This window comes from Tenacibaculum sp. AHE14PA, from assembly GCF_019278465.1.
GTDB classification, from domain to species: Bacteria; Bacteroidota; Bacteroidia; order Flavobacteriales; family Flavobacteriaceae; genus Polaribacter; species Polaribacter bernardetii.
This window is the reverse complement of sequence record NZ_CP058983.1, coordinates 2,100,247-2,157,917: the sequence shown is the minus strand read 5'-3', so window position 1 is coordinate 2,157,917 and position 57,671 is coordinate 2,100,247. Positions and strand designations below refer to the sequence as shown.

The following is a 57,671-nucleotide window of genomic DNA, read 5'->3' as shown; positions in this document are numbered from 1 at the left end:
AATGATAACGAAATTCTTATTTTTTCACATGTATCTTATGCGAAATTTCAAGAAAAAAAAGCTGTTTTAAAACAAAATAATTACCAAGTTTTCTTATCAAAACAATCAGAGCAATTAGATGAGATAGTTGTTTCTGTATTTAAGAATAAAGAAAAAGCAAACCGTATTGCAGAGCAAATAGCAGTGGTTTCTTTAAAAGATATTCAAAAAGTATCGCCGCAAACATCAGCAGATTTATTAGCTACAATTCCCGGAATTAAAGTGCAGAAATCACAATTTGGTGGTGGAAGTCCTGTTTTAAGAGGAATGGAAAGTAACCGTGTTTTATTGGTTGTTGATGGAGTTAGAATGAACAATGCAATTTACAGAAAAGGACATTTACAAAGCTCTATAACTGTAAACCCTACTTTGTTAGATAGAACAGAAGTTGTTTTTGGGCCGTCGTCTGTTATTTATGGTTCTGATGCACTTGGTGGTGTAATTCATTATTACACAAAAACGCCAAAATTATCTGAAGAAAATAAAATTAAAGGAAGTAGTTTTTTACGTTACAGTTCGGTAAATAATGAAGTTACCAATTCGGTATCGGCAGAATTACAATTTAAAAATTGGGCATCGCTTACCAGTGTAACACATAGTAATTTTGGTGATTTAAAAATGGGTAAAAATCGTTCTCATGGTTTTGATGATTGGGGAAAAACGTTTTTTTATTCTGATAATTTAAATGGTAATTATGCTGAGAACCCAATAGCAAATGAAGATGTTAATTTGCAAAAAAATACAGGTTTTAGTCAGACTGATTTTTTGCAGAAATTTTTTATTCCGTTATCAAAAAAAACCGACTTAAAAGTAAATATCCAATACTCAACATCATCAGATGTACCAAGGTTTGATAAATTAAGTGAGCTTAAAGGTAGTGGTGATTTAAAGTTTGCAGAATGGCAATACGGTCCTCAAATCAGGTTGTTAGTTTCATCTCAATTAGAAATCAATCCAAATAAAAAATGGTTAAATAAAGGTACAATTACAACTGCTTATCAGAATATTGAAGAAAGTCGTATTCAAAGAAAATTCGGAAGTTTAGAAAGGTCTTACAGAGAAGAAAATGTAAATGTTTTTAGTGTAAATGGAGATTTTACAGTTCCGTTAGCTAAAAAACGTAATTTAGGGTATGGTTTTGAAGCAGCTTACAACGATGTTAAATCTAATTCTTACGGTAAAACGTTAAGAATTAATAATAACGAAATTGATGGTTTTGATGCAGATTTTGCAGTACAATCTCGTTATCCTGATGGAGGAAGTAGTTATTTTAGTTCGGCAATGTATTTAGATTATCGCCAAGATATTACGCCTAAATCAACCTTAAATACAGGTATTCGATTAACAAATACATTGCTAGATGCAAAGTGGATTGATGAAACATTTATACAATTACCAAGTAATGATATAAGCTTAAACAATACAGCGCTTACTGCTACTATTGGTTATGTGTTTAAACCTGTTAAAACATTGCAGTTGAATGCAGTATTATCATCAGGTTTTCGATCGCCAAATATTGATGACGTAGGTAAAGTAAGAGAAAAAAACGGAGATGTAACTGTGCCAAATATCACTTTAAAACCAGAACATGCTTACAATGTCGAAGTAGGTTTTCAAAAATATTTTAATAATCGAAAATTCAGAGTTGGTGCCAATGTATATTATACGTTGTTAAATAATTATATTTATCGTGAAAACTTTCAGTTAAACGGTAGTAATACTGTTTCTTACGATGGTGAAGACGGTAATATTGTAGCAAATGTAAATAAAGGTACTGCTTATATTACAGGTGCAACAGTTAGTTATCAAGGTAAAATATTTAATAATTGGAGTACATCGGGGTTTTTAACCTATACAAAAGGTAAGGCCTATGATACCAATTTACCAATGTCTTCAATTCCGCCATTATTTGGTCGTTTTGAATTAAATTATTCAAATAATAAGTTTGAAGGAGGCGCTAATTTTGTTTTTAACGCCAAAAAAGATATCGCTGATTATAATTTAGACGAAGGAATAGATAATCAACAACAAACACCAATTGTTAACTCGGCTGCTACCCAAGATATTAATAAGTATTATGGTACACCAAGTTGGATGACCGTTGGCTTATTTGCAAAGTATACAGTAAACGCTAACATAACAATACAAACACAGCTTACGAATTTGTTTGACGAACATTATAAAGAATTTGCAAGTGGTGTTTCTGCGCCGGGGCGCAATGTTTCAGTATCGTTACTAACCAATTTTTAAAATATACAAATGATAAATCTATTCAAAATTGTAAGTTTATTAGAAGGAGTTTCTTATTTACTATTAATGTTTTTAGGCATGCCTTATAAGTATTTAGAGGCTTTAGGAAACGATCCTTATTTTGTAAAACTTTTCGGAATGCCGCATGGTATTCTATTTGTTGCCTATATAATCATAGCAATTATGCTAAAATTCGAATTGAACTGGAACGGTAAAACATTCGGAATCGTTTGCTTATTATCAATTTTACCTTTCGGAACCTTCTTTGTAGGCAAGTATTTAAAGTAACCAATAATAATTACATAAAATAACACAAAAAAACCTGCAATTTTTAATTGCAGTTTTTTTTGTGTTATTTTATATTTAATAGTTTAAAAACAAACAAAAAAATTAAATATGTTTAATTTTTTGTTTTATTTAAAAAGAGCATTTTTTTTTTTTTTTGAGTTTTCCTTTAAAAATATAAATCATTAATAACGAGTAGTTAAGGTTATTTTATTTAACGTTTTTTTAACAAAAAATTAGGGTTAACCCTAATTCCAAATAGGGTTAACCCTTAAAACGTTAACATTTTTTAAATTACAAAGATTTAGTTTTGAGATGTAATAAAATAGTTGATCACTTTTTATTATTTGCTAGCTAGTAAAAAGAAGAAGGATGTTTATAAATTGCGCGCATTTTTCTTTTTAAATTTTTAACGTTAAATAATCTTATTTGTAAGAAAATAAGATAACAGGTAAGCTTCTTTTATATAAAGAAGCCGTAAAAATTAATTAACAAACTTAAATTTTTAAAAAATGAAAAAAGTAATTTTAATGGTAGCAATGGTATTTGCTACGAGTGGTTTAGTGAATGCGAATACAAGTAATGTAAACTTGAGTAATATTGATGTAGATTTTTTTGGTTGTTTCGAAGTTGCTGATATGGGGGTAAGAGTGAGTGAGGCTCTTGCATTAGCAGAAGGAAGAAGTCAAAGTTATGAGCAAAATCACGAAGTATGGTTAGCTTTTTATGATACATGTATGAGCGAATAAAATATTATTAAAAAGTAAAGAGGTGTTTTTTTAATACCTCTTTACTAAAAAAAGAAAATTATGAATATAAAACAATTAGTTTCTTATATCCTTTTATTATTAAGTGTAAATTTATTTGCTCAAAAGAAAATTACCAAAGGCGAAATAAATTATGAAGTAATGATGCAAATTGACGAAGGCAAATTAAGAGAGATGTCTGAAAAAAAGAATGAATCAAGCTACGCGAAAAGTCAGGTTGTTTCTATATTTAAAAATCAAAAGAAAAGTACATATGAATTGATTTTTAATAATTTTGAATCAATTTATAGAATAAAAAAGGAACTTAATATAAGTGAAGGTAAATTAAATTTAGTAAGAATATTAGCAGGGAAAGGTACGTTTTACACTAATAAAAAAGAAATGCTAATTGAAAATCAAAAAAATGCATTTGGCGAACTCTTCTTGATCGAATTGCCGAAGGGTGATTGGGTTTTAACAAATGAAGAAAAAAAAATAGGTAAATACAAGTGTTATAAGGCTATAACCGAAAGAAAAGGCGTAAATAAAAGAGGAGAATTTGTTAATAAAACAATTGCATGGTATACGCCTGAGTTACCTATTAATTTTGGACCTAAAGATTATTATGGATTACCTGGTCTAATATTAGAGTTAAAAGAAGGTAATGTAGTTTATCGAGCAACTAAAATAAGTATAATGTCAAAAGAAAAAATCAAAGTAGAAAAACCAACAAAAGGAAAAAAAATTACACTTAATAATTATAATAAGATGATAAAAGAATTAGTAGAGCAAAAGTATTAATTATTATTCCATTATTTATGAAAGCACTCTTAACTTTATTTATAGCTATCATTACACTACCATTATTTAGTCAAAAAAACAGTGGTGTTGTTTTGTATAAAATAGTTTCAAAAAAAGAAGCGAACTTAAAAAAAATAATTAAAAAAGGGAACTTAACTTCTTTTTTTGAAGGTAAGGCAGCGTTTGAATTAGTATTTAAAGGGGATAAATCACTCTATAAAAGAAAGGTTAACTTTAATAAAGAAGGCGAAAGAGAAAAAATTAATTTCTTTGAAATTTTTGGTGGTAGTGATGGTGTTTTTTTTAATGAAAAAGGTAAAACTATACAATCAGTTAATAAATACGATGAAGATTTTTTAATCACATATTTACCGAATAAATGGGAAATTACACAAGAGAGTAAAAAAATAGGTGGTTATACATGTTATAAAGCTGTATCAAATAAAAAAAGCAAAGTAGTATGGTTTACACCTAACATACCTTTAAGTTTTGGCCCGAAGGACCTTAACGGTTTGCCAGGTTTAATTTTAGAAGTAGAAATTGGAAAAATAAGTATTGTAGCATCTGAAATTGTATTTAAAGAAATTTCTGATAAGCAAATTAAAAAAACAACAAAAGGAGTGCCTATAACTGAAAAAGAATATTCAAAAAAAATAAAAGAAATAGCCAAGAATATTGGGTTTTAGATTTTAAATATCATAGAATGAAAAAATTTATTGTAACAATATTTTATTTAATTATAAGTGTTAACTTATTTTCACAAGAATTATTTAAATCAGGAGAAGTAGTTTATAGTGTTAAAATTAGTCCTGAGCAAAATCTAAACAATTCTCTAAATGTTAAAAGCATGTATTATAGTTTTCAAAAGAAAGCGAATCGATTTTCAGAAAAACTAAAGTATACGCTTAAATTTAACAAAAAGAGCTCTCTTTTTTACATGAATTCAGATTTAGGGATGGAAAGTGAAGATAATTTTAATAAACTAGCTCTTGTTTTAAATAAAGGAGATAATAGATATTTTGTAGATACAAGGAAAAGGCAAATGATAGAAGAGAAACCTTTTTTTGGAGAAGATTTCTTAGTTGTATCGGCAACTTCTGATTTAAATTGGAAGCTAGTTAATGAAAAGAAAAAAATTGGAAAATATATTTGTTATAAAGCCACTGTACAAAGAAAAAATAAAGGACCAAAAAACCAAGTAGACCCTTTTTCTACTTATACCGCTTGGTATTCTCCTGACATTTCGTTTAACTATGGACCGTTTGAATTTAATAGCTTACCTGGTTTAATTTTAGAACTTTCTATTAAAGAAAGAACATATACAGCTTCAGTAATTACAATGAAAAAAGAAACAATAAAAATAGATAAGCTTAATAAAGGAAAATTAGTCACTAAAAAAGAATTTGATGATATGGGTGAAAAAGCTTTTAAAAATAGGTAAGATTATTTATTAAAATTGTAAACTATGAAAAAACACATCCTATTATTTCTATGTATTGTATTCACAACAATACTTTCAGCACAAAACACTTTACAAGGTAAGGTGTTTTATAGGGTGTCATTAAAAGCATATAATGAACAATATGTTGATTCTATTTTTAAAAAAGAAAAAACAACAAAATTCGCAGAACAATATCTTATAAAAATGTTTAAGAATACTAAAGATGTTACCAGTGTTTTAAGGTTTTCTAAAAACGAATCGCTATATGAAGTTGAAAGCAAATTAAAAAATGAAGCTAATAAAAATTTAAACATGACTGCTATAATCGCTGGAGGTAACACGATATACTATACAAACAGTACTGAAAAAGATTATTATATGCAGCTAAATAGTGAAGAGCCTTTACGTGTAGATATACTGCCAATTAAATGGACAATAACTCAAGAAAGAAAAAAGATAGGTGATTACCTATGTTTTAAGGCGGTTGCAGTTAAAAAAGTAAGAGATGATAAACCACTTATAAAAATAGCAGCATGGTTTACACCAACGATACCAGTAAGCTTTGGCCCTATTGATTATTTTGGTTTGCCTGGGTTAGTTTTAGAGGTTTCTTATAACAGGATAAATATAAAAGCAGTAAAAATTGTTTTAAACCCTAAAGAGAAAATTGTTATAAAAAAACCAACCAAAGGAAAACGAATCACGAATACAGCGTATGAAGAAATGAGTAAAAACTTCTTTAAAAGATAAGAAAATAAAAATGCTAAAAAGAATTATATTTCCGTTACTAGTTTTTATTGCTGGTAGTTTTTGTAATGCGCAAACTGTTATTTTTAAAGGTACTGTAAAAGATAGTTTACAAAATCCATTATCGTACGCTAATATTATAGCAAAACCAAAAGATGTTACTAAAAACATGAGTTTTGCCATTACTGATGAGCAAGGTCGTTACCGTTTAGAGCTTACTAAAAATAATACATACACCATAAGTATAAGTTATTTGGGCTACGAAAAAGTTGATTTTGAGATAACACCAACAGAAAATAGTACCAAAAACTTTGTACTAAAAGAAGCTAAAAATCAGTTAGACGAAGTGGTTATTGAGCTCCCCGTAACGGTAAAGCAAGACACGATTATTTACAATACGGATAAGTTTGTAAATGGTAGCGAACGTAAGCTTAAAAATGTACTTAAAAAACTACCAGGTGTTGAGGTTGATAAAAACGGAGGTGTAACGGTACAAGGTAAAAAAGTAACCAAGTTGTTGGTAGATGGTAAAAAGTTTTTTGGCGGTGGTACTAAGTTAGGTGTTGAAAATATTCCTGCAGATGCGGTTGATAAAGTTGAGGTAATAGACAATTACAATGAAGTTGCTTTTTTAAAAAATGTATCAGATTCTGATGAAATGGCAATGAATATTAAATTAAAAGAAGACAAAAAACGTTTTCTTTTTGGTGATGTTGAAGCAGGTTCAAACGTTGGTTATGATTCTTTTTACAAAACCAATGCAAACTTGTTTTACTACTCACCCAAAACCAATGTAAATTTTATTAGTAACTTAAATAATATTGGCGAAAAAACCTTTACGTTTAAAGATTATATGAATTTTCAGGGTGGCGTTAATGCTGTTTTTAACGGTAATTTTAATTGGCGAGGTGGTGATTTCTCTCAGTTTTTAGAAAACAAGGATGTTTTGCAAAGTGTGCAGCGTTTTGGCGCTTTAAATATTACAAAAACGGTAGCCAGTAAGTTAGATATTTCTGGTTATGCTATTTTTTCTCATAACAATACCCAAAGTTTTAACGAAGCAACCAACCAATACACTACTTTTTTAGAAGAAAAAGAAAGTAAAACTACCTCAAAAAACATATTAGCCATTGGTAAGTTTAATATTGAGTATGCACCTAATAACAAAGAGCAATGGTATGTTAGAACACAGGTTAAAAAATCGGCTGTAGAAAGAGATAATTTAACCACTACTGCTATAAATACTCAACTAGATAACATCAATACAAATAAAGATAATGATATTTGGTATGTAAATCAGAATATAGAATGGCATAAAGATCAGTCTGAAAAGCATACGTTTTCAGCTACGGCAAATTATACCTTCGATAAAAATAATCCAACTACTTTCTGGAATGCTTCACAATCGTTTTTAGATAGGATTAAACCAATTATTCAGCCTTTAAATACCAATCAAGCTTCTTTAAGAATTAACCAGTTAAATGAAAACGAAAAGCATCATTTGTACACCGTTTTTAAAGATTTTTGGGTTATTAATAATGATAATCATATTTATACAACGATAGGAAATACACATCAACAAGAAAAATTTATCAGTAACGATTTTCAATTGTTAGATGATGCTACCGAAAACGATTTTTCATCAAACGGATTTAACAATACTACGGTTTTAAAGCACAACGACTTTTTTGCGGGTGTGCATTATAAATTCAGAACTGGAATATTTACTTTTAAGCAAGGTGCGTATGCGCACAATTATAATTGGCGTGTAAATCAATCAACTTCAATTAAAAAAGATAAATGGGTAGTTTTACCAGATTTTCTAGTGAAAATTGAATTTAACAAGTCAAAAAAAATTCAGCTGAATTATAATTTAAAAACCAATTTCTCTAACGCTTCTAAATTGGCAAGCCGCTTTTATTTACAATCCTATAACTCGGTTTTTAAAGGAAATCCTAATTTGGAGAATGAGTTGTATCATTCAGCACGTATTCGTTATAGTCGTTTTAGTTTGTATCGCGGTTTAATGTTGTTTGCAAACGCAAATTACACGAAAAAAGTAAAAGGATTTAGAAGTGCCGTAAATTTTGATGGTGTAAATCGTTTTTTAACCATTGATATGTTAGATAATCCGAATGAAAGTTGGGGAGTTAGAAGTTCGTTACGTAAGAAAATTAAAAACATCAGATACAACATAGAAGGTAATTATAAGGCTTCTAATTTTAAACAAAGCATCAATAATAGTTTTGTAACCAATAAAAGCAACGATTACGGTTTTGATGTTGGTATAGAAACCTTGTTTGATAAATTCCCAACAATAGAAGCTGGTTTTAGAAGAAGTATTGGTAAATACACGTCTAGTAATTCAACATCTAAATTTACAACCAACGAGCCGTATGTAAATATCGATTATGATTTTTTAGACGGATTTGTTTTTAATTTTGATTATACACATTATAATTATCAAAATAAAGCACAAAATATAGACACGGAATATAATGTTGCCAATGCAGTTTTATCGTATCAAAAAGAAGATAGTCCTTGGATGTTTAAATTAACGACTCAGAATTTATTTGATACTACTTTTAAACAAAGTAATAGCTTTTCAGATTATTTAATTGCTGATACTAAAACCTATGTAATGCCAAGAGTACTATTGTTTAGTATTGGTTATAAGTTATAAGGGTTTACATTTGTCATTACGAGAAAAATTCCTGTTGTTAAAGTTACAGATTGCTTCACTCCACTGCGTTTCGTTCGCAATGACAATTATTACGTCATTACGAGGAGGCACTACGAAGTAATCTCTTGCTATTTTATGGATTACTTCACTCCACTGCGTTTCGTTCGCAATGACAATTATTACGTCATTACGAGGAGGCACGACGAAGTAATCTCTTTGTTAAGAATTGCTATTTAGTAGATTACTTCACCCCAATGTGTTTCTTTCGTAATGACAATTATTACGTCATTACGAGAAGGCACGACGAAGTAATCTCTTTGTTAAGAATTGCTATTTAGTAGATTACTTCACCCCAATGTGTTTCTTTCGTAATGACAATTATTACGTCATTACGAGAAGGCACGACGAAATAATCTCTTTGTTAAGAATTGCTATTTTGTAGATTACTTTACTCCACTGCGTTTCGTTCGCAATGACAATTATTACGTCATTACGAGGAGGAACGAAGAAGTAATCTGGATTACTTCACCCCACTGTGTTTCGTTCGCAATGACAATTATTACGTCATTACGAGAAGCCACGACGAAATAATCTCTTTGTTAAGAATTGCTATTTTGTAGATTACTTTACTCCACTGCGTTTCGTTCGTAATGACAATTATTACGTCATTACGAGAAGGCACGACGAAGTAATCTCTTTGTTAAGAATTGCTGTTTTGTAGATTACTTCACTCCACTGCGTTTCGTTCGCAATGACGAAACAGGAGAACATATGTCATTACGAGGAAGAATGACGAAGTAATCTCTTTGTTAAGAATTGCTATTTTATGGATTACTTTACTCCACTGCGTTTCGTTCGCAATGACAATTATTACGTCATTACGAGGAGGCACGACGAAGTAATCTCTTTGTTAAGAATTGCTGTTTTGTAGATTACTTCACTCCACTGCGTTTCGTTCGCAATGACGAAACAGGAGAACATATGTCATTACGAGGAAGAATGACGAAGTAATCTCTTTGTTAAGAATTGCTATTTTGTAGATTACTTCACTCCACTGTGTTTCGTTCGCAATGACAATTATTACGTCATTACGAGAAGGCACGACGAAGTAATCTCTTTACCCGCCACTAACAGGCGGTATAATAGCAATAATATCGTTTTCTTTAATAATTGTTTCATCAGTTGCATAACTTTCGTTAATGGCAATGGCATATGAGCTCATTTGTTTTAACTCTGGATATTTTTTTGTAAGTAACTCTTTAAAAGAAGTAACATTACAGCTAATAGGAAGTTCTATTGTTAAAGAAGAACTTCCTATTAAATCTGTAGCAATACCAAAAAGTAATACGTTTATCTTCATAAAGTAAAATTACAATTTAAATCCGAATAGCACTCTGTTTTCATTCTTTCCGTTAAAGTTAGATCGAGCAAAATCTACACGTAAAAAACGCCATTTTCCAACACCAACATTATCTAATCCAACTGAATATTCAGAGTAAGGTTTGTTGCCTGCTGTAAACAATGCTTTAGCACCGGTTACCAAGTGAAAATTTAATTTATTTATTAACGGAACTTTACTAAGCAAGGCGCCTTTAAAATTATATTCTCCATGCAACTCACCGTATTTATCATTCGTGCTTAACTGATAATAAGGCAACATGTAAAAGTTGTTTAAATAATTGTCATTAGGAGCAATTAACAAGCGATTTCCGTTAAAATGGGCATAGTCTATAAACTCAATATCTTTTTTCTCTAAAAAAATGCCTCCTTTGGCCTTGTATTTAAAATTCCCCCAATTACCTAAAGATATATTTTGAGTTATTTGTGAGTACACTACATCAGAATTCCATTCGGCATTATCAGCGCCAAATTTTTTATTATAACCGATAAATAAAGACGGATACTTATTACTACTTACATTATATTTTCCATCAGGATAAGACACGTATTTTTGATCAAAATTAATAGTAGTTCCTAAATTAAACGACCATATTTTATTAGGTGTAAATCCCATGTTGAAATTAGTAGGCTCTTGCGGATTATTTGATGTATAATTAGCATCGCTTTTCGGAAACATTACATAATCTGTAGTGTTAAATAATGGTTTTCTATCTGCGTATTCTAAAGATGAAGACATGCGAATACCATTAATTACCTCTCTTGAAAAAGATACTTTAGCAAATGATTTCTCATATATTTTTAAGTAATTTCTTTCAAATAAAACAGAGCTAATGGTATTCCATAATTTTGAAATAGGTTGTTTTGCATTAAATTGAGCGGTTGTAACACCTCCTGAAAGTGTTAAAATTGGTTTGGTTGTATTATTCCATTTGTAAGAAAAGTAACCAGTTGGTCTCAGTTTTTTGTCTGAGAGTCCGTAGTTTAATTTACCACCAATATTAAACCTCTCTCCTTTTTCATTTATAGATTTATAATAATTTAATCCAACTGAAGAGTTCCAGCCTTGTACGGTATTAAAGTTTAAGTCGAAAATAGGAGATGACAAACTTAGTCCCCACTTATTATAAGTGTCGTTATAAGAATAGCCGGTTATAACATCTAAAAGGTTAAATTTATTTTGTTTGGTATCTATAGAATCTAAATATTTTTTAGACTTTCGTATCGTTTTAATACTGTCTTTTAATTTGTAGTCAGAAACTTCTTCATTGGTTAAAGCAACAGGACGAATTTTGGTCCAATACAAACTGTCTTTTTCAGTTGCATTTTCAGCAAAAGACAAAATTTCGTTACCAAATGATTTTTTGGTGTAGTTAGGTGTAAAATTATAATTTGAATACGCTGCCGAAAAGCGACCATTAAAATTAAAGCCAAACATACCTGCTTTAAAATCGATTGTTTGCGTAACTGGTACCCAGGCGTTGTTTTTAAGTGAGTAATTAAAGTTTTGTTTAATCTTTAAAGAATCTATCATTGGCATGCTTATTTGTGCACCTGTAGCTACAACATCGGCACCGTAAATAGCCCAATCATCTTCTACAATATAAATAAAACCGCTAAAAACACGATCGTTTTTTCTCTTTGGTAGTAGTTTTATTTTACTAATTAATTTATTATTTTTATCATAAAGCGTTCCTACTAATTTATAGTTGTAATAACCAAAAGCACCGTTAGAAACAGGTGAAATCATTTCTGCATCGGCTAATTTAAAAGAGTTTTCATAAAAATTGAAATTTACTTCTTTAGCTTGGTTAAAGCTAATTCCGTTATCGCTACCCGAAACTTTTGAAGCAACGATACGCTCTTTAAAATTGGCTGGTTTTTTTTGAAAAGAAATTTTAGAAATTGTTTCAGAAAGATATACAATTCCACTTCTTGTAGAATCTAAACCGCCGCCCATATCGCCAATTTCTTGCCCCAAAAATTTTTTAGGTAAATCCTTTACTTTAAATAATCCCCGAGAGTAAAAATCGGCTTTATATTCAGAAAATTTATCGGTGTTTTTATTTTTATTAGCAATTACATTTCTAATAATTTTATCAGCAGGGTTTTCATTCGAAGAAATTAAAATTTCATCTAACGCAACTTCTTCTTCAGAAAGAACAATGTTTAAAACAAAAGGAAAAGAAGAAACAGTAATTTTTTTCTTCACTGTTTTAAATCCTAAAATTTGATAAATAAGCGTGTGTTCTCCTTTTTTTGTTATGGCTAATTCATAATCTCCATTATCGTTTGTAGTAGTTCCTGTAATAGAGTTTTCTAAATATACGCTAACAAAAGATAAGGGTTTGTTGTTTGTGTCGGTTACGCTCCCTTTAACTTGAGAAAAAGAAATTGAGGTAATAAATAGAAGAAATAGTGTGTAGTTTTTTTTCATAGTTGGTTTTGTTGAAATAAAAAAACAAACATAGCCGAAGTAATTTTTCGACTATGTTTAAAAGCTGTTAAATAATTTACAATGAATTCTTAAAATATAAGACTTGTAAATTCACTAAAAGGTTGCCTGAGAATTAATTCCCTCCTTTTTTCTTCTTGCCAAATAAACCACCTAAAACATCTTTTACTTTCTTTTTGGTGTCTTCAGTTTTAGTTGAATCTTTCTTTTTATCACCCAATAATTTACCAAGTGTATTTTTTACTAGTTTGTCTTTTTGCTGTTCTATTAATTTTTGACTCAACTTTGTAACAGAAGAAGATAAATCCGTTTTTACAGATGGATTAGACATACTACCTGTAATATTTGCGGTAATGGGTACGGTAACATTTTGATCTTTTTCGTTTAATTTAGATAATAATCCTTCTACTTTACTACCCAAGTATTTTGCAGGCACATCTAAAGTTAAATTATAGTTCATGTTTTGATTGAAACTATGATTACCACCAATGTTAATACCAATGTCTTTATATTTTAGTTTAAATGGTTTTACTGATACTTGACCGTTATCGAAAGATAAGTTTGCTTTTATATCAGATAAATCTAATTTATCTAAATCAATAAATGATAGTTTTTCACTTAATAAGCTTAAAGCTTTGGTCTTTTTAGGATTTATTTTCGTGGTTAATAATTCCGCTAGTGCTTTACCAGTTAAAGAGGTTAAATTTGGTGTAAAATCGTTGTTTAAATTACCAGATAAATTAATGTCAGAATTTAATTTACCGCTCATTGCAGCAGCAATCGGACTGATTGATTTTAGTAAGTCTAAGCCATTAAAAGATTCAGAAATATCAAACGATTTTATACCTAAATCCATATTAAAAGAAGGCGTTTTTTGTTGTGTATTTACTTCACCGTTTAAAGCAATAGTACCTTTAAATATGTTAACATTTACATTTTGTAAAGTCGCTTTTTCGTCCTTTATCAATAATGTACCTTTTACGTTTTTTAAAGCTAAATTGTCGTAATAAACAGTTTTTGCATCCGCTATAATTTTACAATCTAAAAAAGCAGGAATATTTAAAGATTCTGTAGGTTTTTCTGTTTTATTCGTCTCTTTTTTATCTGTAGTAGTAGTTTCTTGCATGAAATCACTCATGTATAAAGAGTTTGAATTTACATTAAAAGTTCCCTGTAATTTTTTACCTGAAAGCAAAAAACCTAATAAGTTTTTAATTTCTCCTGTTGCATTTAAATCACTTTTACCTGTAGTAGCCTCAAACTCGCTTAAGGTAATTGTTGTTGGTTTAAAGTTTATTTTGGTGCTTTTTATTTTAAGCGGATTGGCAATGTCATCCGAAGAAAAAACAAAGTTGTTTACTGTTATTTCACCATTATTTTTAATACGACTTAAGGTACCGTTTTTAATTGCGTTTAAGTCGAAATCAGTAGTTAAGTTGGCTTTTAAAATACCACTTAACTCACTTTTTAAATCAACCGGATAGGCTTTGTTTATGTTGGCTAAATTTAAGGTTCCTTTTAATTTTGCGCTTATGGTTGGGTTGTTAACAATATTAGCAACACTTCCGCTACCAGAAAAAGTATCTTCATCAATTTTAAAAGATAAGCCGTTAATAACTACAAAAGTTTTATCTAGGTAACCTGTGGTGTTTTTTAATTGAGCATCGATATTAATATTACGAACACTTTTTGGTAAATCAGGGTATTTAAAAGAAGCGTTTTTAGATTTTAGATTGATATCTAATAGCGGAATTGTGTTGTTAGTAACTAAACCTTTAACGGTTCCTGAAAGGCTAAATTCACCAGATGTTTGTACGTTTTCAATACTCTTGGTATAAGCTTCGGGTATTAAACCTAAAAAGTTTTTAAAGTCTGATGACGGAGTTTTAAAGCTAATGTCAACATCTTGGTTATTGTCGTTTATTTGAACATATCCATTAAAAATTAAAGGTAAATTATTAAGTTTAGCTTCGTTTTTTAGAAACGAAAACTTCATGTTTACTAAATCCATTCCTAAGATGGCATCTAATTCGATCTTCTGATTTTTTACATAAGAAGCACTATCCATTTCAAAAGAAACCAATGTAGCTGTTTTGGTATTTAATTCAGAATTAGTTTGAGAGAAATCTCCGCTACCACTATGATTAAAGTCAGACAAAGTAAGGTTCATTTTACCTTTTTTATCAATATACTTTATTGTAGCGTTATTTATTTCATAAGAATTTATAGAAAGGCCAAAGTCCGATACTGGTACACTTGTGCTATCAACTTTTACATCAGACGGTTTTGTAATGTCGTAATTGGCAATACCAATTTCGTTAACTAAAACATTTACTTTAGAGTCATTAATAGAAAAAGATTGGATGTTTAATTGTTCTGATGCGTTTTTAAGTAATTCAGTAAGTCTTAATTCTAAATTAATTTCTTTAGAAAACAATAACGTATCGCCTTTAAAAGGTTTACCATTAATAATAGAAACATTAGAAAGTTGCAAAGAGGCATTCGGAAAATCTCTTAATAAACTTAGGTTAGCATCTGTAAAATCTAACTGAGCCGTAATGTTATTATTTACAGTTTTCTTTACCAGATTAATAATTTTTCCTTGAAATAAAAACGGAGCTAAAATTAGCAAGGCGAATAATGTTATTATTATGGTTAAGAGTATTTTATATATTTTTTTCATAACTAAAAATTAACTTTAAAATGTAATTAACAAATTTCTGTAAATATTTAGAATAATAAGAAGATTAAAATATAAAGTTTTAGTTAAAAATCACATTAGGATTCATAACAACTTAAAAAAGGCAAATACTTTTAAGAATTTGCCTTTTTTAAGTTGTTATTTAGGATCTGTGTCGCCAAAGAAAAACCAGTTAAGGCCTTTTTTTATTTTACTCTTTTCTTTAACTTCGGTTTGTGTTTCGGAAACTTTCAAAGATTCTTCTTTAAATAAATCAACTACATATTCGTTATAACTTTTACCAACCTCTTCCTTTAAAAAACCTTCAAAGTATAATTCGCTAATTTTTTCTCCTTTTAATTTTTCAATTTCTAAAAGAGTTTTATAAAGTGGTTCAATTTTATCAATAACACTTTTAGGTATAGCTTTTCTTCGTCCAGTGTAACCGATAGGCTCCCCTTTTTCATTTTTATCAATTGTAAAATCAGTAATTACCCAATAGTATTTACCAGTTTTAGTTAGGTTTTTTACAATAGCGTGGTAATTTTCCCCTTTTTTTAAAGCTTCCCATAAGGCTTTAAAAGCAACCTTTGGCATATCTGGGTGTCTAATAATATTATGAGGCTCTCCCATTAATTCTATAGCAGTGTATTCGCTGGCTAAAACAAAGGCTTTGTTAGCGTAAAGAATTGTGCCAAATAAATCTGTTTTGCTAACAATTGTTTGAGATTTGTCCCATTTTATTTCTTCATTAATTATTTGAATAGGTGGTGTTTTCATGATTTGATTTAAAATTAAAATGTACGCAAATTTATACGGTCTGCTGATTATAAAACATGACTAAAATCATGTTTTAGGTTTTTCACTAAGTAACAAAAACGTATATTTGTAAGTTCAAACAAATAAAACTAATCTATGAGTGATTCTAGAAAAAGGCGAGAAGCTTTGTTATACCATGCAAAGCCAAAACCAGGAAAAATAGCAGTAGTACCAACTAAAAAATATGCTACACAGCACGATTTGTCGTTAGCATACTCTCCTGGAGTTGCAGAGCCTTGTTTAGAAATTGCTAAAGATAAAGACAATGTTTATAAATATACCGCTAAAGGTAATTTAGTAGCTGTTATTACTAACGGAACTGCTGTTTTAGGTCTAGGAGATATAGGTCCTGAAGCATCAAAACCAGTAATGGAAGGGAAAGGTTTGTTGTTTAAAATTTTTGCTGATATTGATGTTTTTGATATTGAAGTAGATGCTACAGATGTTGATAAATTTGTAGAAACAGTAAAGGCCATTGCTCCAACTTTTGGTGGAATAAACCTAGAAGATATAAAAGCTCCTGAAGCTTTTGAGATAGAAAGAAGATTAAAGGAGGAATTAGATATTCCTGTAATGCACGACGATCAGCACGGAACAGCAATTATTTCTGCAGCAGCCTTAAAAAATGCGATAGAAATTATTGATAAAAAAATATCGGAGATTAAAATCGTAGTAAACGGAGCTGGAGCGGCTGCAATTTCATGTACAAGGTTGTACTTAGCACTTGGTGCTAAAAGAGAAAATGTAGTAATGTGCGATAGTAAAGGCGTTATTAGAAGAGATAGAGGTAATTTAACGTCACAAAAAGAAGAATTTGCAACTGATAAAGACATTAATACTTTAGAGGAGGCAATGCATAATGCAGATGTTTTTATAGGATTATCAAAAGGAAATGTAGTAACGCCAGAGATGTTATTATCGATGGCAAAAGACCCTGTTGTTTTTGCAATGGCAAATCCAGATCCTGAGATAGAATACCAATTAGCGGTAGATACTCGTGATGATATTATTATGGCAACGGGTAGATCGGATAATCCTAATCAAGTTAATAATGTACTTGGATTTCCATTTATTTTTAGAGGGGCTTTAGATGTTAGGGCAACTAAAATTAATGAAGAAATGAAAATGGCAGCTGTACATGCTTTAGCTGATTTGGCTAAAAAAACAGTGCCAGAACAAGTAAATATAGTGTATGATGAAGTGAGTCTTTCATTCGGAAAAGAATACATTATACCTAAACCATTTGATCCGAGATTAATTTATGAAATTCCACCAGCTATTGCAAAAGCAGCAATGGAGTCGGGCGTAGCGCAAGAACCAATTACAGATTGGGATGCATACCGTGAAGAATTAATGGATAGATCTGGAACGGGAAGTAAAGAGATAAGATTATTACATAACAGAGCAAAAAAAGCCCCTAAACGAGTAGTTTTTGCAGAGGCAGATCATCTAGATGTGTTAAAAGCAGCACAGCGTGTTTATGATGAGAAAATAGCGATACCTATTTTATTAGGTAGAAAGGATATTATTCTTGAATTAAAAGAAGAATTAGGATTCGACGCAGATGTTGTTATTATTGATCCTAAAACGGATGAAGAAACAGATCGAAGAAACAGATATGCAGAAGCTTTTTGGAAAACAAGACAGCGTAAAGGTATTTCTTTTTTAGAGGCTCAAAAATGGATGCGTGAGCGTAATTATTTTGCAGCAATGATGGTGAATACTGGTGAAGCAGATGCTTTAATTACAGGATATTCAAGGTCATATCCATCGGTTGTAAAACCAATGTTAGAGTTAATAGAGAAAGAAAAAGGTGTTACTAGAGTGGCAGCAACAAATATGATGCTAACCAAACAAGGACCAATGTTTTTAGCGGATACAACGATTAACATTAATCCAACAGCTAAAGAATTAGCAAAAATTAGTCAATTAACATCTGGCTTAGCAAAAATGTTTGGAATGAAGCCACATATTGCCATGCTAGGTTTTTCTAACTTTGGGTCATCAAAAGCCGAAAGTTCAGTAAAAATAAGAGAAGCAGTATCGTATATACATCGTTACCATCCTAATGTAATTGTTGATGGTGAGTTACAAGCAGATTTTGCCTTAAACCCTGAGTTATTAGCAAAAGAATTCCCTTTTTCTAAATTAAATGGTAAAAGAGCAAATATTTTAATATTCCCGAATTTAGAGTCGGCTAACATAACGTATAAATTAATGAAGCAGGTTGATGGAGTTGAATCTATCGGACCTATTTTATTAGGTATGAGTAAGCCTGTTCACATCTTGCAATTAGGTGCAAGTGTTGATGAAATGGTGAATATGGCTGCAGTAGCTGTTGTAGATGCACAAAACAAAGAGTTAAAAAATAAAAGCTAAGACTTTTAAAACTAAATAATTTGCCTATTTTAGGCAAATCGAAATTAGATAGAATGATAACACAAATTAGGGGGAAACTTGTGGAGAAAAATCCTACGTATGCAGTAATAGACTGTAATGGAGTAGGCTACTTATTGCATATTTCTTTAAACACTTATTCGTCGTTACCTAATGATGAAAATGTGTTGTTGTATACACATTTATCTATTCGTGAAGACGCACATACATTGTATGGGTTTTTTAATAAAGTTGAAAGAGAAATTTTTAGATTACTCACGTCAGTTTCAGGTGTAGGTCCGAGTATTGCAAGAACAATGTTGTCGTCAATGACGTCTGAAGAAATACAACAAGCTATTGCTTCAGAAAATGTAAAAACAATACAGTCTGTTAAGGGTATTGGAGTAAAAACAGCACAGCGTGTTATTGTAGATCTGAAAGATAAAATTCTAAAAATCTTTGATTTAGATGAAGTTTCAATTGCTCAAAACAATACAAATAAAGAAGAAGCGTTATCTGCACTAGAAGTTCTTGGTTTTGTAAGAAAGCAAGCAGATAAAGTTATAGGGAATATATTAAAAGAAACACCTGATGCTAGTGTTGAGGCATTGATAAAACAGGCGTTAAAAAATTTATAAAACAGGTTGAAAAAAGCAATTATTAATAGATTACTAACAACACTTACTATACTGGTAAGTGTTGTTTCGTTTTCACAAAACACTCAGAGTAATAAAGGTAATACTATAAAAAAAGACACTGTTATTCCGCTAAAATATAATTTTAGTAATAACCAAAACGGAACTCTTTTTTTAAGCAACCCAACAGAGATAACCATAACCTTTGATAAGACTTTAAATAAGTTTATGTTGGTGGAGAAAATAGGCGATTACTATATTGGAACACCTGTTTTTATGACTCCCGATGAGTATGACAAGTATCGATTAAAAAATGATGTAAAAGATTATTTTAAAGAAAAGGTTGATGCAACAAACTCAAGAAAAAAAGGAAATAGTAAAGCAAGAAAAAACTTGTTACCTAAATATTATGTAAATTCTAAGTTTTTCGAGTCTATTTTTGGAGGTAATAGTGTTGAGGTAAATCCAACAGGTCAGGTAAATATAAAGCTCGGAGGAATTTATCAAAACAATGAGAATCCGCAAATATCAATAGAAAACCAGAGTAGTTTTACGTTTGATTTTGATCAACAAATAAGTACAAGTTTACAAGCAAAAGTTGGTAAACGATTAACGGTAACGGCAAATTACGATACACAATCTACATTCGATTTTCAAAACATCATTAAGTTAGAATATACGCCTACTGAAGACGATATTATACGAAATATAGAAGCAGGTAATATTAGTATGCCAATTAAAAACTCGTTAATAAACGGGGCACAAGCATTATTTGGTGTAAAAACAGAATTGCAGTTTGGTAAAACCTATATAACCGCAGCGTTTTCACAGCAAAATTCACAATCTAAAACAGTTATTGCAGAAGGAGGAGCAACTATTGAGGAGTTTGAGTTAAGAGCTTCTGACTATGATAATGATCGTCACTTTTTTTTATCACAATATTTTAGAGAGAGTTATACAGATGCCTTAAGTAACTACCCTTTGGTAAGTAGTCCAGTAAACATTACAAGAGTTGAAGTTTGGATAACGAATAGAACTCAAAATGTTACTGATTATCGAAGTATTGTAGGTCTTGCCGATTTAGGAGAATCTAATAATGCAAACAAAGTAAATCCAAATGAAGTAAATACTGTTCCTAGCCCTATCTCAGCGAACTCTAAAGTGTTACCATATAACGGAGTTAACAACTTAAGTCCATTATTAGCAACAACTACAGGTGGTATTAGAGATGTAGCTACAGTAGATGCGGCGATTAACAATATTATGCCAGCACGTCAAGGGTTTAACTATTCGTACCTTCAAAATGCAAGAAAATTACAAGCAAATGAATTTAGAGTACATCCGCAATTAGGTTTTATATCTTTAAACAGAAGATTAAATGATGGAGAGGTTTTAGCAGTTGCTTATGAATATACTGCGGTTGGAGCATCAGGTGGAGAAACTGTTTTTAAAGTAGGAGAATTTTCTAACGACGGTGTAGTTGCCCCAGATAATTTAGTGGTAAAGCTATTGCGTAGTGAAATTTTAAATACCACAAGGAAAAATGCGGTAACGAATGAAGATGAAGGTTTTCCTACATGGCGATTAATGATGAAAAACGTGTATGCTTTAGGTGCTTTTCCTTTGCAACGTGAAGGGTTTCGTTTTGAACTTTTATATCGTGATGATGAAACAGGAACTTTACAAAATACGTTACAAAAAGCCCTAACACCTGGAATTACAGATAAACCATTATTGCGTATTTTAAACTTAGATAAGTTAGATCAAAGTGAGTATGCCGTGCCAAACGGAGATGGTTTTTTTGATTATGTAGACGGAATAACTGTGAATTCAGAAAGAGGATATGTATTGTTTCCTGAACCAGAACCTTTTGGTGAAGATTTAAGAGATGAGCTTACCAACACTTCAGATCAGGATAAATATCTTTTTGAAGAACTGTATTTAACAACAAAAATTCAAGCAAAAAACGAGTATCAGAATAAAGACAAATTCTTTTTAAAAGGGTACTTTAAATCAGAAACAAGTAGAGGTATTTCTTTAGGAGGGTTTAATATTCCTAGAGGTTCGGTACGTGTAACTGCCGGAGGACGACAGTTAGTTGAAGGTATAGATTATGTGGTAGATTATCAATTAGGTCGCGTACAAATTTTAGATCCAGGTTTAGAAGCATCAGGAATTCCTATTAATGCAACGACTGAAAGTAATACCTTATTTAGTCAGCAACGAAAAACATTTATAGGTATTGATGTAGAGCATCGTTTTTCGGATAAATTTACCATAGGAGGAACTTACTTAAATGTAAGTGAAAAACCAATTACACCTAAAGTAAATTTTGGAGGAGAGCCTATAGATAATGTAATGTTAGGTTTTAATTTAGATTATTCTGCTGAAGTTCCTTACTTAACAAAATTAGCAAACAGATTACCGTTTGTAGAAACCGAAGTCCCTTCGAATGTATCTGTAAGAGCAGATATGGCTTATTTATTGCCAGGTTCGCCAAGCGGAATTAATGTAGACGGAACAGCAACTTCGTATTTAGATGATTTTGAGGCTTCGCAAATACCTATTAATTTAAGTTCTCCACAACAATGGTTTTTAGCAAGTACACCAGAATCGCAAGGTTTTGATGGTGGCGCAAGCGATTTATCTTACAATTACAAAAGAGGTAAAATTGCATGGTATAATATTGATCAATTATTTTATGGTAGTGGAAACAGACCTAACAATATTGATGAAAATGAATTGTCTAGAAACGAAATTCGTCAGATACGTTACAACGAATTATTTCCGAACACCGATTTAGATATTACGCAGCAAAATTTAGTTAGAACATTAGATTTGGCTTATTATCCCTCAGAAAGAGGTCCTTATAATTACAACGAAAATGCAAGTACAGTAACTTCAGAAGAACGTTGGGGAGGAATTATGCGACCATTAACAACTAATAATTTTGAACAAGCCAATGTAGAATATATTCAGTTTTGGTTAATGGATCCTTATGAAAATTACTCTATCACACAAGCAGAAGGATTATCGGCAGGAATAAACCCGCAAGATCCAGGAAATCAAGTAGGAAAATTATTTATAAATTTAGGAAACGTTTCTGAAGATATTTTAAAGGATGGTAGAAAACAATATGAAAATGGTTTACCTGCGGATGGAAATAAAGTAGATGGAACAAATGTAAATGCAACCAACTGGGGAAATACGCCAATAAATCCATCAATATTATATGCTTTTGACTCTAGCAACGAAGCTCGTGCAAATCAAGATATTGGTTTAGACGGTTTAACGGATGAAGATGAAAGAATAAAGTTCCCAGCATTCGCATCCTTAGATGATCCGGCAGGAGATAACTTTCAATATTTTAGAGGAGGTGCTATAGAAAACACAAATGCATCGGTTTTAACACGTTATAAAAACTTTAACGGTACGCAGGGAAATTCACCAACAGCTAGTCAGTCAAACGAATCTTTTCCTACTTCATCAACAGCATATCCTGATGTTGAAGATATTAATAAAGATCAAACAATGAACCCGGTAAATAGTTATTTTGAGTACGAGGTTTCATTAAATAGAAGCGATTTACAATTAGGACAAAATAATATTATAGATGTAAAAAATGAGCCAATTACTTTGGCAAACGGATCTACAAGAAGTACTACTTGGTATCAATTTAGAATTCCGGTTAGAAATGTAACAGATGCTCAGCGAATAAACGGAATTACCGATTTTAATAGTATTCGTTTTATTAGAATGTTTCTTTCGCAATTTAAAATGCCAGTTGTTTTACGATTCGGAGAGTTAGAATTAGTAAGAGGAGATTGGCGTAGATATACAAAAACATTACCGAATACAGGTGTGCCGGTAAATTTAGATAATACAGAACTTAATAATTTTGAGGTAGGTGTTGTAAGTATAGAGCAAAATTCGGAAAGATATAAATTACCTCCAGGAATTCAGCGAGAAGAATTACAAGGAACAAACAGAATTCAACGTCAAAATGAGCAGTCGGTAACTTTAAAAGTAACAGATTTAGCAGCCGATGACGTAAGAACTATCTATAAAAACATAAGTATAGATATGCGTAGGTATAAAAAACTACGAATGTTTTTACATGCAGAAAAACCAACAACAGAAGCTACTCAAGATGGAGATATGGTTGCTGTAATTCGTTTAGGAACCGATTTAAATGATAACTATTACGAAATTGAAAAACCATTAACATTATCAACCTCTAGAGCAACCTCTTTAGATGTTTGGCCTGAGGCAAATAATTTAGAAGTGCCTTTAGAAGAATTAGCAAATTTAAAAATAGAAAGGCCAACAGGTGTTGGAACAAGTATAACAGATATATTTTCAGCAACAAGTTCTAATGGTTTAAAAATATCAGTAAAAGGAAACCCAACATTGGCGCAAGTAAGAACTGTAATGCTGGGTGTTAAAAACGTATCTAATTCAGATAAAACAGTAGAGGTTTGGTTTAATGAATTACGTGCGGTAGGTTTTGATAATAAAGGTGGTTGGGCAGCTGTTGTAAATGCAGATGCAAATCTTGCCGATGTAATGGACTTGTCTTTAGCAGGAAGAATGTCTACCATTGGTTTTGGTAATGTTGAAGATAGAGTTCAGCAAAGAAGTATAGAGGAAATTAAACAATATAGTGTTGCAACCAATATTCAGTTAGGTAAAATGATGCCGCAAGATTGGAATATGCAAATACCTATGAGTTATAGCTATGGTGAAGAATTTAGGGACCCTAAATACGATCCTCAGTTTCAGGATGTGGAATTAGAAGATGCTTTAGATAAAAATCCTAACAGTGAAAATGCACAAGACTATACACGAAGAAAAAGCATTAGTTTTATCAATGTAAAAAAGAATAAAAATCCGAAGAGCAAAAAAACACCAAAGTTTTATGATGTAGAAAATTTTTCTGCTTCATATGCTCATAATGAAGAGTTTCATAAGGATTATAATATCGAAAAATTCGAAAATAAAAATGTAATGGCGGGAGCAAGTTATAATTTTAACTTTAAGCCTTTTGTTATAGAACCCTTTAAAAAATCAAAAAAATTTAATAATAAATACTTGCGATTTATAAAAGATCTTAATTTTAATCCAGTACCTAAAACGATAGCACTTAATTCGAGAATTAATAGAAATTATAACTCGCAACAATCTAGAAATTTAATTGAAGGACTAACAGCACAACCAGAATTAGTGCAACGTAGGTTTTTATTTAATTGGGATTATACGATTGGATTTGATTTAACAAAATCGCTTCAGCTAAACTTTAATGCAACTAACAATTATATTTACGATAGTTTTGGAGATGATGAAGAGTTAGAGATTTATGATCAATTTTTTACTGTTGGTAGGCCTGATAACTATCATCAAAAATTAAATGCAACGTATAAATTGCCACTTAGTAAGTTACCATATTTAAATTTTTTAAGTGCAGATTATAGTTATACAGCAGATTTTGATTGGAAAGCGAGTTCACAAAGTAATTTAGATTTACCAAACGGAGATAATGTAAGTTATGTAGATGTGGTTGGTAATATGATTCAGAATGCAAACACCCATAATTTAAATACAAATATAGATTTTGGTCGTTTTTATAAAACCTTAAAGTTAGATAAGCTATTACTAAAAGGAACCAAAAAGAAACCTGTTAAAAAAGGAACAGCAACTTTAGGGGGTGATAAAACATCTAAAGGAAGAGCCAAATTAAAGAAGAACGCTTCTTTTGGTCATAAAGTAATGAAGGGAATGTATGATGTATTAACATCGGTAAAGAGAGCAAAAATTAGTTATACTCAAAACAACGGAACTTTATTACAAGGATACAAACCATCGGTAGGATTTTTAGGAAGAAATAGTTATGACGGTAGTACAGCACCTTCATTAGGATTTGTATTTGGTAGTCAAACAGATATTTTAAATACAGCTATCGAAAACGGATGGTTGGTTACAAGAACAAGTCAGACTGACGAAAATCAACCTTATTATAACAAGAATTATGGTAAAACAAGATTCAAAAAATTAGATTATAATGTTTCTGTAAAACCTTTTAAAAATTTAACGATAGATTTAATTGGAACTAGGATTCAAACAAGTAATTTAAATCAGCAATTAGATATCATTTCTGATGGGAATGGAGGATTTGAGCAAGACCCGAACATTAAAGCTTTTGAAACAGGTAATTATAGCATTAGTCACTTTATGTTGGGTACTGTTTTTACAGATAGCGAGGTGTTATATCAAAATTTCTTATCAAACAGGAGTACAATTGCTAATAGGTTAGCAACTACAGATCAACCCGTAAGCGGATTTAAAGAAAACGGTCAGCAAGCAATGTTGCCAGCCTTTATTGCAGCATATTCAGGTAACGATGCAAATTCGGTAAGTACAGGTATTTTTAAAAATATACCAATTCCGAATTGGACAATGCGTTTTAATGGTTTTATGAAGTATAAGTGGTTTAAAAAGACTTTTTCATCTTTTACACTATCACATGGTTACAAATCGTCTTATACAATAGGTAACTACACCAATAATTTACAGTACGATTCAACAAATTTAGCAACAAATACAAATACTTCTGGTAATTATCAGCCAGAACTATTACTTTCGTCGGCAACTTTAATAGATGAGTTTTCACCATTAATGAAAGTTGATTTTAGGATGAAAAATTCATTTTCATTTAAAGGGGAAATAAGAAGAGATAGAAGTTTAACATTAAACTTTAATAACAATACCTTAACTGATATTAGAGGAACAGAATATGTTGTAGGTTTTGGTTATAAGATTAGAGATGTTAAATTTGTAACGCGATTTACAGGAAAAAAAGAAACATTAAAAGGAGATATAAACCTAAGAGCTGACGTATCTTTGAGGGATAATTTAACCTTAATACGTAGCGTTGATGAAGAAAATAGTCAAATAACAGGAGGAGAAAAATTATTCGGATTAAAATTTATAGCCGATTATAATTTAAGTAGCAGTTTAACAGCATCGTTTTATTACAATCATCAAACGTTTCAATATGCTGTTTCAACTACTTTTCCAAGACAGTCAATCAATGCAGGGATAAATATTATTTACAATTTAGGAAATTAAAACAAACACAATAAAAATAGTACAATGAACATTCCATCAGAATTAAAATACACGAAAGACCACGAATGGGTTAAGATAGAAGAAGGTGTAGCTACAATTGGTATTACCTCTTTTGCACAAGGAGAGCTAGGTGATATTGTATATGTAGACGTTGATACTTTAGATGAATCTTTAGATATTGAAGAGGTTTTTGGTTCAGTAGAAGCTGTTAAAACAGTATCTGATCTTTTTATGCCTTTATCTGGAGAAGTAATTGAGTTTAACGAAGCTTTAGAAGACGAACCAGAATTAGTAAATTCTGATCCTTATGGTGATGGATGGATGATAAAAGTTAAATTATCGGATGATTCACAAATACCTGATTTATTAAGTGCTGAAGCGTATCAAGAACTTATTAAGGGATAATTTAGTAGGAATAGCAATACTAATTGCAATTAGTATTGCTATTCTTAGCTTAATAAACATTGGAAAGCAACCAATTCAAATAAATAATTTGGATAAATACGAGCATGCACTTGCTTATTTTATTTTAACATTTATTTGTTTAATAGCTTTTAAAAAAACAAAAATCAATGAATATAGTATTGTTTTTTGTTGCTTTATTTACGGCATAATTATTGAAGCTCTTCAAGTTATAGTAACAACATACCGATCAGGTGATGTTTTAGATATTGTGGCAAATACGACGGGTATTTTAATAGCTTATATTGTTTACTTTCTTTTTTTAAGAAAAATATAGCTATTTAAAGAATTAGCTTGTAAAAGTTAAAATAATTTAATTAAATTAGCGAACTATTAAAAAATATTTACGATGGAAATTAAGAAAAATCCAAAGTCAAACTTAGAGAATTATAGTAAACTGTTTATGCAGTTAGGTTTGGTTTTAGCATTATTTATAACATATGTTGCAATTGAAAACAAAACATATGATAAGCAATACGGAGATTTAGGAATGGCTAATATGGCTTCTGAAATTGAAGAAGAAACAATAGAGCTTATTGTAGAGCCACCAAAGCCAAAGCCAAATACACCACCACCACCAGCACCAGAAAAAATTGAAATCGTAGAAGACGAGAAGGAAGTTGAAGAAACTATTATCGAATCTACTGAAACAGATGAATCTGAAGAAATTGTAGTTGAAGACATTGAAGAGGCAGTTGAAGAAGAAGTTTTCGTAGAGGATGTACCTTTTTCTATTATTGAAGAAGTGCCAATTTACCCAGGATGTACTGGTTCAAAAGCAGAAAAGAAAGCTTGTTTAAACAAACAATTAAGAAAGCACGTTCAGCGTTATTTTGATGCAGAATTAGCAAATGAGTTAGGTTTAGCACCAGGTAAAAAAAGAATTTATGTTCAATTTAAAATTGATAAAGATGGTTCTATTACTAGTGTAAACGCAAGAGCTCCTCACCCAAGGTTAAAAAAGGAAGCTATTCGTATAGCGAATAAAATTCCTAAAATGAAACCAGGTAGACAAAGAGGTAGACCAGTAAGAGTAGGGTATACATTACCTATTACTTTTAATGTAGAGTAAGTTAACTTACAAAATAAAAATAAAGAAAGCAATCCGATTTGGATTGCTTTTTTTATTGGCACACTTCTTGGTTTTAACATAGTATTAACTTAAAAAATTAAGAACTATGAAAGAAGAAAAAAAGAATCCAAGAAAACAATTAGAAAAATTCTCATCAATTTTTACGCAATTAGGTTTAGTACTTACATTATTTATAGTTTTTGTTTCATTAGAACATGAAACAGAGAAAGATTTAAATGTAGCAATCTTTACAAATCATGATACATTAGAAACCGTATTTACATTTTCGCGACCTGTTGTTATTAAAAAAATCGAAAAGAAGGTAAAGAAAGTGGTAGAGAAACAAGTTATTAAAACAATTGCTCCACCCAAAATTGTAAAAAACACTGAGAAGCTTGTTGAAACATTAATAAAAATACCAGTTGATGATAAACCAGAGACAGTTGTAGTTCCAAAAAAAACAGCTCCAACAGTAATTCCTTCAGTTGAAAATACGATGTCTATAAATAACGTTCAAAACAGACCCGTTTTTAAAGGTTGTGAAGGTTTATCCGAAGAAGAAAATAAAAAATGTTTTGAGAAGAAAATTCAACAACATGTTCAGCGTTATTTTAATGTAGAATTAGCACAAGATGTAGGGTTAAGGTCGGGGAAATATAAAATATTTACGCAGTTTATAATTGATAAATCTGGTGTTATATCTGATGTAAAAATTAGAGCTCCACATAAAAGATTAGAAAAAGAAACAAATAAAGTGGTGCGTAAAATTCCAAAATTTACACCAGGAAAGCAAAATAATACTCCTGTTAAAGTAAAATATACTTTACCTATTACTTTTAATGTAGAATAAAGTTAAAAACTCAACTATTTAGGTTGAGTTTTTTATTTTTGTTAGTATGAATACAACAAAAAACTTTTTTGCGCACGAAACAGCGGTAATAGATGATAACTGTAGTATAGGTTCAGAAACCAAAATTTGGCATTTTAGCCATATCATGTCAAATTGTAAAATTGGTAATAAGTGTAATATAGGTCAAAATGTGGTAGTTTCACCAAAGGTAGTCTTAGGAAACAATGTAAAGGTTCAAAACAATGTATCTATTTACACAGGTGTTATTTGCGAAAATGATGTTTTCTTAGGTCCATCGATGGTTTTTACAAATGTTATTAACCCTAGAAGTGCTATTAAAAGGCAAGATGAGTATTTAAAAACTACGGTTAAAAAAGGCGCTAGTATTGGCGCTAATGCAACTATAGTTTGTGGTAATGATATTGGTGAATATGCATTCGTTGGTGCAGGAGCTGTGGTTACAAAGCAAGTGTTACCATATGCGCTGGTTGTTGGTAATCCATCAAAGCAAATAGGTTGGGTTAGTGAATACGGGCATCGATTAGAATTTAATGATAATGGAGATGCGCTATGTATAGAAAGTAAACAACAATATAAATTAAAAAATAATAAAGTAATAAGAGTGTAACTTAAATGTAAATTAAAGGTTAATTTTTATTAAAAAGTATTTGTTTAAAAGAAACTAGTTATCTATATTTGATTAGTGGCTTTAAAACCACTACTTTTTCTTTTTCATAGCAATTTTTCCCACTCAATTTATTGAGTGGGTTTTTTTATGTACAATTCCCAGTACAAAAAACCGTATACAACTATATATTCTAAAGCAACAAACCAAAGGTTTTCTTTCCAAGGTTGATTTGCGTATGCTTGATAACTAAAAATAATTACGATACTCCAAATTACAGGGAATCGATATTTTGTAAATAGTGATAAAATTAAAAGTGTAGCAATATACCAAGGATGCATTGTTGTTGCTGTAAAATAATAAAAAGACAAGCCAAATAACATGGCTGTTAGTAATTGTGTAAACGTTTTATTATTTCTGATAAAAGTGATACTAATTAAAAATAAAATGGTTAAAATCGGCATTATTTTACCGATTACGGCAATTTCATTATAACCTCTAAATAGATACCCAATCTCTCTAGCTATATAGTAAAAACTAGCATTAAATTCGAAATTCCTAAACCATAACCCTACAGAATTAGAGTAGTTGGTAATTAATTCTGAGGTGTAAAAAGGAAGAAACAATAAAAGTGTAACTGTTATAACTACCAGATAAAAACAAATTAGTTTTAGTAATTCTTTTGGACGAAATTTAAAGCCAATCCATCTAATAATTTTTTTGTTATTTGTGTGTAAAGGGCTTATAAACCATTGTAAAAACAATGGTAAGAACAGTAAAGGAACTAATTTTACAGAAACCGAACAAGCTAGCAGTATTGCAGCCCAAATCCATTTTCGTTGTTGTAATTTGTATAAACTCCACACTAAAAAGAACAACATTACAGGTTCAAAATGCAAGTTGCCCGTCATCTCAATAATTATAAACGGATTTAAAATGTATAAAAAAATGTTATGAATTGGTAATTTTAGTTTTTCTAATAGTTTTTTTCCGAAGTAAAGTATTCCTACATCAGCCAAAATTATAATAACACGCATTATAACTACACTGCCTAAAATGCTTTTGTTAGCGAAAATAGCCGCAATTAAAAAACATAATTGATTTATAGGTGGATAATTGGTGAAATGACTTCCGTTCATTGTACCCATTCCTTTGTATAAATCAACAGCTTGGTTTATAGGATATGTTTGTTGTTCTATAAATGTTTTGGGTAATGATAAATACGGATTTAATCCTTCTAAAATCATTCTTCCATCCCAAATAAATCTATAAAAATCTTGTGATAAATTTGGAGTAGCAACAAGAAAGATCAATCGAAATAAAATTGAAATACTGGCTAAAAGTATAAAGTTGTTTTTATTGTTTTTCCATAAAAAGTAGGTGATCAAAAATAAAGAAAACCACAAAAAAAGTAACTTCGAAAATTCAGTTCTTTCTAAAAAATAAGCAAATAAAAAATAAAGGATACCACTAATAAAAGTTAGTAGTAGCGAGCTATATTTTTTCCAGAAAAGCATTAGGCTTTAGAAAAAAGTGATTTAAAAAAAACGTATCCAAATCCGATAGTTAACATCAAATGAAAAGGAAATAAACCGAAATCACCATCTTGGTTACCAACAACAAAAGCACTATACATACCAAAGATAAAATACAATGTTAATAATCCCTCAATAATTACGTTTAAAGAAACTTTTGTTCTTACGTATTTATTGTTTTTCCAACCGTCTTTAAGTGTTTTTATATTAAATTTTGGTGTACGAACAAATTCACTTTTCTTACCAAAATGACCTTCTAAAACAGCAATGGTATTGTGTAAAGAAAAGCCCATTACAATGGTAAAAAATGTAAAGAAAGCACCAATGTATTTTATAAAATTTTTAAATCCGCCGCCGTTATTTTTTTTATACATAAACCAATAACAGATAAAAAATATGATAGAACTTAAAACGAAAAAACTCATCACGTAAAAGAAAGGTTTTAAATGAGTATATTCATTTTTAATGTATAACATCGGAATACTTAAAACAGCAACTAAAAAAATACAGGTAAACATAGAGCTGTTTAGTAGGTGTAAAAGTCCGTGAATTTTAGTTTTTGCAGAAACGTTTTTATTTAAAATAATGCGTTTTCCCATTTTCTGAAAATTCTCTGCGCCACCCTTATTCCAACGAAATTGTTGGGTTCTTGCTGCACTAATAACAACAGGAAGTTCTGCAGGAGTTTCAACATGTTCTAAATATTTAAACTTCCAGTTTTTAAGCTGTGCTCTATAACTCAAGTCAATATCTTCGGTTAAGGTATCTCCTTCCCAGTTTCCGGCATCTAAAATACATTCTTTACGCCATGCACCAGCTGTTCCGTTAAAGTTAATAAAATGACCTTTACTATTTCTACCAACTTGTTCTAAAGAAAAATGAGCATCTAAGGCAAATGCTTGGATTTTAGTTAAGGTTGAATAATTTCTATTGATATGCCCCCAGCGAGTTTGTACTACGCCAATTTCAGGGTTTTTAAAATACGGAATTGTTTGTTCTAACCAATTTTCTTGTGGTAAAAAATCAGCATCAAAAATAACAATGAATTCTCCTTTGGCAACTTCCAAACCTTCTTTTAAAGCTCCTGCTTTAAATCCTTGGCGATTTTCTCTTCGGATGTGTACAATGTCTAATCCAGTTTCTTGAAGTTGAGCAATATGCTTAGCAGTAGAAATTACTGATTCATCTGTAGAATCATCTAAAACCTGAATTTCTAATTTTTCATTCGGATATTTAATTTTTGCAATGTTAGTTAACAAACGTTCCATTACATATAACTCGTTAAATACAGGCAATTGAATGGTTACAAAAGGAACTTCTGAGGATTTAGAGAAATCGAACTTAGGAGAGTTATCTTCTTTTTTTTGAGCCTTTAAGTAATTAAACAATAAGTTTAATTGCGCCAAAGCATACATAAAAATTAAAATTAACGAAATAGCATAAATCACTATTATAATATACTCTACAACCATTATTTAAAACTGTATTTAAATATCCAACTTAATATTTTAACGCCCGCTAATATACTACCTTTTACAGTACCTGAAACTTTAGATACACCTATTCTATTTCTGTATTTCATAGGAATTTCTGTATATGTGAATTGCTGTTTCAATGCTTTTAATTGCATTTCTACCGTCCAACCATAAGTTTTATCCTCCATATTTAAGTCCAGTAGTTTGTTGTATTTAATAGCTCTAAACGGACCGAGATCTGTGAATTTTGCTCCAAAAAATAAAGACATTAATGAAGTAGCTAGCCAGTTACCAAATATTTGTTGTGGAGTCATAGAGCCATTTTCTCTTAGTTCTTTTACACGGGCACCAATTACAAAATCGATGTTGTCGTTTATAATAGGATGAACAAGTTCCATTAATTGCTCAGGATAATCAGAATAATCACCATCTAAAAAAACAATAATATCGGGTTTGTTTTTTTGTTCAGCAATATAATTCATTCCCTTTAAGCAAGCATAGCCATAGCCTTTTCGGTTTTCTTTTAAAACTGTAGCTCCTGCGTTTTTGGCATTTAGCTCTGTTGCGTCTGTAGAGTTGTTGCTGATAACAATTATTTCATCTACAATTGATGGAATATCGTTAATGACATTTGCTATTGAATCTTGCTCGTTGTAAGCAGGGATAATAACTTTAATTAATTGATTCATTAAAATTTTATATTTGGATTATCCTTCTTAAATATTACATAAGAAGTCCATTCTCCAGTTTTTTCATTTTCAGAGTAACGTTCTGCTTTTTCAAGAGAGTTGTTTTTGTAAACTAAAGCATAACCTTCTTTGACTCCGTTTTTGTACTGAATTTTTTTCTTTCCTTTATCGGTATAAAAGATCCACCAATTGTTAGCGTTATCATTTGTAAAAGCGCCTTCTTTTAATAACATCTCATTTTCGTTGTAAAAGTACCAATATCCGGTTTTTTTATCGTGATTATAATGTCCTTTTTTTGAAATATTACCATTTGGGTGATAAAAAGTCCAAAAATCTACCTTTTGATTGTTTAACATCCAGCCTTGTGATTGTAAATTTTCTTGCGCATCAAAAATTCGAACAAATTCTTTCTCTTCTTGTGTTAAGGTTATAACTAAAAAAAGGGATAAGGCATATTTAAGAATCATAAAATGTAGTTTTTATATGTTGCTTTGTATTGATTTAAAATTAGATAGTCGAATAGCTAACCGTTAATTAACAAATTACTTTATTTTTTTAATTGAGTAACTTATTCTAGTACCTATTATAGGTACGTAATTTTTAAAATTAAAGTTTTTTTAAAATAAAAAAAACCAATATTACTTTTTTTCCGTATATATTGATGTCACTAACACATAAAACAAAATAATTATGACAATTAAAAAAAATGACAGAGTTATAGCGCTTGCAGTAGTATGCATGATGTTAACCACTTTTTGTATGGCTCAGAGCCCAGTAAGTGGATTTATGAAGAAAAAAGGAGAAGGCGCTTTAGTCTTATCTTATTCTCACGAGTCTTATGATAAAGTATTTTTAGTACCTAATGAGGCTGATGGAGTACCAGTATTTAATGATGTAACTACAACAAGTATTTCTTTTTATGGAGAAATAGGTGTTACAGATAAATTTAATATTGTTTTAAACGTACCTTATATTAAATCAGAAGGTAATGCAAGTAGTGCAGAATTAGCAAACAATGGCTTTGAAAATGAAAGAAAAGGATTGCAAGATTTAAAAATCTATGCAAAGTATAAATTTCATACGATTGATTTCGAAAAAAGTTCATTAGATTTTATTGGATCAGTAGGTGTTGAAACTCCTTTAGGTGATTACAGTGCAAATGAGGGATTACAGTCTATTATTGCTATAGGTAATGAGTCTTTTAGATTTAGTGCTTTAGGAATTGCAACTTTTAAAATGAATTCAGGAATTTTTGTAACAGGGCAGGCTGGTTATAGTTTTAGAGCTAGTAATGTGCCAAATGCTTTAATAACTGAATTAAAGTTAGGGTATGCTGCATCAAAATTTTATGTAGATGCTTTTGTTGCTAATCAATTATCAGATAAAGAAGGTGTAGATATTCTAGGCGAAGGTTTTGTAGGTTTTTTCCCTGCAACACGTGTAAATTACACAAGAGTAGGTGTTAATGGTTACGCTCCTTTATACGGAGGTGTAGGTTTAACAGCAGGAGTTAATAGCTACCTTACAGGTAGAAATATCGGAAAATCTACCGGTTTTTATGGTGGATTAGTTTACTCATTTTAATAAATAAAAGAAATACAATTATGAAAAATTTATCTATTTTTAAATATATGCTAGTGTCAGCAATTGCCATTGGTACATTAAGTTCATGTGAATCATCATCTAGTTATGAGGATATTACACCATCAATTGCTAATATAGCAGTAACAAACCCAGCTTTTAGTACTTTAGAATCTGCCGCTGTAGCAGGAGGTGTCGCAGGAGTGTTAAGTAATTCTAATCCTAATGATCCTTCTGGAGATTATACGGTTTTTGCGCCAACGAACGATGCTTTCGCTAGATTGGGTTTAAATAGTGAAACTTTAGGAGCTCTTCAAAAATCATTTTTAACAAATACATTATTATACCACGTTTCTAACGGAAACTTATTAGGGGCTGATATTTCAGAAGATGTTTCATCAACATCAGCTCTTGGTATTGATAGACGTTTTGTTTCTCGTGATGGAGATACCTATATTAATGGTTCTAAAATATTAGCAACCGATATCTCGGCAAGTAATGGTACTGTTCATGTAATTGATAAAGTTATGATTGCTTCTGGTGCAGATATTGTACAAACAGCTTTAGCACTTCAAAGCGCTCAGGTTTTTACAGCTCCAGAATTAACTTACTTAGTAGAGGCTGTAGTTTATACGGATTTAGTTGGAGCACTTTCAGCTTCTGAAGGTAGCCCATCATTTACAGTATTTGCTCCTACAGATCAGGCTTTTGTTGACTTAGGTGCTGCATTAGGATTAACTTTTACAAAACCATCTGATATTCGTCAATTACCTGTAGATGTTGTAACAGCTGTACTTTTAAACCACGTAATAGCAAATGACGGAAAATTTACTTCAGAATTAAATCAAGGAGCAGTAACTCCGCTTGGTGGTGATGCATTAGCTTTAGGTGCTTTTACTGATGGTGTACTTACAGTTACTGGAGCAGGAAATGGAGCTGATGCAGCAAACATGGTTATTCCAGATGTACAAACTACAAACGGAATAGTTCACGTAATCGATAGAGTATTACTACCAAATTTATAAAAAATTAGTGTTAGTTTGTTTGATATTTAAAGTCACAGGTTTATTCTGTGGCTTTATTTTTTTTAGAGAAACTCTAATTTCCATATATATTATAATTGATGTTTCCTTGTCTATCTGAAAGAGTAAAGTACTTATGAAAGGTTAATATAAGGCTTGAAGAAAAGTTGGTTTAAAAGCTAATAACTTTAATAAGTTTAACATTAGGTGATTTAAGTACTCCGAATTACAAATAACATAGGTTTTATTTATTGATGTAATAGTTGATTTTAAACGCTTATCACTCTATAATACCATATAACTTGTGTTAGATTTAAAAGTTTATCCTGTTCTTAAACCCTTAACTTTAAAATGATTTTTAGAGATGTTATTATCACTCTGGATGAAAACAGACACCAGATTTTATAACTATTTTTTTATGTGTTTATAGAGCAGTACCTATTAAATATTCTATTTAGCTTATCACATAAAATTAATTTATAAGACATTTTTTAGCCCTTATGAGAATTCTCATAAGGGCTAAAAAATATCTTATATTATGTTTAACGAAAGCGTCGAATATTTTTATTATTTGATTAAAACGGAGTATTATTTCTTGTTAACTAACTCCATTAAATCAACATCGTTACCTAATAATACATCCGTAGGGTTTATTCTTCCTTCTTCTGGTCCGTTTTCTAATTTTAAAACTCCTCTAGGACAAACAGCAGAACAAATACCACAACCAACACAGCTAGATCGTACAATGTTTTCTCCTTTTTGAGCATAAGCTCTTACATCAATTCCTTGTTCGCAATACGTAGAACAGTTTCCGCAAGAAATACATTGACCACCGTTAGTTGTAATTCTAAAACGAGATTTAAAACGTTGGATAAAACCTAAATACGCTGCTAACGGGCATCCAAAACGACACCAAACTCTATTACCAAAAATCGGGTAAAATCCAGTTCCAATTACACCTGCAAAAATAGCACCGATAAGAAAGCCATAAATATCTTGAATTGTTTGTGTTTTAATACCTAAAACCTGGTCGGCACCATAAAAGAAAGTATATAAGGCAAAACCGGTCATTACTAAAACAAAAACAAGTACAGAGTGAATTACAATACGCTCTACTTTCCAAGAAAGTAATGTTTTACTAGAAAGTTGTCTGTAGGGATCTCCTAAAGTTTCAGCCAAACCACCACAACCACAAACCCAAGAACAATACCATCTTTTTCCGAAGAAATATACCATTACTGGTACCACTACAATAGTTAAAACAATTCCCCATACTAAAATAAATAAACCAAAACCACCACTAGAAAGTAGCTCATCTAAGTTCCATTTAAAAAAGAAATCATAATCTAAAGGAAAGGCATTTTTAAAATCATACCAAGGTTTTTCGAAACGAACTAAAATCTCAGGAATTAAAAAAGCAAATACAATTTGAAAGAATAAAACAGAGGTTGTCCTTAAAATTTGATATTTATTATGACGGTATTTTATGTACATTCTTACTGCCATAACAGTCATAACTACACAATATAAAAAACCATATAAAAACCATTGACTAGCCGGATTATTACTAATAGATTGGCTAATAGGATCTACTAAATACACCCAGTTTACAATAAAATCAGGATAAAAATAAAGTAGCACATAAAAAGTAACCAAAAAGACAAAAGCAAACCAACCTATCCAACCACGATTGGTAGCTGCATTTAAAAATATTCCATTGTTTTTTACTCCTGGCTTTCCTAGTATAATAACATCAGGAACTATAAATAACAAAGCTCCAAGAATACCCAAGCCAAAAGTTAAAAACCATGCTAAACCTGTGTTTTCAACAGCAAACCCTTTTCCTGATTTTTTAGCAAGTGTAAAACTTAAACTATGCAGTTTTCCGGAGATTTTATATTGAAATTGGGCCCCTTTTTTGTCCCAATTTTTTTCAGCGTCGTATTTTGCTATAAGGGCATCATAATAATTATTAGAGTTTTCATAAGCTTGTATAACACGACTCGAAAACTGAAAGATATTTAAATCTTCTGAGGTTACAACAGCCTTTGTTAATTCGTCAGCTATAACGGTACTTTTATAATTTTGTTCTTTTAAAAAAGTATCTAATTCTCCTTTTGTTAAACTGAAAGAACCTGTGAAAATAGTTCCTATAAAGATGGCTAATCCTACTAAAAAAATGATTAAACCTGATTGTTTTACTATTTTCATATTTTTATGCTTTACTAAAAATTCGTTTCCAACTTTTCTTTTTCAGCTGAATATTAGTGTTGTTTTCTTTGTTGAATTTGGCAATTATTGCTGGCTCGTGTAGTTTGTAAAATTCAGGATCGAAATTGGCATCAGCCAAATGTTCTAAAACATATTCTATAGAGCGTTTTTCGTTTAATATTTTATCAAAAAACTCGTGACGCATTCTAATTCCGAAGTTATTTATGCCAATAAACCTGTGTGTATTTTTATCATAATTTATATGAATACATTTTTTACCATCTTCATGTTCCCAATAAAAGCGGGCTTCATTTTCTTTTGGTTGCGCCCAAACCCAACCGTAGGTTTGGTATTCTATATCTATAAATTTAGCAGAGTTAAACCAATGGCCCGGTTTGTAAGCCATTTTATTTCCGCAAATAGTTTGGGCCACTGTTTCGCCCATCATTCTTCCAGTATACCAAACGGCTTCTATTACTCTTCGTTGGCCAATAGCTAAATGTTGTTCTGCACAATCACCTATCGCATATATATCTTTAATATTGGTTTCTAAAAAGCGATTTACTTTTACGCCTCTATCAATTTCTATTTCAGAAGATTTTAAAAAATCAACGTTAGGAGAAACCCCTGCGGTTAAACCAACAACATTACACTCAATTTCTTCATTGGTTTCTGCAATTATAATCGATTTTACTTGTCCGTTTTCATCAGATTTAATTTCTTTTAAGTTAGTACCTAAACGCAAATCTATATGATTGTCTAAAATTTCTTTATTAATCATTTCTGATTCTTCGGAAGGTAAAACACCGTTCCAAAAACTCTTTTCACGAACTAAAAACGTTACAGGTATGTTTCTACTATGTAACATTTCGGCAAGCTCAATACCAATTAATCCACCACCAACAATTACAGCTCTTTTGCATGCTTTATTATTGGGGGCATATTTTTCAAGTTTTTCTAAATCTTGTTTGTGATACATTCCCATAACACCATCTAAATCTTGGCCAGGCCAACCAAATTTATTAGGTTTAGAACCGGTTGCTATAATTAATTTGTCATAAGAAAGTTTTTCACCGTCTTTAAATTCAAGTTCTTTATTAGCAGAATTTATTTCTGTAACAAATCCTCTTTTAAGGTCAATGTTGTTTTTTTTCCAAAACCAAGACTCGTAAGGTTGTGTATGTTCAAACTTCATGTGCCCCATGTATACATACATTAAAGCAGTTCGAGAAAAAAAGTAATCTGTTTCCGCAGAAACAATGGTAATTTTTTTATCTGATAATTTTCTAATGTGCCTTGCAGCTGTAACACCAGAAATTCCATTACCAATAATAACAACGTGTTCCATAAAAGTTGATTTGCAGTTTGGTCGAGGTTAAAGTTAATAACTTAATAGGTTAAATTAATTTAGAATGAGTTTAAATACGGTAAGAATTCTAATATGTGGTTTTAAAAAAACTAATAATTGGCCTCTAAAGATGTTAATTGTTTAAAAAAACACTAATTTAGGAGTTATGAAAGTAGTTAAATTTTTTATAATATGTCTTTTATGCTTGTCTTGTAAAAGTCAAATAAAAAAAATAAACGGACTTAGTTTTGTGGCTTCTCCAGATAAAATCACCAATGAACATGTTACTCCTGTTTTAAACGTTTCAGCTAATTACGTGGCTTTAATGCCTTTTGGATTTATTAAAGATTTGTCATCTCCAAAAATAATTCATAATACCAATAGACAGTGGTTTGGCGAAACTGAAAAAGGAATCCTGCAATATGGAAAAGAATTTGAGAAAAGCAATGTGAAATTAATGATAAAACCGCAAATATGGGTTTGGAAGGGTGAGTTTACAGGGAACATAAAAATGGAATCAGAAGAAAATTGGAAGATTTTAGAAGATTCGTATTCAGAATTTATTTTAATGTATGCAAAAACAGCGCAGAGTTTAAAAGCTGATATTTTTTGTATCGGCACAGAATTAGAGCGTTTTGTTAAAAATAGACCTGCTTTTTGGTTGCAATTAATTAAAAATATTAGAGCTGTTTATAGCGGTAAACTTACCTATGCTGCAAATTGGGATGAATATAAAAGAGTTTCTTTTTGGGCGCAATTAGATTATATTGGTATTGATGCTTATTTTCCGTTAAGTGATAAAAAATCTGCAACTACACAAGATTTTGAAAAGGGTTGGCAAGTGCATAAAAAAGAAATTATAAGTGTTAGAGAGCAGGTTAATAAGCCTGTTTTATTTACGGAATATGGCTACAGAAGTGTTGATTATAACGGAATAAAACCGTGGGAATCTAACAGAGTAGTAGAGAAAGTAAATTTAGAAGCGCAAAGAAATGCAACAGAAGCTATTTATAATCAATTTTGGAAAGAAGAATGGTTTGCTGGCGGATTTGTGTGGAAATGGTTTCATAAACACAATGAAGTTGGAGGAGAAGATAATAATAGGTTTACACCTCAAAATAAACCAGCAGAAAGGTTGTTAAAAGAATTATATGCTCAATAAATTACAACTAAACGAATTACTTTTTACTTAAAGGGTATATTTCTTGCCCAATAAAACTTTTAGGAAAATACTCATCTCCATCAAAACCAATTTCAATATCTCTACCAGAATGAGGAATGTAGTTTGTTTTAAAAATATAATCCCAAATGCTTAATGTAATCCCGAAGTTTACTCCTTTACTTCTTTCTTTGGGAAGTTCTTTAGCATGGTGCCAAATATGCATTTTCGGATTGTTTAGAATATATTTTAAAAAACCATAATCCCAATTAATGTTAGCATGATTTAAATGGCCAATAGTAATGTTAAAAAAATGAACCAAGGCAACATCTTGTGCCGTGAATCCACCCATTATAGCCAACGGAATATATTTCATAGAATTATAAACAACGGGCTCCATCCAGTGATATCTTAGATGCGCAGCAAATCCCATTTCTTTTACAGAATGATGTACCTTATGAAAGTTCCATAAAAACTCATACTTGTGTAAAAGTGTATGTGTAAACCATTGTACAAAATCAATAATAATAAAAAAGGTGAAAATTCTAAGCCAAAAAGGAAATTCGTTGACGTTAAAAAGCTGAAAACTTGTTATAGATAAATCAAAAAACCCTAAGAAGTCGTTAAAAATTTGTGCGGCTGAATTAGATAAAGCAATTAAAACAATTAGGTTTAATAAGAAAAAATTGAAGAACATATAGAATACATCTTGCCAAAAATCTTTTCTAAATATTGCTTGATTTTTACGCCAAGGAAAAACTATTTCAAGAACCCAAACAACCAAGGAGATTGCAATTAATCCGTAAAAGTAATTTTCCCAATTCAATTCCATAAATACAGATTGTTTGAGGTAATTCCAATAATCGGAATAAGAATTTTTTATGATGTTGAGGTATTTATCCATCAAATATAAAATAAGATTGTTTTAAAATATATGAAATAAAAGTAATGATTTTTACGCTATTGTTTCTAATACTTTAAAAATAATCGCACTCATAAATGCAGCAATAGGTAAAGTAAGTACCCAAGATAAAATAATTTTCCCGATTACTTTATAATTTGCTTTTTTGGTAATTGTACCAATACCAAATAAAGAACCTACAGAGACATGTGTTGTTGAAACAGGTAAGCCATGAACACTGGCGGTAGTTACCAGTAAACCGGTAATCATATTTGCTGTAAGACCTTGACTAGGATTCATTTTTGTGATTTTTTTACTCATAGTTTCTCCTACTTTCTTTGCATTTAATAAACCCCCTAGTGCCATTATAATGGCAACAGAGATCATACTCCATTTAATATCAATAGTATTAATGATTATTAGTAAACCAACAATTTTAGGTGTGTCATTTAATCCTCTAGCAAAACTTACAACACCAGAGCTTAAATAGTGTAAAGAATCTAAAAGTTTAGAAAAGTTAATCGTGAATAAGGTTGGATATTCTTTGTTTAAAGAGGGTGCTTTTTTTCGTAAAAACTTAAATAATAGATAAGCAAGTAAACTTAAAATTGCAGCTATAAGCGGACTTACAATTAAAGGCATTAGAAAAGTACTACCAAGTTTGTTAAAATTGAATTCAGTACCAACAGCCATTACGCCGGCACCAAATAAACCGCCAACCAAACTGTGAGTAGTAGAGATAGGCATACCAATTTTGGTTGCTGAAAAAACAGTTAAAGCAGCCCCTAGGGCAATTGAAATTGCAAAAATAGGTGTTTGTATTAACTCGTTAGGAACTAAACCTTTTCCTGAGAAGTTTTTAACGAGTTCTTCTGCTAAAAAAATAGCAGCAATAGAACCTGAAAAAGTAGTAATTGTAGCCCAATTAATTGCTTTCTTATAATTCGTAGTTCCGGAGCCAAATAAAGTTGCAACACCTTTAAAATTATCATTTGCACCATTACTATATGCTAAAAAACAAGCGGCAATAAACAAGAGTAGTAAAATCATTGAGTTAAATTTTTAAACGCTATGGCTTAGACGTGTTAGCTACTTTGTACTTACTGTTGCAAATAAAAAACCCATCAAATTTTATTTTAATGGGTTTTTTTATGTGAATAAAAGTAGTTGTTACTTTTTATTAAAATCTTTAATATACTTATCTAAAGCCATTGTCATTGAAGGCGTTTCGGGTGTTGGTGCAGCAATATCTACACGTAAACCTCTATCTTCAACAGCTTTAATAGTTGTGTTACCAAAAACAGCTATTCTTGTTTCGTTTTGTTTGAAGTCTGGAAAGTTTTCAAATAAACTATCAATCCCCGAAGGGCTAAAGAAGACTAAGATGTCATAAAAAACATCTTCTAAATCAGATAAATCACTAACTACAGTTCTATATAAATCTGCACGTTTCCAATCAACACCTAATTTATCTAACTCCTCAGGAATTAAAGGTTTTAATTTATCCGAAGAAGGTAATAAAAACTTCTCGTCTTTATGCTTTTTTATCAATTTAGTTAGTTCAGGGAAAGTTCTAGTACCAACATAAATTTTACGTTTTCTGTACACTACATATTTTTGTAAATAATAAGCAACAGCTTCTGATTGACAAAAGTATTTCATAGAGTCGGGAACGGTAAAGCGCATTTCTTCAGCAATTCTGAAAAAATGATCTACAGCATTCCTGCTTGTTAAAATAATTGCAGTATAGTTGTTTAAGTCAATTTTTTGAGATCTAACTTCTTTTCCATCAATACCTTCAACGTGAATAAAAGAGCGAAAATCAATTTTCACTTTTTGTTTTTCAGCTAAGTCAAAGTAAGGAGACGTTTCCGTCTTAGGAGCAGGTTGAGAGACTAAAATAGTTTTCACTTTCATATATTTTTCTCTTTACGTAGTCGTTGTTATTTTATAAACAATTAATAGCGGTGCTATTTCAAGGGTGCAAAAGTACAAAATAAAATAAAAGAACTTACGTATAACTATTTTTTTGTTGTTTTTAATGATTAAAAAAGCCCTGAAAATAAATAAGATACCAAAAACAGTTAATAGAAACGCGCGGTTGTTAAAACTAAATAAATAGAGTATTAAAGCAGGAAACAACCATAAAGCAAGACTGTTTAAATAACCTGATTTTATATGAATGAAATATTTAGCAATGGTATTGATCCCCATAATGTTAGCTAATAAAAAGTCTAAAAAGTATTTAAAAGCAAAGTAAAAAACAGTAAAAATTAGTACTACTAAATAACTTAAAAATTTATGATTGCTCGTGGTAGAAATTATTATTAAAAATAAAAATAAAGAAATTACAATTGCAGAGAAAAAGAAAAGTGTTAAAGAAAAAGGAGTGTAAAAAGAAGCGTTTTTTTCTATTTTTTTTTTAAAAAAACCAGGCGTAAAGGGCGCAAGGGCATATCCTAATAACTTATTTGGTTTAAGTGATTTCATTATTGCTAATAAAATTACCGCAAATATAATTACTAAAGTAATCCAATTATTATTAGATATAAGACGTTCAATTGCTTGCAAATGTATTTTTTTAATGCTTTTAATTAACACAAAATTAGTGATAATTTAGTGTATATTTGCTTAGATTTAGATGAAAATTACATGAAATCAGACGCTTTAGTTATAATTCCTACTTATAACGAAAAAGAAAACATAGCGGCGATAATACAAGCAACCTTTAAGCAAGAAAAAGAGTTTGATATTTTAGTTGTTGATGATAACTCTCCTGATGGCACAGCCGCTATAGTAGAGCAACTGCAAAAAGAATATCCGAATAGACTTTATATTGAAAAAAGAACAGGCAAAAACGGATTAGGAACAGCATATATTCATGGGTTTAAATGGGCTATAAATAAAGGTTACGAGTTTATAATTGAAATGGATGCTGATTTTTCGCACAACCCAAACGATTTAATTAAATTATACAATTCTTGTGCGATTGATGGTGCAGATGTTTCTGTAGGTTCTCGCTATTCTGTTGGAGTAAATGTTGTTAACTGGCCAATGAGTAGAGTTTTACTGTCTTATTTCGCATCAAAATATGTGCGATTAATTACAAGAATGCCAATTCACGATACTACAGCAGGTTTTGTTTGTTACAAGAGAAAAGTTTTAGAAACTATTAAATTAGATAAAATTAAATTTATAGGATATGCCTTTCAAATAGAAATGAAATTTAAGGCATGGAAGCATCAATTTAATATAAAAGAAGTTTCAGTTATATTTACTGATAGGATTTTAGGAGAATCGAAACTAAGTTCTGGTATTATAAAAGAAGCAGTATTCGGAGTTATAAAAATGAGATTAAAAGGTTTACCAAAATAATTATGAAATCATATTTAATTAAAAATGCAAACATCGTTAACGAAAACAAGGTTTTTAAAGGTGATGTTTTAATTGAAGGAAATTATATAAAAGAAATTTCAGTAGAAATTTCGACAACTTCAAATGTAGAAGTTATTGATGCTACAGGTAAATATTTAATTCCGGGTATGATTGATGATCAAGTGCATTTTCGAGAGCCAGGTTTAACTCATAAAGCAAATATAGCAACCGAAAGTAAGGCAGCAATTGCGGGTGGAATTACATCTTTTATAGAAATGCCCAATACGGTACCGCAAGCAACGACTCAACAATTATTAGAAGACAAATTTAAGATTGCTTCAAAAACATCTTATGCGAACTATTCGTTTATGTTTGGTGGAACAAACGATAATTTAGAAGAGTTGTTAAAAACAAACCCTAGAAATGTAGCTGGAATTAAGTTGTTCTTAGGTTCATCAACAGGAAACATGTTAGTAGATAACGAAGCTGTTTTAGAGAAGATATTCTCATCAACAGATATGTTAATTTCTGTACATTGTGAAGACGAAGCAACGATTAGAAAAAATACGGAAGAGTATAAAGCTAAATATGGCGATGATATTCCGTTAAAATACCATCCGGTTATTAGAAGTGAAGAAGCTTGTTACTTGTCTTCTTCAAGAGCTATTGAATTGGCTAAGAAAACTGGGGCAAGGTTGCATGTTTTTCATTTATCAACAGAAAAAGAAACGCATTTATTTAGAAATGATATTCCGTTAGAGGAAAAGAAAATTACCGCCGAGGTTTGTATACACCACTTATGGTTTACAGATAAGGATTATGATAAAAAGGGAACTCATATTAAATGGAATCCTGCTGTTAAATCTCAAAAAGATAAAGATGGCTTATGGAAAGCTTTGCTAGATGATAGAATCGATGTGATTGCTACCGATCATGCACCTCATACTTTGCAAGAAAAAGATAATATGTATATGAAAGCGCCAAGTGGTGGCCCATTAGTACAACACGCGATTCCTGCAATTTTGGAAAAAGTAAAAGAAGGAGTTTTATCAATTGAAAAAGCAGTTGAAAAAATGTGTCATAATCCTGCAAAATTATTTAAAGTAGAAAATCGCGGATTTATTAAAGAGGGATATTTTGCTGATTTAGTATTGATAGATACGAATGATAATTGGACGGTTACCAAAGAAAATATATTATATAAATGCGGATGGTCTCCTTTTGAAGGCGTTGAGTTTTTACATAAAATAACACATACTTTTGTAAACGGAAACTTAATGTTTGTAAACGGTGTTTTTGATGAAGAAACTAAAGGAAAACGATTAGAATTTAAAAAATAGATGAAAAATTTTTTCTACATAACGCTCTTTACGTTATTTGTTTCATGTACAAGTAACACGTTTTATAAAGCACCTAAAGATTTAATTCCGAAAGATTCGATGGTTACTTTGTTGACAGATATGTATATAGCATCTTCTGCTAAAAATGTGAAGAATAAATTCTTGAAAAAAGAAAAAAATTATGTGGGGTTAGTGTATCGTAAATATAAAATAGATAGTACGCGTTTTAAAAGTTCTAACCTATATTATACCTCTTTATCTGAAGAGTATGCAGAGATTTTAAAAGAAGTGAAAACTAATTTAGATTCTCTAGAGAGTTTTTACAGATTTAAAAAAATCAAAAAAGATTCATTGCCTAGAAAAAAGAAAATATTAAACGAAGAGTTATCTTTAAAACTAAGTGATAAAAACCAAAAATTACAAAAACCAGTAAAGAACCCGAAAGCAGTTAAGTAATTTAAGCGTTAAATTTTTCACAGACACTATTAATTACATTGTCAATTAATTCGAATTCGAAACCTGTTTCTTTTTCTATCTTTTTTGAAGAATAAAATGATTTAGTGTGTGAAGATTTTGCTGAGTTCTTAGTCAATAAAGCTTCTTTTCTAGTAAGTAAAGTTAATAACCAATCAATTCTCCATAATATACCAGTTGTAATTTCTCCAATTTTTATATAGGGTCTTTTTTTTTGCAATCCATCAGCTATAGCGACTAAAATATCTTTAAACGACTTATTCTCTGAAACTAAAATAAAGCGTTCATTTTTAACATCAGAGTTGATTAAGGAAGTCATTGCTTTTACAACATCTTTTACACCAACGAAACCAGTAACCCCTTCAGTATAAAATTTTAAACCGTTATTTATTTTTGTAAATAACTTACCAGATCCTTCATTCCAAAAGCCACTTCCTAATATTACTCCCGGATTTATAATAACAACATTTAATCCTTCTTGGCTACCTCGCCAAACTTCCATTTCGGCACCATATTTTGTAATAGAATAGCCACTATTATTGTCTTCGTCAGACCATTCATTTTCTTCGTCAATTATTTTTTCATTAATAGAACTTCCAATAGCAGCAATCGAACTCACGAAACAGAATTCATCAACATTGCCATCAATAGAAAGATTAATCATATTGGCAGTACCTTCAATATTTACTTGACGCATTTGTCTATAATCTTTCGGATTAAAAGAAACCAATGCAGCACAATGATAAACGGTCGTTATGTTTTTAAAAACGGGAATTAGAGAAGGTACTTCGGTAATATCAGCCTTAACCCATTCAATTTTAGTAAACAGTTTCTCTATGTTATCTGTATAATAAGAAAATATTTTTTTGACGTGTTCTTTCTTTTTTTCCGTTCTATAAATAGCACGTATTGTATCATTTTCTTGCGTTAAATGATATAATAAATGTGATCCTACCAATCCTGTTCCTCCTGTAACTAAAATCATATAACGAAAATAGAATTTTTTGAACGATAAATGTATCTTTGTCTCTTTAAAACTCATAAAAATGACCAAAAATTTAGTAGAAGAATTACGTTGGCGTGGAATGATTCACGACATGATGCCAGGAACAGAAGAGCAATTGCAAAAAGAAATGACGCCGGCATATATTGGTTTTGATCCAACCTCTGATTCATTACACATTGGTAGTTTAGTACCTATTATATTACTTGTACATCTTGAAAAAGCAGGGCATAAACCAGTTGCTTTAGTAGGAGGAGCTACAGGAATGATTGGTGATCCGTCAGGAAAATCAGACGAGCGTAATTTATTAAATGAAGAGGCGTTAGCTAAAAATGTAGACGGAATTAAAAGAACTTTAGCGCGTTTTTTAAATTTTGAGAGCGATAAAACAAATGCTCCTTTGTTGGTAAATAATTACGATTGGATGAAAGATTTTTCATTCATAGAATTTGCAAGAGACGTTGGTAAACGTATTACGGTAAATTATATGATGGCTAAAGACTCTGTAAAGAAACGTATTTCTGGAGATTCTAATAGCGGAATGAGTTTTACAGAATTTACATACCAATTAATTCAAGGATACGATTTTTACCATTTGTATAAAAATCACAACTGTTTATTACAAATGGGTGGTTCAGATCAATGGGGTAACATAACTACAGGTACAGAGTTAGTGCGTAGAATGAATGTAGGCGAAGAAGCAAAGGCGTATGCAATGACTTGTCCGTTAATTACAAAAGCAGACGGATCGAAGTTTGGAAAATCAGAAGGAGGAAATATATGGTTAGATGCAGCTAAAACATCAGTATATAAATTCTACCAATTTTGGTTAAATACTTCGGATGAAGATGCAGAAAAATATATTAAAATATTTACATTTTTAGATGAAGTAAGTGTTAAGGAATTAATAGCAACTCATAAAGAAGCTCCTCACGAAAGAGCACTTCAAAGAAAATTAGCGGAAGAGGTTACAACATTCGTTCACTCTAAAGATGAATTAGAAAAAGCAATTGCAGCATCTAATATTTTATTCGGAAAATCTACCTCAGAAGATTTAAAAGGTTTAGATGAGCAAACATTTTTAGACGTTTTTGATGGTGTGCCGCAAGCGGAAGTTTCTAAAAAAGATATCTCAGAAGGTCTATCAATGATTGATGCATTGTCAGGAAAAACTAGCTTTTTAAAATCTAACGGAGATGCAAAAAGAGCGTTAAAAGAAAATGCTGTTTCGGTAAATAAAGAGAAAGTAAAAGAAGATTTTACAATTACAGTAAAAGATTTAATAGCTGATAAATACGTGTTATTACAACGCGGAAAAAAGAGTTACTTCTTATTAAAAGTAGCGTAATTAAGAAGCTATTTTAATATTAAAAGTTAAAGGGCATCGCTTACAGTTGATGCCTTTTTTTTGGTATTTATTACAACACTTATTTTTTGGTTTTATACAATTTGATGTGCAAACAGAAGAGCATACAGCTTCTTGTTGCATCGAAACAACAGGAATCGCCTTTTTATTTTCAATATAAAATATGATCATAACTTGTGTAATTCGATGCAAATATAATACTTTATTTAGAATAAATTAAAATAATATTTAATGTGATTTTTTTCTTTAAAAAAGATAGTTAAGCTATCTTTGTCTCATCTATTTTAAGAATAAGTTTTGCTGCAAAAAATAAGCGTTTATTTTTTTATTCTACTTTACATGGTTGCTATGCTTAGGCCAATTGCACCGTTTGTTGAGTATGCCGTAAATTATGATTATATATCAAAAGTATTATGTATTAATAAAGACAAACCAGCGCTTCAATGTAATGGTAAATGTCAATTAATGCAAAAGATAGAACAGCAACAAGAAGATGATTTTAAATCATTAAGTATTGTTATAAAAGATTATCCAATTGGTTTTGTAGAGTTACTTTCTGTAAACGCAAAAAACAACTATAATAAATATGTAAAAAAAACATATTTTTATACAAAAAATTATTGTTTCCTATTTTCAATAGCTATTTTTCATCCACCAATTTTTTAAATTTTACATACAGATAATTAAGAATACAGTTTAAAACTAAACTGTATAAAACAATATTGTAAAATTTTAAAAAAAATAAACTGATGAAATTATCAAAAATCATCTTTATAGGAATTTTTATGTTCTTATTTCAAGTAGTAAACGCACAAAAAATAACATCACAAAATAACGAGTGGAAATCTAGTAGACCAGATGGGCATGCCCCAATTAGTGTAATGGGAGATCATTATCATAAGAAAGGAGATTTAATGTTTTCTTACCGATACATGAATATGTATATGAAAGGATTAGAGCAAAATGGTACTACTATTACTAATGATGCAGCTCATGATGCTGGTTATATGGTAACACCTTTAAGTATGCCAATGAACATGCATATGTTAGGTATTATGTATGCGCCAACGGATAAAATAACTTTAATGGCCATGGCAAACTATATTACTAATGATATGGATTTACAGATGAGAATGATGGGAATGAAAACTAAATTTTCAACAGCATCATCTGGTTTTGGAGATGTAAAATTAGGAGTCTTATATAAATTCATTAACAAGAACCGTCAATCTTTACATGGTTTGGTAAATATATCTATTCCTACAGGAAGTTTAGAGGCTACAGATCAAACACCAATGTCTTCTCCAAATGAAATAATATTGCCTTATCCAATGCAAGTTGGTAGCGGAACTTATGATATGGATTTAGGGTTGACATATTTAGGTCAAACTAATCATGTTTCTTGGGGTTCTCAATTAAAAGCTACGTATCGTTTTGGCAGCAATGAATACGATTATTCTTTAGGAAACCGTTACAGTTTAAATTCTTGGTTTGCAGTAAAAACGTCAGATTGGTTAAGTATTTCGGCACGAATGGAAATCTTATCTGTAGCTAAAACAAATGGTGAGAATCCAAATTTAACACCTATGATGGTTACTACAGCAAATACTGAAAATTCAGGGGGTAATTATATAAATACAGGATTAGGTTTTAATATTTATGCTTTTAAAGGATCTTTAAAAAATGTTCGTTTTGGTGCTGAATATGCATTGCCAATTTATCAAGATTTAAACGGAATTCAGTTAGAGCAAAAACAAACAATCACTTTAGGTTTACAGTATTCAATGTAAACTCAAACACATTCAAAAACGTAATTACTATAATTCACTCGATGTGATCGTTAGAAGAGTTTCATAAAATCAGTCTGAACTAAAGTAATTACCAACAATACATTCATAAAATGAAAAAATTAGCCATAATTTTATTCATAGGTTTACTTATGCCTATGTTAAAAAGTTTCGCACAAACAACATATAAAGGTCAGGTTACTGATAAAAACAACAACCCAATAGTTGGAGCATCAATAATTTCTACTACTGATAAAAATAAAGGAACAGCTACCGATTTTGAAGGTAATTTTACTGTAAAATTAAATACTACAACTGTAAAAGTAACCTCTATAGGTTTTCAAACAAAAGAAGTAACACTTACGCTAAATTTAAATACCATAATTTTAGAACAAGCTATAGAAAATTTAGAAGAAGTTGTTGTTTCTGCAAGTAGAGAAATACAACAAAGAAGTGAAGTTCCTGGAGCAATTGGAGTTTTAACGGCAAATCAAATAGAAAACACAAAAGCTTTTGGTATAGAACAATTGGTTAATCAGGTTTCTGGTGTATTTATGAGCACATCAAAAGCATCCAGCAATGAGCAACATTTTATGGCTACACGTTCTTCAATATCAACAAAGTCTTTGTTTTTGTATGTAGAAGATGGTTTACCTATTCGCCCGGTTGCTGTATTTAACCATAATGCGTTATTAGAAATGAATAGTACAACATTTAATCGTGTTGAAGTTTTAAAAGGACCTGCTTCTAGTATTTACGGAAGTGAAGCTATTGGTGGAAGTTTTAATTTTATCACTAAAAACCCAAGTAAAGAATTTGAAGCTTCGTTAGGTGCTCAAATAAACACAATGGGTTTAAGTCGTTTTGAAGCAGAAGCTTCTACAACAGCAAAAGAAAAATATGGTTTTTATGTTGGAGGACATTATGTACAACGTAAAAATGGACCTGTTGAGCATTCAGATTATGAGAAATTTGCGATTAGCTTTAAAAACGTAAATGATTTTTCTGAAACTTTAAAATGGACAAATATGGTAACTTTTGTAGATTATCGTTCGGACATGTCGGGCTCAACATCACAAGCTAATTATGAAGCTGGTGAATATGAAAGCGACCAAACATTTACAGAAAGAGTAGCGAGAGCTTTACGTTTTAGATCTACACTTGACAAAAAATGGAATGAGAACAACAAAACATCATTCAATTTTATTTACAGAAATAATGTAATGGATCAAATTCCTTCGTATAGAATTAGCCAAAGAAACGGAACAGGTGAAATTAATTCTAATACATTTAAAAGCTATGTTGGTTTAGTACAACACAAAATTAATTTCGACTTTGCTGATGCCTCATTAATCGTTGGTGCAACTGCCGATTTTTCTCCACAAGATTATGTAGCGGAAACAATTGCTGTTGTTACAGATGCTGAAACAAATAAAAATACGAGTTACATAGTAAATTCAGGTGACTATATTTTAAATTATCAGGTTGATATTTTTAACTATGCTGGTTATGCTCAGTTTGAAATTTCTCCTATTGAAAACTTAAAATTAACTGGTGCTATTCGTTATGACGGATTTAGTTATGATTACAATAATTTAGTAGAAAACCTTATTGGTGTTGCTGATACTAAAGTGACGTATACTAATGTTGCTCCAAAATTAGGGTTTAATTACAACCTATCAGAAAATGCAGGTTTTTACGGTAATTATTCCAAAGGATTTACGCCACCACAAACATCAACCTTATTCAGGAATGGAGATAACGATGCTGCTGGAAACACGGTATTTAATTTAAAACCTGCTAAGTTTGATAATTTTGAAGTTGGTGGATATTTTACTATTCCATCAAAGTTAAAAGTTGATGTTGCTGTATACCAATTAGACGGAAAAGATCGCTTAATTTCTATTCAAGATGAAAACGATAATTACTTACAATTAAACGCAGGTAAAACACAATCTCGTGGTGTTGAATTGGGTGTAAAGTACAATTTTATGGAAAATTTTTGGGTTTCGTATAGTGGAAGTTATGCTACTCACAAATACATTGACTTCTTTGAAGATGCTGTAGATTATTCAAATACCGATATGCAAATTGCACCAAATTATTTAGCTAATGCAACTATTAATTACAAACCTTTAAAAGAGCTATTGTTAACTTTAGAACACGAACAAGTAGGTTCTTATAATACAAGTTTTGAAGGGCAGGCTGTTGTTGGCATAGATGCGGCTGATGAAAATATTTTAGGAACATCAACTTACGGTGGACATCATGTATTTAATTTCAGAGCAAATTATACGATAGGTAAATTTGAAGTTTGGGGACAAGCATTAAATATTTTTGATGAATTGTATGCTGTAAGAGTTTCTTATAGTATTTGGAACAAAGCAAATACGTATAGTATTGGTAATCCAAGAGCTTTTCATTTTGGTATAAAATATAATTTTTAATTACAAAGCGATAGCTAATTATTTAATTGTCTTAACAAAAATGAAAAAGGAATTAATGTCATCGCGAGGATCGATCTGTTTTATAATAAACGGATTGCTTCTCTCATTATTCATTTGCAACGACGATTACTAAATTATTAAAAGATGAAGAATAAAAAATTAAATCAATGGCTTTGGAAATGGCATTTTATTGCAGGGCTTATTTCGTTACCATTTGTATTGATACTATCAATAACAGGGGGAATTTATTTATTTAAAACAGGTGTAGAAAGTAAAGCGATTGCAAAAATTCAAGATATTGAAACACTGCAAACAACACCAATTTCATATCAAAAACAGTGGGAGATTGCTACAGGAAAATTGAAAAAGAAACCCAATTCAATAGTTATTAATACAAATTCTGATAAAGCAACAGCATTTATTTCAGGGAGGTTCAGTCATAAAAAAACTATTTTTATAAATCAATATACAGGCGAAGCCGCAGGAACATTTAGTCCTAAAAATACTTGGATGCATACGGTACGAAAATTACACGGCGAGTTATTAGCAGGAAAAGTAGGAACGACAATCATTGAATTAATTGCCAGTTGGATGGTGGTGTTAATTTTAACAGGCTTATATATTTGGTGGCCATTTTCTAGTTTTAAAGACTTAAAAGGTGTTTTTACAATCCGATTCAATCAAGGAAAAAGAATTTTATTTAGAGATTTACATGCTGTTACAGGTTTTTGGATATCTCTTTTATTATTACTTGTTTTAGCAGGAGGTTTGCCTTGGACAGATTTTTTTGGAAGTAATTTTAAATGGGTACAAAAAGTAACCAATACAGGGTTTCCTAAAACTTGGAGCGGACGAGGTTTAACATCCGAAGTAAAAGAAAAAGCAATTACTATTGAAGAAATGATTGCGATTGCAAATCAGCAAAATTTACAAGGAATTATTAGTGTTGGTTTACCAAAATCAACAAAAAGTACGTTTAGTGTATCGAATAGTACTTTTCCTTTAGATGCTCAGAAAATGTTGCATTTTGACCAATATTCAGGTAACTTAATAAAAGCACATACTTGGAGCGATGTTGGTTTTTTAATGCGTGGCAGAATGTGGGTAATGGCATTTCATCAAGGTCAATTTGGTGGCTGGAATTGGTGGCTAATGTTCGGTATTGCCACCTCCTTAACGCTAATGACGGTTGCAGGATTATTTTCTTATCTGTATAGAAAACAACAAGGAAGTTGGGGTGTTCCAAAAGTATCTAGTCAATCTAAAGTAGGAAAATCTATTCTTTTTATACTTATTTTATTAGGTGTTTTATTACCAATATTTGGCTTAAGCTTAGTACTGATAATCATTTTAGAAAAAGTATTTAAAAAGATAAATATTGACTGTGATAGTTTTTAAATTTATCAAAAGTATATATAATTTTAGTCACTACTTTATGTAAGGATTTGTAGTTTTGATGACTAATAAAAGGTAAACTAACTTAAAATTAAGTAAAAAATGAAAAAAAGAATTTTAGTATTAGCAATGTTAATGGTCGCTGTATTATTCTCTACAGAAGCAATGGCGCAAGAATTTAAAGGGTTAGATAAAAGCCCTATGGATGCTGCATCATACCCAAGTAGCTATAGAGTATCAGATAAATTAGTGAAAATAACATATAGTCGTCCACAATTAAAAGGAAGAAATGTGGCTAAGTTAGCTCCTGCAGGAAAAGTGTGGAGAACAGGTGCAAATGAAGCGCCAGAAATTACGTTTTATAAAGATGTGAAATTTGGAGGGAAAGATGTAAAAGCAGGAACTTATACATTATTTACAATGCCAGGAGATAAAGAATGGACAGTGATTTTAAGCACAGCTAAAAATGTATGGGGTTCTTATTTTTATAGCGAAGGTGAAGATGTGGTTCGTGTAATGGCATCAAAATCTAAATCAGAAAAGTCGATTGAAGCTTTTTCAATTGCTTTTGATGGTAAAGATAATGACGCTACAATGTTTATAGGTTGGGGAGACATAATTGTGTCTGTACCAGTTAAAGGATAATTCTCTTAAAAATTAATATTTTTGTATAATCTATTGAAATTCATTAAGTTTATAATTAAGTTTAAATATAAATTTTATGAAAAGTAAATTAAACATTTTTATTGTAGTTTTAATGGTAATCGGTTTATTGGTGAGTTGCAATGACTCTTCAGAAAATATGCCAGATGAATTATCGATTCAAGAAAAAATAGAATTCTTAGAAAGTGGCGAATGGCTCAGTGAAAATGGAGATAATGAGCCAAATGTAATGTATACGTTTTCTAAAGGGAAACGATTTAATTCCTACAAAAGTGAAGGTGTTTGGCATGAAGGAAGCACAACATCTTCTGCGAATTATATGGCTGAAGAAAATTTGTTAACCATGGATTTTTATTTTGGGAATGTTTACACTTATAATGTAGAGTTTTCATGTGATAATAATATTATTAAATTCTTTAAAGATGATGAATTAGCTGATACCTTATATAAAAGAAATTCTAATTATAAGGATTGTTTAAAATAAATAAAAATATTTCTCATAAATAGGCTTAGAAATCATATGATTTCTAAGCCTATTTTGTTTTTAATAAACTCCATTTTTATAGATAAAAAGAAATAAAAATAGTATTTAAAATAACCGTAAATTTGCAACTTCTTAAAAAGAGACAAAATGCAATATAATCATCAAGAGATAGAAAAGAAATGGCAACAATTTTGGGCAGACAACCAAACATTTAAAGCCAGTAATGAATCGGAGAAACCTAAATACTATGTCTTAGATATGTTCCCTTATCCGTCAGGAGCAGGTTTACATGTTGGGCATCCTTTAGGATATATTGCATCAGATATTTATGCACGTTACAAGCGTCATAAAGGATTTAATGTATTGCATCCACAAGGGTATGATTCTTTTGGTTTACCAGCAGAACAATATGCAATTCAAACAGGGCAACATCCTGCAAAAACTACTGAAGAAAATATTACAACATATAGAAGACAGTTAGATACTATTGGTTTTTCTTTCGATTGGTCTCGTGAAGTACGTACTTCTAATCCAGAGTATTATAAATGGACACAGTGGATTTTTATTCAACTTTTTAATTCGTGGTACAACAAAGATTCTGATAAAGCAGAAGATGTTAAAACATTAATTTCGGTATTTAAAAAATCAGGAAATGCAACTGTAAATGCTGTTTCAGAAGAAGATATTACTATTTTTTCTGCAGATGAATGGAAAGCCTTTTCAACAACAGAACAAGAAGCAATTTTGTTACAATATCGTTTAACCTATTTGTCGGATACCGAAGTAAACTGGTGTCCTGAATTAGGAACGGTATTAGCAAACGACGAGATAATAAATGGAGTTTCAGAACGCGGTGGGCACCCTGTAGAGCGTAAGAAAATGACCCAATGGTCTATGCGAATTTCTGCATATGCACAACGTTTGTTAGACGGATTAGAAACAATTGATTGGCCGCAACCTTTAAAAGATAGCCAAACAAATTGGATTGGTCGTTCGCAAGGAGCTATGGTAACTTTTAAGGTAGATGCTTTAGAAGCTCCAGAAGCTGGCGTACGTTTATCTTATAAAGAGCTAGAGGCGTTAAAAGAAATGCGTTTAAACCTTTCGAAGGCTGAAGAAGTACTTTGGAATGAATTAAAAAATAAAAAAGGAGCTGCAAAATTCAGGAAAAAATATACCATTGGTACATTTTTAGTAGATTATGTATGCTTAGCAAAAAATATAATTGTGGAGTTTTCTGGTAAAGAAGACGAAGCAAAAAGAGATGCTTATTTTACAAGTGAAGGATTTCATGTAGTGCGTTTTACAAATGATGAGGTGTTAGAAAATGTTTTAGGTGCGGTATCTAAAATTAACAACACGATTCAGTTTGCAAAACCAATTGAAAAAACAACTGTTGAGGTTGTAGAAACAGCAATAGCAAACGATTATAAAATAGATGTTTTTACAACGAGACCTGATACTATTTACGGAGTCTCATTTATGACCCTAGCTCCAGAGCACGAATTAGTAGCTAAAATTACAAGCGAAGGGCAACAAAAAGCGGTTTACGATTATATTAAAGCAACTGCAAAACGTTCTGAAAGAGAACGAATGGCAGATGTAAAAACAATTTCAGGAGTTTTTACAGGTGCGTATGCTTTACATCCGTTTACGGGAAAACAAATACCAATTTGGATTGGAGATTACGTGTTAGCAAACTACGGTACAGGTGCTGTTATGGCGGTTCCTTGTGGTGATCAGCGTGATTATGATTTCGCAAAGAAATTCGAATTAGAGATTCCTAATGTTTTTGAGAATGTAGATATTTCTGAAGCTGCACATGCAGATAAAGAAGGAACTAAAATTGCAAATTCTGATTTCTTAAATGGTTTATCGTATAAAAAAGCGATGAAATTAGCCATTTATGAAATGGAACAAAAAGGTT

General features: G+C 30.7%; 45 protein-coding genes (2 of these 45 only partly in view). 30 read left to right on the top strand and 15 right to left on the bottom strand.

The window, feature by feature from the left end; all coding sequences use genetic code 11:
• From H0I30_RS09930 to H0I30_RS09895, 8 genes are all read left to right on the top strand, one after another.
• Nucleotides 1-2,289 carry the 3' portion of a TonB-dependent receptor domain-containing protein gene (locus tag H0I30_RS09930; protein ID WP_218771706.1) on the top strand. The gene continues 177 nt to the left of window position 1, outside the view, so 2,289 of the gene's 2,466 nt are visible here — the last part of the coding sequence; the start codon falls outside the window, past its left edge; it ends in the stop codon at nucleotides 2,287-2,289.
• Nucleotides 2,290-2,298: 9 nt separating this feature from the next.
• On the top strand, nucleotides 2,299-2,577 hold the full coding sequence (locus H0I30_RS09925; protein ID WP_218771705.1) for a DUF3817 domain-containing protein: 279 nt from the start codon (nucleotides 2,299-2,301) through the stop codon (nucleotides 2,575-2,577).
• A gap of 509 nt (nucleotides 2,578-3,086) precedes the next feature.
• The gene (locus H0I30_RS09920) at nucleotides 3,087-3,323 is read left to right on the top strand and encodes a hypothetical protein (protein WP_218773534.1); all 237 of its coding nucleotides are present in this window, start codon (nucleotides 3,087-3,089) and stop codon (nucleotides 3,321-3,323) included.
• A gap of 60 nt (nucleotides 3,324-3,383) precedes the next feature.
• Nucleotides 3,384-4,121: a GLPGLI family protein gene (locus tag H0I30_RS09915; RefSeq protein ID WP_218771704.1), complete on the top strand. Its 738-nt coding sequence runs from the start codon at nucleotides 3,384-3,386 to the stop codon at nucleotides 4,119-4,121.
• Nucleotides 4,122-4,138: 17 nt separating this feature from the next.
• Nucleotides 4,139-4,807: a GLPGLI family protein gene (locus H0I30_RS09910; RefSeq protein ID WP_218771703.1), complete on the top strand. Its 669-nt coding sequence runs from the start codon at nucleotides 4,139-4,141 to the stop codon at nucleotides 4,805-4,807.
• 17 nt (nucleotides 4,808-4,824) lie between these two features.
• Nucleotides 4,825-5,562 carry a GLPGLI family protein gene (locus H0I30_RS09905; RefSeq protein ID WP_218771702.1) on the top strand — a complete coding sequence of 246 codons (738 nt, stop codon included), beginning with the start codon at nucleotides 4,825-4,827 and terminating at the stop codon, nucleotides 5,560-5,562.
• A gap of 24 nt (nucleotides 5,563-5,586) precedes the next feature.
• Complete coding sequence (locus tag H0I30_RS09900; RefSeq protein ID WP_218771701.1) at nucleotides 5,587-6,312, top strand: GLPGLI family protein; 726 nt, start codon at nucleotides 5,587-5,589, stop codon at nucleotides 6,310-6,312.
• Nucleotides 6,313-6,322: 10 nt separating this feature from the next.
• Nucleotides 6,323-8,992: a TonB-dependent receptor gene (locus H0I30_RS09895; protein WP_218771700.1), complete on the top strand. Its 2,670-nt coding sequence runs from the start codon at nucleotides 6,323-6,325 to the stop codon at nucleotides 8,990-8,992.
• Nucleotides 8,993-10,109: 1,117 nt separating this feature from the next.
• Here H0I30_RS09895 and moaD read toward each other — a convergent pair.
• The 4 genes from moaD to H0I30_RS09875 form a co-directional block, all read right to left on the bottom strand.
• Complete coding sequence (gene moaD / locus H0I30_RS09890) at nucleotides 10,110-10,352, bottom strand: molybdopterin converting factor subunit 1 (protein WP_218771699.1); 243 nt, start codon at nucleotides 10,350-10,352, stop codon at nucleotides 10,110-10,112.
• A gap of 9 nt (nucleotides 10,353-10,361) precedes the next feature.
• Nucleotides 10,362-12,827, bottom strand: a complete 2,466-nt coding sequence (locus H0I30_RS09885; RefSeq protein ID WP_218771698.1) for a DUF5686 and carboxypeptidase regulatory-like domain-containing protein — start codon at nucleotides 12,825-12,827, stop codon at nucleotides 10,362-10,364.
• A 133-nt stretch (nucleotides 12,828-12,960) separates the two neighbouring features.
• Complete coding sequence (locus H0I30_RS09880; RefSeq protein WP_218771697.1) at nucleotides 12,961-15,528, bottom strand: AsmA family protein; 2,568 nt, start codon at nucleotides 15,526-15,528, stop codon at nucleotides 12,961-12,963.
• A 156-nt stretch (nucleotides 15,529-15,684) separates the two neighbouring features.
• Complete coding sequence (locus H0I30_RS09875; RefSeq protein ID WP_218771696.1) at nucleotides 15,685-16,305, bottom strand: PAS domain-containing protein; 621 nt, start codon at nucleotides 16,303-16,305, stop codon at nucleotides 15,685-15,687.
• 135 nt (nucleotides 16,306-16,440) lie between these two features.
• Between H0I30_RS09875 and H0I30_RS09870 the strand changes: the two genes are divergently transcribed.
• The 8 genes from H0I30_RS09870 to H0I30_RS09835 all read left to right on the top strand — a co-directional run bounded on the left by H0I30_RS09870 (nucleotide 16,441) and on the right by H0I30_RS09835 (nucleotide 29,492).
• Nucleotides 16,441-18,723: an NADP-dependent malic enzyme gene (locus H0I30_RS09870; RefSeq protein ID WP_218771695.1), complete on the top strand. Its 2,283-nt coding sequence runs from the start codon at nucleotides 16,441-16,443 to the stop codon at nucleotides 18,721-18,723.
• A gap of 53 nt (nucleotides 18,724-18,776) precedes the next feature.
• Nucleotides 18,777-19,358 carry a Holliday junction branch migration protein RuvA gene (gene ruvA, locus H0I30_RS09865; RefSeq protein WP_218771694.1) on the top strand — a complete coding sequence of 194 codons (582 nt, stop codon included), beginning with the start codon at nucleotides 18,777-18,779 and terminating at the stop codon, nucleotides 19,356-19,358.
• A gap of 6 nt (nucleotides 19,359-19,364) precedes the next feature.
• On the top strand, nucleotides 19,365-26,480 hold the full coding sequence (gene sprA, locus H0I30_RS09860) for a cell surface protein SprA (protein ID WP_255554364.1): 7,116 nt from the start codon (nucleotides 19,365-19,367) through the stop codon (nucleotides 26,478-26,480).
• Between the two features lie 24 nt (nucleotides 26,481-26,504).
• Nucleotides 26,505-26,885: a glycine cleavage system protein GcvH gene (gene gcvH, locus H0I30_RS09855; protein ID WP_218771693.1), complete on the top strand. Its 381-nt coding sequence runs from the start codon at nucleotides 26,505-26,507 to the stop codon at nucleotides 26,883-26,885.
• A complete protein-coding gene (locus tag H0I30_RS13085; RefSeq protein ID WP_370624104.1) occupies nucleotides 26,851-27,219 on the top strand; it encodes a VanZ family protein in 369 nt (122 codons plus the stop codon). The genes gcvH and H0I30_RS13085 overlap by 35 nt, the downstream gene beginning before the upstream one ends.
• Nucleotides 27,220-27,291: 72 nt before the next feature.
• Nucleotides 27,292-28,014: an energy transducer TonB gene (locus H0I30_RS09845; protein WP_218771691.1), complete on the top strand. Its 723-nt coding sequence runs from the start codon at nucleotides 27,292-27,294 to the stop codon at nucleotides 28,012-28,014.
• A gap of 106 nt (nucleotides 28,015-28,120) precedes the next feature.
• Nucleotides 28,121-28,864: an energy transducer TonB gene (locus H0I30_RS09840; protein WP_218771690.1), complete on the top strand. Its 744-nt coding sequence runs from the start codon at nucleotides 28,121-28,123 to the stop codon at nucleotides 28,862-28,864.
• Between the two features lie 46 nt (nucleotides 28,865-28,910).
• On the top strand, nucleotides 28,911-29,492 hold the full coding sequence (locus H0I30_RS09835; protein WP_218771689.1) for an acyltransferase: 582 nt from the start codon (nucleotides 28,911-28,913) through the stop codon (nucleotides 29,490-29,492).
• Nucleotides 29,493-29,620: 128 nt separating this feature from the next.
• On the opposite strand, the gene H0I30_RS09830 is transcribed toward H0I30_RS09835, so the two are convergent.
• From H0I30_RS09830 to H0I30_RS09815, 4 genes are read right to left on the bottom strand one after another with little or no spacing between them, the layout of a single operon-like run.
• The gene (locus H0I30_RS09830; protein ID WP_218771688.1) at nucleotides 29,621-31,006 is read right to left on the bottom strand and encodes a mannosyltransferase; all 1,386 of its coding nucleotides are present in this window, start codon (nucleotides 31,004-31,006) and stop codon (nucleotides 29,621-29,623) included.
• Nucleotides 31,006-32,496: a cellulose synthase family protein gene (locus H0I30_RS09825; RefSeq protein ID WP_218771687.1), complete on the bottom strand. Its 1,491-nt coding sequence runs from the start codon at nucleotides 32,494-32,496 to the stop codon at nucleotides 31,006-31,008. The genes H0I30_RS09830 and H0I30_RS09825 overlap by 1 nt, the downstream gene beginning before the upstream one ends.
• Nucleotides 32,496-33,188, bottom strand: a complete 693-nt coding sequence (locus H0I30_RS09820) for a glycosyltransferase family 2 protein (RefSeq protein WP_218771686.1) — start codon at nucleotides 33,186-33,188, stop codon at nucleotides 32,496-32,498. The genes H0I30_RS09825 and H0I30_RS09820 overlap by 1 nt, the downstream gene beginning before the upstream one ends.
• Nucleotides 33,188-33,655, bottom strand: a complete 468-nt coding sequence (locus tag H0I30_RS09815; RefSeq protein WP_218771685.1) for a toxin-antitoxin system YwqK family antitoxin — start codon at nucleotides 33,653-33,655, stop codon at nucleotides 33,188-33,190. Before H0I30_RS09815 ends, H0I30_RS09820 begins: the two co-directional genes overlap by 1 nt.
• 223 nt (nucleotides 33,656-33,878) lie before the next feature.
• Between H0I30_RS09815 and H0I30_RS09810 the strand changes: the two genes are divergently transcribed.
• Both H0I30_RS09810 and H0I30_RS09805 read left to right on the top strand, forming a co-directional pair.
• Nucleotides 33,879-34,772: a hypothetical protein gene (locus tag H0I30_RS09810; RefSeq protein ID WP_255554363.1), complete on the top strand. Its 894-nt coding sequence runs from the start codon at nucleotides 33,879-33,881 to the stop codon at nucleotides 34,770-34,772.
• Nucleotides 34,773-34,792: 20 nt separating this feature from the next.
• Nucleotides 34,793-35,794, top strand: a complete 1,002-nt coding sequence (locus H0I30_RS09805) for a fasciclin domain-containing protein (RefSeq protein ID WP_218771684.1) — start codon at nucleotides 34,793-34,795, stop codon at nucleotides 35,792-35,794.
• Between the two features lie 585 nt (nucleotides 35,795-36,379).
• Here H0I30_RS09805 and H0I30_RS09800 read toward each other — a convergent pair.
• Nucleotides 36,380-38,002: a 4Fe-4S dicluster domain-containing protein gene (locus H0I30_RS09800; protein WP_218771683.1), complete on the bottom strand. Its 1,623-nt coding sequence runs from the start codon at nucleotides 38,000-38,002 to the stop codon at nucleotides 36,380-36,382.
• 4 nt (nucleotides 38,003-38,006) lie between these two features.
• Complete coding sequence (locus H0I30_RS09795; RefSeq protein WP_218771682.1) at nucleotides 38,007-39,350, bottom strand: NAD(P)/FAD-dependent oxidoreductase; 1,344 nt, start codon at nucleotides 39,348-39,350, stop codon at nucleotides 38,007-38,009.
• 166 nt (nucleotides 39,351-39,516) lie between these two features.
• Here H0I30_RS09795 and H0I30_RS09790 point away from each other — a divergent pair, with 166 nt between their 5' ends.
• Nucleotides 39,517-40,512: a glycoside hydrolase TIM-barrel-like domain-containing protein gene (locus tag H0I30_RS09790; protein WP_218771681.1), complete on the top strand. Its 996-nt coding sequence runs from the start codon at nucleotides 39,517-39,519 to the stop codon at nucleotides 40,510-40,512.
• Nucleotides 40,513-40,528: 16 nt separating this feature from the next.
• On the opposite strand, the gene H0I30_RS09785 is transcribed toward H0I30_RS09790, so the two are convergent.
• The 4 genes from H0I30_RS09785 to H0I30_RS09770 all read right to left on the bottom strand — a co-directional run bounded on the left by H0I30_RS09785 (nucleotide 40,529) and on the right by H0I30_RS09770 (nucleotide 43,981).
• A complete protein-coding gene (locus tag H0I30_RS09785) occupies nucleotides 40,529-41,413 on the bottom strand; it encodes a sterol desaturase family protein (protein WP_218771680.1) in 885 nt (294 codons plus the stop codon).
• 51 nt (nucleotides 41,414-41,464) lie between these two features.
• On the bottom strand, nucleotides 41,465-42,460 hold the full coding sequence (locus H0I30_RS09780) for an inorganic phosphate transporter (RefSeq protein ID WP_218771679.1): 996 nt from the start codon (nucleotides 42,458-42,460) through the stop codon (nucleotides 41,465-41,467).
• Nucleotides 42,461-42,580: 120 nt separating this feature from the next.
• A complete protein-coding gene (locus tag H0I30_RS09775) occupies nucleotides 42,581-43,327 on the bottom strand; it encodes a uroporphyrinogen-III synthase (protein WP_218771678.1) in 747 nt (248 codons plus the stop codon).
• A 12-nt stretch (nucleotides 43,328-43,339) separates the two neighbouring features.
• Entirely contained in the window at nucleotides 43,340-43,981 is a 642-nt protein-coding gene (locus H0I30_RS09770) for a DUF4271 domain-containing protein (RefSeq protein ID WP_218771677.1), read from the bottom strand.
• 81 nt (nucleotides 43,982-44,062) lie between these two features.
• Between H0I30_RS09770 and H0I30_RS09765 the strand changes: the two genes are divergently transcribed.
• From H0I30_RS09765 to H0I30_RS09755, 3 genes are read left to right on the top strand one after another with little or no spacing between them, the layout of a single operon-like run.
• Nucleotides 44,063-44,785, top strand: a complete 723-nt coding sequence (locus H0I30_RS09765; RefSeq protein ID WP_218771676.1) for a polyprenol monophosphomannose synthase — start codon at nucleotides 44,063-44,065, stop codon at nucleotides 44,783-44,785.
• A gap of 2 nt (nucleotides 44,786-44,787) precedes the next feature.
• A complete protein-coding gene (locus H0I30_RS09760) occupies nucleotides 44,788-46,125 on the top strand; it encodes a dihydroorotase (protein WP_218771675.1) in 1,338 nt (445 codons plus the stop codon).
• Nucleotides 46,126-46,581: a DUF4296 domain-containing protein gene (locus H0I30_RS09755; RefSeq protein ID WP_218771674.1), complete on the top strand. Its 456-nt coding sequence runs from the start codon at nucleotides 46,126-46,128 to the stop codon at nucleotides 46,579-46,581.
• 1 nt (nucleotide 46,582) lies between these two features.
• On the opposite strand, the gene H0I30_RS09750 is transcribed toward H0I30_RS09755, so the two are convergent.
• Nucleotides 46,583-47,584 (bottom strand): SDR family oxidoreductase, encoded by a 1,002-nt coding sequence (locus tag H0I30_RS09750; RefSeq protein ID WP_218771673.1) that lies wholly within the window; start codon nucleotides 47,582-47,584, stop codon nucleotides 46,583-46,585.
• A gap of 61 nt (nucleotides 47,585-47,645) precedes the next feature.
• Here H0I30_RS09750 and tyrS point away from each other — a divergent pair, with 61 nt between their 5' ends.
• The 8 genes from tyrS to H0I30_RS09710 form a co-directional block, all read left to right on the top strand.
• Nucleotides 47,646-48,950, top strand: a complete 1,305-nt coding sequence (tyrS, locus tag H0I30_RS09745; protein ID WP_218771672.1) for a tyrosine--tRNA ligase — start codon at nucleotides 47,646-47,648, stop codon at nucleotides 48,948-48,950.
• 366 nt (nucleotides 48,951-49,316) lie between these two features.
• On the top strand, nucleotides 49,317-49,634 hold the full coding sequence (locus tag H0I30_RS09740) for a hypothetical protein (RefSeq protein ID WP_218771671.1): 318 nt from the start codon (nucleotides 49,317-49,319) through the stop codon (nucleotides 49,632-49,634).
• Between the two features lie 83 nt (nucleotides 49,635-49,717).
• A complete protein-coding gene (locus H0I30_RS09735; protein ID WP_218771670.1) occupies nucleotides 49,718-50,758 on the top strand; it encodes a transporter in 1,041 nt (346 codons plus the stop codon).
• A gap of 110 nt (nucleotides 50,759-50,868) precedes the next feature.
• Nucleotides 50,869-53,202, top strand: a complete 2,334-nt coding sequence (locus H0I30_RS09730) for a TonB-dependent receptor (RefSeq protein ID WP_218771669.1) — start codon at nucleotides 50,869-50,871, stop codon at nucleotides 53,200-53,202.
• Between the two features lie 144 nt (nucleotides 53,203-53,346).
• Nucleotides 53,347-54,600, top strand: a complete 1,254-nt coding sequence (locus H0I30_RS09725; protein ID WP_218771668.1) for a PepSY domain-containing protein — start codon at nucleotides 53,347-53,349, stop codon at nucleotides 54,598-54,600.
• Between the two features lie 99 nt (nucleotides 54,601-54,699).
• Nucleotides 54,700-55,242, top strand: a complete 543-nt coding sequence (locus H0I30_RS09720) for a DUF2911 domain-containing protein (RefSeq protein ID WP_218771667.1) — start codon at nucleotides 54,700-54,702, stop codon at nucleotides 55,240-55,242.
• A 76-nt stretch (nucleotides 55,243-55,318) separates the two neighbouring features.
• Nucleotides 55,319-55,744: a hypothetical protein gene (locus H0I30_RS09715; RefSeq protein WP_218771666.1), complete on the top strand. Its 426-nt coding sequence runs from the start codon at nucleotides 55,319-55,321 to the stop codon at nucleotides 55,742-55,744.
• A gap of 147 nt (nucleotides 55,745-55,891) precedes the next feature.
• Nucleotides 55,892-57,671 carry the 5' portion of a class I tRNA ligase family protein gene (locus H0I30_RS09710; protein WP_218771665.1) on the top strand. 1,535 nt of this gene lie beyond the right edge of the window, so only the first 1,780 of its 3,315 coding nucleotides appear in the window; its start codon is at nucleotides 55,892-55,894; its stop codon lies off the right edge, out of view.

Bases quoted from the DNA above. Each gene is read 5' to 3' on its own strand.
- H0I30_RS09880 (WP_218771697.1), bottom strand. From the start codon at position 15,528: ATGAAAAAAATATATAAAATACTCTTAACCATAATAATAACATTATTC.
- H0I30_RS09780 (WP_218771679.1), bottom strand. From the start codon at position 42,460: ATGATTTTACTACTCTTGTTTATTGCCGCTTGTTTTTTAGCATATAGT.
- H0I30_RS09725 (WP_218771668.1), top strand. From the start codon at position 53,347: ATGAAGAATAAAAAATTAAATCAATGGCTTTGGAAATGGCATTTTATT.
- H0I30_RS09845 (WP_218771691.1), top strand. From the start codon at position 27,292: ATGGAAATTAAGAAAAATCCAAAGTCAAACTTAGAGAATTATAGTAAA.
- H0I30_RS09830 (WP_218771688.1), bottom strand. From the start codon at position 31,006: ATGCTTTTCTGGAAAAAATATAGCTCGCTACTACTAACTTTTATTAGT.
- gcvH (WP_218771693.1), top strand. From the start codon at position 26,505: ATGAACATTCCATCAGAATTAAAATACACGAAAGACCACGAATGGGTT.
- H0I30_RS09750 (WP_218771673.1), bottom strand. From the start codon at position 47,584: ATGATTTTAGTTACAGGAGGAACAGGATTGGTAGGATCACATTTATTA.
- H0I30_RS09715 (WP_218771666.1), top strand. From the start codon at position 55,319: ATGAAAAGTAAATTAAACATTTTTATTGTAGTTTTAATGGTAATCGGT.
- H0I30_RS09810 (WP_255554363.1), top strand. From the start codon at position 33,879: ATGACAATTAAAAAAAATGACAGAGTTATAGCGCTTGCAGTAGTATGC.
- H0I30_RS09755 (WP_218771674.1), top strand. From the start codon at position 46,126: ATGAAAAATTTTTTCTACATAACGCTCTTTACGTTATTTGTTTCATGT.
- H0I30_RS09730 (WP_218771669.1), top strand. From the start codon at position 50,869: ATGAAAAAATTAGCCATAATTTTATTCATAGGTTTACTTATGCCTATG.
- H0I30_RS09835 (WP_218771689.1), top strand. From the start codon at position 28,911: ATGAATACAACAAAAAACTTTTTTGCGCACGAAACAGCGGTAATAGAT.
- H0I30_RS09875 (WP_218771696.1), bottom strand. From the start codon at position 16,305: ATGAAAACACCACCTATTCAAATAATTAATGAAGAAATAAAATGGGAC.
- H0I30_RS09805 (WP_218771684.1), top strand. From the start codon at position 34,793: ATGAAAAATTTATCTATTTTTAAATATATGCTAGTGTCAGCAATTGCC.
- H0I30_RS09895 (WP_218771700.1), top strand. From the start codon at position 6,323: ATGCTAAAAAGAATTATATTTCCGTTACTAGTTTTTATTGCTGGTAGT.
- H0I30_RS09815 (WP_218771685.1), bottom strand. From the start codon at position 33,655: ATGATTCTTAAATATGCCTTATCCCTTTTTTTAGTTATAACCTTAACA.
- H0I30_RS09795 (WP_218771682.1), bottom strand. From the start codon at position 39,350: ATGGAACACGTTGTTATTATTGGTAATGGAATTTCTGGTGTTACAGCT.
- H0I30_RS09790 (WP_218771681.1), top strand. From the start codon at position 39,517: ATGAAAGTAGTTAAATTTTTTATAATATGTCTTTTATGCTTGTCTTGT.
- ruvA (WP_218771694.1), top strand. From the start codon at position 18,777: ATGATAACACAAATTAGGGGGAAACTTGTGGAGAAAAATCCTACGTAT.
- H0I30_RS09825 (WP_218771687.1), bottom strand. From the start codon at position 32,496: ATGGTTGTAGAGTATATTATAATAGTGATTTATGCTATTTCGTTAATT.
- H0I30_RS09760 (WP_218771675.1), top strand. From the start codon at position 44,788: ATGAAATCATATTTAATTAAAAATGCAAACATCGTTAACGAAAACAAG.
- H0I30_RS09820 (WP_218771686.1), bottom strand. From the start codon at position 33,188: ATGAATCAATTAATTAAAGTTATTATCCCTGCTTACAACGAGCAAGAT.
- H0I30_RS09740 (WP_218771671.1), top strand. From the start codon at position 49,317: ATGCTTAGGCCAATTGCACCGTTTGTTGAGTATGCCGTAAATTATGAT.
- H0I30_RS09765 (WP_218771676.1), top strand. From the start codon at position 44,063: ATGAAATCAGACGCTTTAGTTATAATTCCTACTTATAACGAAAAAGAA.
- H0I30_RS09900 (WP_218771701.1), top strand. From the start codon at position 5,587: ATGAAAAAACACATCCTATTATTTCTATGTATTGTATTCACAACAATA.
- H0I30_RS09735 (WP_218771670.1), top strand. From the start codon at position 49,718: ATGAAATTATCAAAAATCATCTTTATAGGAATTTTTATGTTCTTATTT.
- tyrS (WP_218771672.1), top strand. From the start codon at position 47,646: ATGACCAAAAATTTAGTAGAAGAATTACGTTGGCGTGGAATGATTCAC.
- H0I30_RS09775 (WP_218771678.1), bottom strand. From the start codon at position 43,327: ATGAAAGTGAAAACTATTTTAGTCTCTCAACCTGCTCCTAAGACGGAA.
- H0I30_RS09905 (WP_218771702.1), top strand. From the start codon at position 4,825: ATGAAAAAATTTATTGTAACAATATTTTATTTAATTATAAGTGTTAAC.
- H0I30_RS09840 (WP_218771690.1), top strand. From the start codon at position 28,121: ATGAAAGAAGAAAAAAAGAATCCAAGAAAACAATTAGAAAAATTCTCA.
- moaD (WP_218771699.1), bottom strand. From the start codon at position 10,352: ATGAAGATAAACGTATTACTTTTTGGTATTGCTACAGATTTAATAGGA.
- H0I30_RS09800 (WP_218771683.1), bottom strand. From the start codon at position 38,002: ATGAAAATAGTAAAACAATCAGGTTTAATCATTTTTTTAGTAGGATTA.
- H0I30_RS09720 (WP_218771667.1), top strand. From the start codon at position 54,700: ATGAAAAAAAGAATTTTAGTATTAGCAATGTTAATGGTCGCTGTATTA.
- H0I30_RS09920 (WP_218773534.1), top strand. From the start codon at position 3,087: ATGAAAAAAGTAATTTTAATGGTAGCAATGGTATTTGCTACGAGTGGT.
- H0I30_RS09785 (WP_218771680.1), bottom strand. From the start codon at position 41,413: ATGGATAAATACCTCAACATCATAAAAAATTCTTATTCCGATTATTGG.
- H0I30_RS09885 (WP_218771698.1), bottom strand. From the start codon at position 12,827: ATGAAAAAAAACTACACACTATTTCTTCTATTTATTACCTCAATTTCT.
- H0I30_RS09925 (WP_218771705.1), top strand. From the start codon at position 2,299: ATGATAAATCTATTCAAAATTGTAAGTTTATTAGAAGGAGTTTCTTAT.
- H0I30_RS09915 (WP_218771704.1), top strand. From the start codon at position 3,384: ATGAATATAAAACAATTAGTTTCTTATATCCTTTTATTATTAAGTGTA.
- H0I30_RS09870 (WP_218771695.1), top strand. From the start codon at position 16,441: ATGAGTGATTCTAGAAAAAGGCGAGAAGCTTTGTTATACCATGCAAAG.
- H0I30_RS09910 (WP_218771703.1), top strand. From the start codon at position 4,139: ATGAAAGCACTCTTAACTTTATTTATAGCTATCATTACACTACCATTA.